At 70.9% G+C, this 57,234-nt stretch carries 49 protein-coding genes and 1 riboswitch (1 of these 50 only partly in view); of the genes, 22 read left to right on the forward strand and 27 right to left on the reverse strand.

Going from position 1 to position 57,234, the window contains the following annotated elements; genetic code table 11:
* The 5 genes from ACFQUZ_RS23195 to ACFQUZ_RS23215 all read right to left on the reverse strand — a co-directional run.
* A partial coding sequence (locus tag ACFQUZ_RS23195) for a non-reducing end alpha-L-arabinofuranosidase family hydrolase (protein WP_377445823.1) occupies positions 1–946 on the reverse strand: 946 nt, incomplete at its 3' end.
* 320 nt (positions 947–1,266) lie between these two features.
* Complete coding sequence (locus tag ACFQUZ_RS23200) at positions 1,267–2,403, reverse strand: ABC transporter ATP-binding protein (protein WP_377445825.1); 1,137 nt, start codon at positions 2,401–2,403, stop codon at positions 1,267–1,269.
* Positions 2,400–3,209: an ABC transporter permease gene (locus tag ACFQUZ_RS23205; protein ID WP_377445957.1), complete on the reverse strand. Its 810-nt coding sequence runs from the start codon at positions 3,207–3,209 to the stop codon at positions 2,400–2,402. Before ACFQUZ_RS23205 ends, ACFQUZ_RS23200 begins: the two co-directional genes overlap by 4 nt.
* Before the next feature lie 46 nt (positions 3,210–3,255).
* Positions 3,256–4,002, reverse strand: coding sequence for a molybdate ABC transporter substrate-binding protein (gene modA, locus ACFQUZ_RS23210; RefSeq protein ID WP_377445958.1), 747 nt, complete (start codon positions 4,000–4,002; stop codon positions 3,256–3,258).
* A 97-nt stretch (positions 4,003–4,099) separates the two neighbouring features.
* A complete protein-coding gene (locus ACFQUZ_RS23215) occupies positions 4,100–4,525 on the reverse strand; it encodes a molybdopterin-binding protein (protein ID WP_377445827.1) in 426 nt (141 codons plus the stop codon).
* Between the two features lie 149 nt (positions 4,526–4,674).
* On the opposite strand from ACFQUZ_RS23215, the gene ACFQUZ_RS23220 reads away from it, so the two are divergent.
* Positions 4,675–4,869, forward strand: a complete 195-nt coding sequence (locus ACFQUZ_RS23220; protein WP_377445828.1) for a hypothetical protein — start codon at positions 4,675–4,677, stop codon at positions 4,867–4,869.
* A 44-nt stretch (positions 4,870–4,913) separates the two neighbouring features.
* Positions 4,914–5,054: a hypothetical protein gene (locus ACFQUZ_RS23225; protein WP_377445829.1), complete on the forward strand. Its 141-nt coding sequence runs from the start codon at positions 4,914–4,916 to the stop codon at positions 5,052–5,054.
* 20 nt (positions 5,055–5,074) lie between these two features.
* Here the strand turns inward: ACFQUZ_RS23225 and ACFQUZ_RS23230 are convergent, their stop codons facing one another.
* The 6 genes from ACFQUZ_RS23230 to ACFQUZ_RS23255 all read right to left on the reverse strand — a co-directional run bounded on the left by ACFQUZ_RS23230 (position 5,075) and on the right by ACFQUZ_RS23255 (position 10,649).
* Complete coding sequence (locus tag ACFQUZ_RS23230; protein ID WP_377445830.1) at positions 5,075–5,959, reverse strand: sulfite exporter TauE/SafE family protein; 885 nt, start codon at positions 5,957–5,959, stop codon at positions 5,075–5,077.
* Positions 5,956–6,552, reverse strand: a complete 597-nt coding sequence (locus tag ACFQUZ_RS23235) for a rhodanese-like domain-containing protein (protein WP_377445832.1) — start codon at positions 6,550–6,552, stop codon at positions 5,956–5,958. Before ACFQUZ_RS23235 ends, ACFQUZ_RS23230 begins: the two co-directional genes overlap by 4 nt.
* A gap of 39 nt (positions 6,553–6,591) precedes the next feature.
* A complete protein-coding gene (locus ACFQUZ_RS23240; RefSeq protein ID WP_377445833.1) occupies positions 6,592–7,992 on the reverse strand; it encodes a rhodanese-like domain-containing protein in 1,401 nt (466 codons plus the stop codon).
* Positions 7,993–8,149: 157 nt separating this feature from the next.
* On the reverse strand, positions 8,150–8,419 hold the full coding sequence (locus tag ACFQUZ_RS23245; RefSeq protein WP_377445960.1) for a metal-sensitive transcriptional regulator: 270 nt from the start codon (positions 8,417–8,419) through the stop codon (positions 8,150–8,152).
* Between the two features lie 281 nt (positions 8,420–8,700).
* Positions 8,701–9,399 (reverse strand): response regulator, encoded by a 699-nt coding sequence (locus ACFQUZ_RS23250; protein ID WP_377445835.1) that lies wholly within the window; start codon positions 9,397–9,399, stop codon positions 8,701–8,703.
* On the reverse strand, positions 9,396–10,649 hold the full coding sequence (locus ACFQUZ_RS23255; RefSeq protein WP_377445837.1) for a histidine kinase: 1,254 nt from the start codon (positions 10,647–10,649) through the stop codon (positions 9,396–9,398). The genes ACFQUZ_RS23250 and ACFQUZ_RS23255 overlap by 4 nt, the downstream gene beginning before the upstream one ends.
* Positions 10,650–10,849: 200 nt before the next feature.
* Here ACFQUZ_RS23255 and ACFQUZ_RS23260 point away from each other — a divergent pair, with 200 nt between their 5' ends.
* The 11 genes from ACFQUZ_RS23260 to ACFQUZ_RS23310 all read left to right on the forward strand — a co-directional run bounded on the left by ACFQUZ_RS23260 (position 10,850) and on the right by ACFQUZ_RS23310 (position 22,546).
* Positions 10,850–11,272: a DUF6220 domain-containing protein gene (locus ACFQUZ_RS23260; protein WP_377445839.1), complete on the forward strand. Its 423-nt coding sequence runs from the start codon at positions 10,850–10,852 to the stop codon at positions 11,270–11,272.
* The gene (locus tag ACFQUZ_RS23265) at positions 11,269–13,260 is read left to right on the forward strand and encodes a multicopper oxidase domain-containing protein (RefSeq protein WP_377445840.1); all 1,992 of its coding nucleotides are present in this window, start codon (positions 11,269–11,271) and stop codon (positions 13,258–13,260) included. Before ACFQUZ_RS23260 ends, ACFQUZ_RS23265 begins: the two co-directional genes overlap by 4 nt.
* Complete coding sequence (locus tag ACFQUZ_RS23270; RefSeq protein WP_377445841.1) at positions 13,250–15,487, forward strand: MMPL family transporter; 2,238 nt, start codon at positions 13,250–13,252, stop codon at positions 15,485–15,487. Before ACFQUZ_RS23265 ends, ACFQUZ_RS23270 begins: the two co-directional genes overlap by 11 nt.
* Before the next feature lie 130 nt (positions 15,488–15,617).
* Positions 15,618–16,250, forward strand: a complete 633-nt coding sequence (locus ACFQUZ_RS23275; protein WP_377445842.1) for a sigma-70 family RNA polymerase sigma factor — start codon at positions 15,618–15,620, stop codon at positions 16,248–16,250.
* Positions 16,234–17,352: a hypothetical protein gene (locus ACFQUZ_RS23280; protein WP_377445843.1), complete on the forward strand. Its 1,119-nt coding sequence runs from the start codon at positions 16,234–16,236 to the stop codon at positions 17,350–17,352. The genes ACFQUZ_RS23275 and ACFQUZ_RS23280 overlap by 17 nt, the downstream gene beginning before the upstream one ends.
* Positions 17,349–18,443 (forward strand): ABC transporter ATP-binding protein, encoded by a 1,095-nt coding sequence (locus tag ACFQUZ_RS23285; protein ID WP_377445844.1) that lies wholly within the window; start codon positions 17,349–17,351, stop codon positions 18,441–18,443. The genes ACFQUZ_RS23280 and ACFQUZ_RS23285 overlap by 4 nt, the downstream gene beginning before the upstream one ends.
* Positions 18,440–19,288 (forward strand): ABC transporter permease, encoded by an 849-nt coding sequence (locus ACFQUZ_RS23290; RefSeq protein WP_377445846.1) that lies wholly within the window; start codon positions 18,440–18,442, stop codon positions 19,286–19,288. The genes ACFQUZ_RS23285 and ACFQUZ_RS23290 overlap by 4 nt, the downstream gene beginning before the upstream one ends.
* 156 nt (positions 19,289–19,444) lie before the next feature.
* Positions 19,445–20,020, forward strand: coding sequence for a hypothetical protein (locus tag ACFQUZ_RS23295; RefSeq protein WP_377445847.1), 576 nt, complete (start codon positions 19,445–19,447; stop codon positions 20,018–20,020).
* A 186-nt stretch (positions 20,021–20,206) separates the two neighbouring features.
* On the forward strand, positions 20,207–20,557 hold the full coding sequence (locus ACFQUZ_RS23300; protein ID WP_377445848.1) for a DoxX family protein: 351 nt from the start codon (positions 20,207–20,209) through the stop codon (positions 20,555–20,557).
* A gap of 61 nt (positions 20,558–20,618) precedes the next feature.
* A complete protein-coding gene (locus ACFQUZ_RS23305) occupies positions 20,619–21,521 on the forward strand; it encodes an RNA polymerase sigma-70 factor (RefSeq protein ID WP_377445849.1) in 903 nt (300 codons plus the stop codon).
* Positions 21,522–21,559: 38 nt separating this feature from the next.
* On the forward strand, positions 21,560–22,546 hold the full coding sequence (locus ACFQUZ_RS23310; protein WP_377445850.1) for an LLM class flavin-dependent oxidoreductase: 987 nt from the start codon (positions 21,560–21,562) through the stop codon (positions 22,544–22,546).
* A gap of 52 nt (positions 22,547–22,598) precedes the next feature.
* Here ACFQUZ_RS23310 and ACFQUZ_RS23315 read toward each other — a convergent pair whose 3' ends face one another.
* From ACFQUZ_RS23315 to ACFQUZ_RS23335, 5 genes are all read right to left on the reverse strand, one after another.
* Positions 22,599–23,078, reverse strand: a complete 480-nt coding sequence (locus ACFQUZ_RS23315; RefSeq protein WP_377445851.1) for a deaminase — start codon at positions 23,076–23,078, stop codon at positions 22,599–22,601.
* Between the two features lie 146 nt (positions 23,079–23,224).
* Positions 23,225–23,719 (reverse strand): nitroreductase family deazaflavin-dependent oxidoreductase, encoded by a 495-nt coding sequence (locus ACFQUZ_RS23320; RefSeq protein WP_377445852.1) that lies wholly within the window; start codon positions 23,717–23,719, stop codon positions 23,225–23,227.
* 232 nt (positions 23,720–23,951) lie between these two features.
* A complete protein-coding gene (locus tag ACFQUZ_RS23325) occupies positions 23,952–24,608 on the reverse strand; it encodes an ABC transporter ATP-binding protein (RefSeq protein ID WP_377445853.1) in 657 nt (218 codons plus the stop codon).
* Positions 24,605–25,489: an ABC transporter ATP-binding protein gene (locus ACFQUZ_RS23330; RefSeq protein WP_377445855.1), complete on the reverse strand. Its 885-nt coding sequence runs from the start codon at positions 25,487–25,489 to the stop codon at positions 24,605–24,607. The genes ACFQUZ_RS23325 and ACFQUZ_RS23330 overlap by 4 nt, the downstream gene beginning before the upstream one ends.
* Positions 25,486–28,578, reverse strand: coding sequence for an FtsX-like permease family protein (locus tag ACFQUZ_RS23335; RefSeq protein ID WP_377445856.1), 3,093 nt, complete (start codon positions 28,576–28,578; stop codon positions 25,486–25,488). The genes ACFQUZ_RS23330 and ACFQUZ_RS23335 overlap by 4 nt, the downstream gene beginning before the upstream one ends.
* 151 nt (positions 28,579–28,729) lie before the next feature.
* Here ACFQUZ_RS23335 and ACFQUZ_RS23340 point away from each other — a divergent pair, with 151 nt between their 5' ends.
* The gene (locus ACFQUZ_RS23340) at positions 28,730–29,923 is read left to right on the forward strand and encodes a sensor histidine kinase (protein ID WP_377445858.1); all 1,194 of its coding nucleotides are present in this window, start codon (positions 28,730–28,732) and stop codon (positions 29,921–29,923) included.
* Positions 29,920–30,546, forward strand: coding sequence for a response regulator (locus ACFQUZ_RS23345; RefSeq protein ID WP_377445860.1), 627 nt, complete (start codon positions 29,920–29,922; stop codon positions 30,544–30,546). Before ACFQUZ_RS23340 ends, ACFQUZ_RS23345 begins: the two co-directional genes overlap by 4 nt.
* Positions 30,547–30,577: 31 nt before the next feature.
* Here ACFQUZ_RS23345 and ACFQUZ_RS23350 read toward each other — a convergent pair whose 3' ends face one another.
* Both ACFQUZ_RS23350 and ACFQUZ_RS23355 read right to left on the reverse strand, forming a co-directional pair.
* Complete coding sequence (locus ACFQUZ_RS23350; RefSeq protein WP_377445861.1) at positions 30,578–30,988, reverse strand: hypothetical protein; 411 nt, start codon at positions 30,986–30,988, stop codon at positions 30,578–30,580.
* Between the two features lie 149 nt (positions 30,989–31,137).
* A complete protein-coding gene (locus tag ACFQUZ_RS23355) occupies positions 31,138–31,959 on the reverse strand; it encodes a VOC family protein (protein WP_377445862.1) in 822 nt (273 codons plus the stop codon).
* Positions 31,960–32,115: 156 nt separating this feature from the next.
* Here ACFQUZ_RS23355 and ACFQUZ_RS23360 point away from each other — a divergent pair, with 156 nt between their 5' ends.
* The 3 genes from ACFQUZ_RS23360 to ACFQUZ_RS23370 all read left to right on the forward strand — a co-directional run bounded on the left by ACFQUZ_RS23360 (position 32,116) and on the right by ACFQUZ_RS23370 (position 35,472).
* Positions 32,116–32,457: a YciI family protein gene (locus tag ACFQUZ_RS23360; protein WP_377445863.1), complete on the forward strand. Its 342-nt coding sequence runs from the start codon at positions 32,116–32,118 to the stop codon at positions 32,455–32,457.
* A gap of 116 nt (positions 32,458–32,573) precedes the next feature.
* The gene (locus ACFQUZ_RS23365) at positions 32,574–33,773 is read left to right on the forward strand and encodes an RNA polymerase sigma factor (protein WP_377445962.1); all 1,200 of its coding nucleotides are present in this window, start codon (positions 32,574–32,576) and stop codon (positions 33,771–33,773) included.
* A 211-nt stretch (positions 33,774–33,984) separates the two neighbouring features.
* The gene (locus ACFQUZ_RS23370) at positions 33,985–35,472 is read left to right on the forward strand and encodes an MFS transporter (RefSeq protein ID WP_377445864.1); all 1,488 of its coding nucleotides are present in this window, start codon (positions 33,985–33,987) and stop codon (positions 35,470–35,472) included.
* A gap of 218 nt (positions 35,473–35,690) precedes the next feature.
* Here the strand turns inward: ACFQUZ_RS23370 and ACFQUZ_RS23375 are convergent, their stop codons facing one another.
* The 4 genes from ACFQUZ_RS23375 to ACFQUZ_RS23390 form a co-directional block, all read right to left on the reverse strand.
* Complete coding sequence (locus ACFQUZ_RS23375; protein ID WP_377445865.1) at positions 35,691–36,305, reverse strand: hypothetical protein; 615 nt, start codon at positions 36,303–36,305, stop codon at positions 35,691–35,693.
* Between the two features lie 149 nt (positions 36,306–36,454).
* Positions 36,455–38,188, reverse strand: a complete 1,734-nt coding sequence (locus ACFQUZ_RS23380) for a bifunctional metallophosphatase/5'-nucleotidase (protein WP_377445964.1) — start codon at positions 38,186–38,188, stop codon at positions 36,455–36,457.
* 416 nt (positions 38,189–38,604) lie between these two features.
* Entirely contained in the window at positions 38,605–40,095 is a 1,491-nt protein-coding gene (locus ACFQUZ_RS23385) for a right-handed parallel beta-helix repeat-containing protein (RefSeq protein WP_377445866.1), read from the reverse strand.
* 142 nt (positions 40,096–40,237) lie between these two features.
* Entirely contained in the window at positions 40,238–41,257 is a 1,020-nt protein-coding gene (locus tag ACFQUZ_RS23390) for a coiled-coil domain-containing protein (protein ID WP_377445868.1), read from the reverse strand.
* 10 nt (positions 41,258–41,267) lie between these two features.
* Positions 41,268–41,399: riboswitch (cyclic di-AMP (ydaO/yuaA leader) on the reverse strand.
* Between the two features lie 241 nt (positions 41,400–41,640).
* On the opposite strand from ACFQUZ_RS23390, the gene ACFQUZ_RS23395 reads away from it, so the two are divergent.
* Positions 41,641–42,480 (forward strand): alpha/beta fold hydrolase, encoded by an 840-nt coding sequence (locus tag ACFQUZ_RS23395; RefSeq protein ID WP_377445869.1) that lies wholly within the window; start codon positions 41,641–41,643, stop codon positions 42,478–42,480.
* A 61-nt stretch (positions 42,481–42,541) separates the two neighbouring features.
* On the opposite strand, the gene ACFQUZ_RS23400 is transcribed toward ACFQUZ_RS23395, so the two are convergent.
* From ACFQUZ_RS23400 to ACFQUZ_RS23410, 3 genes are all read right to left on the reverse strand, one after another.
* A complete protein-coding gene (locus tag ACFQUZ_RS23400; RefSeq protein ID WP_377445870.1) occupies positions 42,542–43,489 on the reverse strand; it encodes a carbohydrate ABC transporter permease in 948 nt (315 codons plus the stop codon).
* Positions 43,486–44,454, reverse strand: a complete 969-nt coding sequence (locus tag ACFQUZ_RS23405) for a carbohydrate ABC transporter permease (protein WP_377445872.1) — start codon at positions 44,452–44,454, stop codon at positions 43,486–43,488. The genes ACFQUZ_RS23400 and ACFQUZ_RS23405 overlap by 4 nt, the downstream gene beginning before the upstream one ends.
* A gap of 123 nt (positions 44,455–44,577) precedes the next feature.
* Entirely contained in the window at positions 44,578–45,951 is a 1,374-nt protein-coding gene (locus ACFQUZ_RS23410) for an ABC transporter substrate-binding protein (protein WP_377445873.1), read from the reverse strand.
* 232 nt (positions 45,952–46,183) lie between these two features.
* On the opposite strand from ACFQUZ_RS23410, the gene ACFQUZ_RS23415 reads away from it, so the two are divergent.
* Positions 46,184–48,733 (forward strand): hypothetical protein, encoded by a 2,550-nt coding sequence (locus ACFQUZ_RS23415; protein WP_377445874.1) that lies wholly within the window; start codon positions 46,184–46,186, stop codon positions 48,731–48,733.
* 186 nt (positions 48,734–48,919) lie between these two features.
* Here the strand turns inward: ACFQUZ_RS23415 and ACFQUZ_RS23420 are convergent, their stop codons facing one another.
* Positions 48,920–51,949, reverse strand: coding sequence for an alpha-mannosidase (locus tag ACFQUZ_RS23420; RefSeq protein WP_377445875.1), 3,030 nt, complete (start codon positions 51,947–51,949; stop codon positions 48,920–48,922).
* A gap of 190 nt (positions 51,950–52,139) precedes the next feature.
* On the opposite strand from ACFQUZ_RS23420, the gene ACFQUZ_RS23425 reads away from it, so the two are divergent.
* A complete protein-coding gene (locus ACFQUZ_RS23425) occupies positions 52,140–54,068 on the forward strand; it encodes a hypothetical protein (protein WP_377445877.1) in 1,929 nt (642 codons plus the stop codon).
* A gap of 36 nt (positions 54,069–54,104) precedes the next feature.
* Positions 54,105–54,659 (forward strand): Uma2 family endonuclease, encoded by a 555-nt coding sequence (locus ACFQUZ_RS23430; protein WP_377445878.1) that lies wholly within the window; start codon positions 54,105–54,107, stop codon positions 54,657–54,659.
* Positions 54,660–54,764: 105 nt separating this feature from the next.
* Here ACFQUZ_RS23430 and ACFQUZ_RS23435 read toward each other — a convergent pair whose 3' ends face one another.
* Positions 54,765–57,234 carry the 3' portion of an alpha-mannosidase gene (locus ACFQUZ_RS23435; RefSeq protein ID WP_377445879.1) on the reverse strand. Its footprint extends 434 nt past the window's final position, so 2,470 of the gene's 2,904 nt are visible here — the last part of the coding sequence; its start codon lies off the right edge, out of view; it ends in the stop codon at positions 54,765–54,767.

The raw sequence follows: 57,234 nt of genomic DNA on the forward strand, positions 1-57,234 counted from the left end.
TCGGGTCGGTTGAGGTCCGGTAGGAGAAGGCCGGTCCGCCCCACTGGTAGGCGAGCACCCAGATGTTGCGCGGGGCGAAGTAGAACAGCGACGGTGCGACGGCGGAGAACGGCATCCGGTTCTGGCTGGCCGAGGCCATGTCGGACCAGTTCGTGAAGAGGCCGAAGTTCATCGAGCCCCACGACGTCCCCGTGTCGTGCGTCGTGGCGTAGACGAGTTGCCTGCCGTTGTAGGGGGCGTGCGTGAAGTCCTTGAGCGAGACCCACCCAGGGGCCGGGTTCGCCAGCACGCCGGTCGACGACCAGCGGTACGACGACGGAAGGTTGCAGGTGCCGGGCGGCGGGGGGTCGGTGGGGCCGCCGCCGCCATCGACGCGGACCAGTTGCCATTGCTGGTTGGCGCCGTTCCAGTCGTCGTACTGCACGATGTTGCCGCCATCGGCTGTCGATGCGCCCTGTACCTCCATCACCTTGTTGCTGTTGCGGTTGATCAGGCGGACGTGGCCGCCGTCGGAGTCGGCCAACCGGAACTGCTGGTTCGCCCCGTTGTGGTCGCTCCATTGCACGATGGCGGCGCCGTTGGCGGTCGACCAGTTGTAGACGTCGAGGACCTTGCCGGACAGTCGAGACTTGAGCCGGTAGTAGCCACCGCCGGAGTCGACGAACTGCCACTGCTGCTGGTTGCCGTTGTTGCGGGTCCACTGGGTGATCCGGGCGCCGTCGTTGGTTGCCAGGTTGTAGACGTCCAGCGCCTTGCCGCTGTTGCGGTTGAGTAGCACGTACCAGGCGGTGGGATCGACCGTCGCCGCCGCCGCGGGCGTCGACAGCACCGCCGTGGCGACGCCACCCGCCAGCACCGCCGTCACGCCGGCGGCGACGACCCGCGGCAACCACCTGCGCTGCCGTGACGGGGGTGCGGTCGATGGGGACCTACCAAAGGCAGACATGATCCTCCTCCAGTGACCAAGAGCCGAACGGTCTGCCCGATGATGGGCGCACCGCGACGCATAGCTGGGGGTGCATGCGTCAACAAAAGTTAGCGCTAACAAGGCGTCCGCATGCCCAGGCGAACGTCCAATCCAAGATCCGACGAGGCCGGACTGCCCGGAGAGCCATGGCCGTCGCCGTCCTTGCCCATCGACTGTGAGCGATAACATGCCGTTCGTCAAGTCGTAATCTTCGATCAACCAAGCGCGGAAGGCTGGAGCCCGGTGGCGGCCGCAGCTCCCACACGTCCAGCCGCCACCCGGGACGTTCCGCCTGCGCCTCACCCGCCACAGGTGCGCGCGTCGCATGTCGGATCGACGCTCCGGTCGGCCGAGGCGGGATAGGCACGGGTCTCGGCGGCCTTGACCGCGACCCACACCGGTTGACCGGGCGACAGTTGGAGGTGTGCGGCGGCGGCCGGAGTGATGTCGGCGGCGACGGCGATCGGGCCGTCCAGTTGGACTCGAAGGTTGTCACCGTGGCGTTGCAGGCCCGTGATGACGGCCGACCACGTGTTGCGGGGGCTGCCGTCGGGTCGATCCGGGTGCAGCGCGACGGCCGCGGGAGGGAAGGCGACGAACGCGTCGCCGTGCAGGGCGTCCGCGACGGTGAGGGTGAACCCGTCGCCGAGGCGGACCACATGCCCGTCGGCGCCGCCGCGGTACAGGTTGAGCCCCACGAGCCGGGCGACATAGTCGGTACGGGGTTGGGCGGTGATCGTTGCCGCGTCGCCCTCCTGGACGACGCGACCGTCCTCGACGATGACGAGCCGGTCGGCCAGCACCAGGGCATCGAGTGGATCGTGGGTGACCAGCAGGGTGGCGCCGGAATGAGCGGCGAGGTGGCGGTGTAGTTCGGCGCGGGTGTCCAACCGGGTGCGGGCATCCAGCGCGGCGAGCGGCTCGTCGAGCAGCAGCAGCGCCGGCCGCACGGCCAGGGCCCGGGCGAGGGCGACTCGTTGGGCCTGCCCGCCGGACAACTGCCGGGGTTTACGGTGGGCGTGCTCGGCGAGGCCGACCCTGGTCAGCCAGTCGGCGGCCTGCCTGCGGGCGGTGCGCCGGTCGGTCCCGTGCCGGCGAAGGCCGAAAGCGACGTTGTCCAGGGCGGTCAGGTGCGGGAACAGTAGGTAGTCCTGGAAGACCACGCCGAGGGGACGGCGTTCCGCGGGTGTCCACACGCGATGCTCGGGCCGGTCGACGTGCTGACCGGCGAGGGTGATGTGGCCTGCGGTCAGTGGTTGCAGGCCGGCGAGGGCACGCAGGGCGGTGGTCTTGCCGGCACCGTTGGGACCGAGCAGCGCGACCACCTCGCCGGCGTTCAGGCGAAGCGGCAGGTCCAGGCGGAAGGCGCCGCGGTCCACGGTCAGGTGGGCGTCGACGACCGGATCGGGCACGGGTTCGGGCCGAACGGCGATCATGCGCTGGTGATCCACTTGTCGCGCAGCCCGGCCAGGATGGCCACCGACACGGTGAGCAGGACCAGGCTGAGCACGACGGCGCCGTCCAGGTCTCCTCCTTCGATGGTCTGGTAGACCGCCAGCGGCATGGTCTGGGTGATGCCGGGATAGTTGCCGGCGAAGGTGATGGTGGCACCGAACTCGCCCAACGCCCGTGCCCAGCACAGCACCGCTCCCGCGGCGATGCCGGGCGCGACCAGCGGCAGCGTGACGTGGGTGAACGTGGTCCAGCGTCCCGCCCCCAGGGTGGCGGCGGCCTCCTCGTACCGGGTGTCGGCGCCGCGCAACGCGCCCTCGACGGCGATGACCAGGAAGGGCATCGCGACGAACGCCTCGGCGACGACCACGCCGGCGATTGTGAACGGCAGGGTGAAGCCGAACGTGGTGTCCAGCCACTCGCCGAGCAGACCCCGGCGTCCGAACACCAGCAGCAGCGCCACGCCGCCGACCACCGGGGGCAGCACGAGCGGGACGGTGACCAGCGCGCGGATCAGCCGCCGGCCGGGGAACTCCACCCGCGCCAGCAGCCACGCCAACGGCACGCCCAGCAGCAGGCACACGCCGGTGGCGGCGGTGGCGGTCTGCAGCGACAGCCGCAGCGCGGTCAGCGCACCCGGTTCGGTGAGCCGTTGCGGCATGGTGGTCCACGGGACGCGGATCACCAGACCGGCCAGCGGCAGCACCAGGAACAGCAGGCCCAGCAGGGCGGGCACGAGCAGGACCGCCGGGACGCCCTGGGTACGCCGGCGGCGCGCCGGCCCGGTCATCCCGGGCCGTCCCGCCTGATCCAGCTCGCCGATGCGCGTCACGACGTTATGGGGCCTGGAATCCGGCGCCGGTCAGTACCGCCATGCCCTGGTCGGACCGAACGTGGGCGACGAACGCCCGCGCGCCGGGCCGGTTCGGGGCGTTCTTCAGCACAATGATCGGATATTCGTTGACGGCGCTCGACGATTCGGCGAACTCCACTCCGATAACGTCGTCGGGTGCCGCCTGAGCGTCGGTGCGGTACACCAGGGCGGCGTCGACCTCACCAAGCTTCACCTTCGACAGCGCGGCCTTCACGTCCTGCTCCAGCGTGACCGGGGTGATCGGCACCTGCGCGGTGGCCAACGCCGTGACCGCCGCCGCACCGCAGGGCACCTGCTCGACGCAGAGAGCGACCTTCGTCCCAGGCCTGGCCAGGTCCGGGAGGGCCGCGATGCCCTTCGGATTGCTCTTTGGTACGGCGATGACCAACTGGTTCTTCACGAACGTCGCGGGACTGCCGTCGCCCTCACCGGCGTCGACGACCGTCCGCATGTTCTTCGGCGCAGCCGAGGCGAACAGGTCCGCCGGAGCACCCTGGGTGATCTGGGTGGCCAGCGCGGAGCTGCCGGCGAAGTTGAACCTCACGGTCACGCCCGGGTTTGCCGCCTCGAAGTCTTTGCCGATGCGCGTGAACGACTCGGTAAGTGAGGCCGCGGCGAAGACCGTGACGGTCCCGGTCGCGGCCGAGGTCGCGCCCCGCGGAGGGCCCGCGGTGTCCCGCCCGTCGCCGCAGCCGGCCAGCCCAGCCATGGCCAGGGCCGTCAACCCGGCCACCGTGGTGCGAACGAACGCTGCGCCCACCTGTCCTCCCTCAGGTCGCGCGCCGACCTCGCGCGCCGGCCCACTGTCACGCACCGGCCCGGGTCCTGTGGGCCGCGCCGGGGGCGGAGCGCTCCACCACCACGGTGGTCGATTTGATCACTGCGACCGCGACGGACCCGACCCGCAGATCCAATTCGTCGACCGCCTCCCGGCTCATCAGCGAGACCACCCGGAACGGCCCGGCCTGGATGTCCACCTGGGCCATCACCGTGTCCTTCGCCACCGCTGTCACGATTCCCCGCAGGCGGTTACGGGCCGATGATTCCTCCGACCGGCCGTCCGGTTCGTCCGCGTGCGCGCGGACGAACCTGGCCAACTCGACCCCGTCGATCACTCGATGGCCCGGCTCGTCCCGGGTGGCGGACAGCCGACCCGCGTCCACCCAGCGACGCACCGTGTCCGTGCTCACCCCGAGCAGCTCCGCGGCCTCGCCGATCCGAAACACCGTCACATCCGGCACCCTACCGGTACGCAATTGCGTCAGGGCATCTGCCCGGACCCTTGCGTCTGCTGGAGCTGAGGTCAGTTCCACATCGCAGATGCGCAGCTGGCGAGCGCCCCTGACGGGCGGGTGTGCGGCCTCGCCCTGGTGTGGGATCGATGGCGCCTGGGCAGCGCCGCTGGTTGCTCGGTCGGCTGCTGGTGCTCGGCCGGTTCCAGGCGCACAGCACCTCCCTGATCTCCGGGCTGTTGTTCATCGCGCTCGGGGCGTTCTTCCTGGCCTTCGACGGTACGACGGGGCTGTCCGGGGTCTGGGTCTCACCGACGTCGAGGGCACCGCACAGGAATGGGTGACCGGGACGCTCGGTTCCGTTCCGGATGAGGTGATCCTCCTTCCCGTGATGGCCGTTGCACTCGGCGTCCTGCTCGTCCGTCGGCGGCGAGCCGCCCGGGCCGTGCCGGTCGCCACGGATCCGGCTACGCCGAAGGCCGCCGACCGGGCTCCCGCAGAGGCGACCCGGCCGGGGGCGGACCGGTGACGACGCCTGCCGTCCCCGGATCAGCGGCGGGTGCCGGCGCCGACCTCCCGGTCGGCGTGTCGCCGGCGGCTCTGCCTGACGGTCAGCGCGATAGCCGCCGCCACGGCCAACCCGAGGACGGCCCATGACAACGGGTGGGTGCGCACCCCGTCGGGCAGTTGCCGCGCGAGCACGAAGCTGCCCATCACGACGACGAACCAGCCGAACGCCGTACGCAGCACATTCTCGGGAATCCGGCCGGCCAGCCGGCCGCCGACCAGGCTGCCGGCCACGGCGGCGGTCGTCACAGCGGTGGCGAGACCCCAGTCGATGCTGACGCTGGACAGGTAGCCGGCCAGGCCGGCGAAGGACTTCATCGCGATGACGACAAGCGAGGTGCCCACGGCGACCGGCATCGGCAGGCCGCCGAGCAGGGCCAGCGCCGGCACCACGAGAAAGCCGCCACCGGCACCGACCAGACCGGTGACCAGGCCGACGACGACACCGTCGAGGATCACGCGGAGGACCGGCAGCTCGTGCGGCGCGGCCCGTCCCGGGGTGTCGCGCCGGCCACGGATCATCGCGCCGGCGGTGGCCAGCATCATCAGTGCGAACCCGGTGAGCAGCACGCCGGCCGGGATGAACTCGGCCAGCCGGCCACCGGCGTACGCGCCGGCCATGCCCGCCGAGCCGAAGACCAGGCCCGTACGCCACCGGATCCGCCCGGCCCGCGCGTGCGGCAGTACGCCGACCGCGCTGGTGACGCCGACGACGAGCAGCGAGGTGGCGATGGCCTCCTTGGCCGGCAGGTCGGCGACGTAGACCAGCAGCGGTACGGCGAGAATGGAGCCGCCGCCGCCGAGCAGGCCGAGGCTGATCCCGATCAGCACGGCCAGCCCGACGGTCAGCGCGAGGCTGCCTGTCACGCCCTACCGCCCGTCGACGGCCCGGCACGGAGCTGACCGACGATGGTGTCCAGGTCGCAGCGGGCGCCCCGGTTGTAGGGAAGTTTGCCGAGCAGCATGCCCATGGCACACGTGTTGGTGAGTGCGGCGAAGGTGAGGCCGGCGCCGATGAACCCGGCAACCCACTTCATGCCGGGCACGAGGACCGAGGCCAGGATGCTGGCCAGCACGATGGAGCCGGCCACCAGACGGACCTGGCGTTCCAGGTCCCAGCGGGGCTTGCCCTGGCTGATCGGCGCGTTGGCCGCCTGCCAGGCCATGATTCCGCCGCCCAGCACCTTCACGTTGGGCAGGCCGACGCCGGTGAGCGCCTGCTCGGCCTGCGCGGCGCGGGCGCCGGAGCGGCAGATCAGCACGACGTCCTGGTCGAGCTGCCGGCGCAGCTCCTCGCGGTGTTCCTTGAGCAGGTCGAGCGGCACGTTGTACGAGCCGGGAATGTGGAAGGTCTCGAACTCCCCGGGGGTGCGGACGTCGAGCAGCCGGGGTGCCCGCCCGGCGGCGACCAGGTCGCGCAGGGTCGCCGCGTCGAGGGTCGAGGGGGTCGTCGTGGTCATGGGTCTCCTTCGTGTCTGTGGCTCGTGGAGGGACGAAGCTCAGACGGCGGCGGACATCCGTACGCCGGCCGGCTCGGCCTGGCCGAACATGTCGTCGATCAGGACGACCTGGCGACCGGCGTTGGCCAGGAGCGACGCGGCGGCGGTGGCGCGGTAGCCGGAGCCGCAGTGCACCCAGACCGCCCCGGCCGGCACCTCGGCAAGGCGCTTGGGCAGATCGGGGAGCGGGATGTGCACCGCGCCGTCGATGTGCCCCGCGGTCCACTCGTTTGTCATCCGTACGTCGAGCACGACCTGCGGCTCGGGGAGGCCGCCGGGAACGTGCCCGGCCTGCGCCGCGGCGAGGGCGGGGAAGTCGGCGACGGCCATCTCCCGCAGCTCGTCCGGGCGGGTCGCCCACTGGTCGGGGGCGCCGGTGGACTGGGCTGCCGGTCGGTCGATGCCGATGCGCACCAGTTCCCGCTGGGCGTCGGCGACCTGTTCCGGGGTTTCCGCCAGGAGGGTGATCGGGACACCCCAGTCGATCAACCAGCCGAGCCAGGTGGACATCGGCCCGTCGAGACCGAGTCCGACGGTGCCGGCCAGGTGCGAGGCGGCGTACGCCGTGCGGTGGCGCAGGTCGACCACCCACTCGCCGGCATCGATCCGGCGGCGCAGGTCCTCGGCGTTGGCGCGGCGGACCGGGCTGAGGTCCACCGGGGCGGGGCCGGCCGTGTTGGCGACGCCCATGTGCGCGTAGTAGGCGGGGTAGGCGTCGAGACCGGCGAGGGTCTCGGTGACGAACTGGTCGGCGGCGAGCCGGAAGACCGGGTTGGCCTGCTTCTCCCGACCGATTGTGGACTCCGGGGCATCGGCCTGGCTGGCCGAGCAGAAGCTGCCGAAGCCGTGGGTGGGCCAGACCTCCGCGCCGTCGGGCAGCAGGTCGGCCAGCTTCCGCGCCGATTGGTGCTGGTGGTGCGCCAGGGTGTGCGCGTGCTGCTGACCGAGGAGGTCGGTGCGGCCGGTCGTGCCGAACAGCAGCGATCCGCCGGTGAAGACACCCACCGGGGACCAGCCGCCGTCGGTGGCCTCGTCCAGGGCGTACGACAGGTGGTGGAAGGTGTGGCCGGGGGTGCCGATCACCCGCAGCCGGAGCGAGTCGGACACCGCGACCACATCGCCGTCGGTGACGGGCAACCGGTCGAAGCCCACCTCGTCGTCGGCGGCGACCAGGTACACCGCACCGGTCAGCCGAGCCAGTTCCAGGCCACCCGAGACGTAGTCGTTGTGGACGTGCGTTTCCACCACATGGGTGATCCGCACACCCTTCTCGCCCGCCAGGTACACGACCCGGTCGACGTCCCGCTGCGGATCGACAACGACAGCCACCTGGCCGTCCGTCGCCAGGTAGCTCCGGTCACCCAGTGATGAGGTGGTGATGACCGATATCTGCGTCTTCATCCTTGTACTCCCTTCTATATACCCGGGGGGGTATAAGGCCGGCAGTCGTCACCCTTTGTCGAACTCGGGCATGGCTTACCCGCCCCGGCGGCGACGACGCCGACGGAGCGCTATGTCAGGGCTGGCGCCTCACGCGTGGCGCCTCACGCGTGGCGCCTCACGCCAGAGCGAGGAACAACTTCTCCAGATCCGCCTCGGTCATCTCCGGCTGCTCGCCACGATCGCGAGCGGCCGAGCAGTGCCGCATGCCGGAAGCAATGATTTTGTAGCCTGCCCGGTCGATCGCCTTGGACACCGCGGCGAGCTGGGTCAAGGCATCCCGGCAGTCCTCGCCGTTCTCCATCATCTCGATGACCGCGTTGAGCTGTCCCCGGGCACGCTTCAGGCGGGTCAGGGCCTCGCCGGTCATCTCGGGGCGCAACTTCATCTTGACCACCTCCTCGGCCACCGTAGCACGTACCCCCGGGGGTATACCCAGGTGCCGGTCACCGCCGTGCCGCCCGGCGATGTCGCACGATGACAACCCCGCCGACGATCATCGCGACGAGCAGGATCCCACCGCCGACCAGGGGCGCGGCACCATTGGCGGATCTCCTCGCTTCGGTGTCGTCCCGTTTGTCGCGATGGGAGCGGCGGGTAGTTCCCGCGCCGGATGATCCGCGGACATCAGCCGCACGCCGGTCCAGGTAGTCGCCTGAACCGGACTGGTCAGGAATCGGGGCCGACAAGACCCGTCTGGTACGCGATGACGACAAGCCGCGCGCGGTCCCGCGCACCCAGCTTCGCCATCGCGTGACTGACATGGGTGCGCGCGGTGGCCGGACTGAGGAACAGCTCGGCGCCGATCTCGTCGTTGCTCAGCCCCCGTCCCACCAGGGTGAGCACCTCCCGCTCACGGTCGGTGAGCACTGCCAGCCGGTCCTCGGCGACCTTGGCGGCCGTGCGCCGCGCGGTGAACTGGCCGATCAGGCGTCGGGTGATCCGCGGCGCGAGCAGGGCCTCTCCCGCCGCGATCACCCGGATGGCGTGCAGCAACTCGGCCGGACCGGCGTCCTTGAGCAGGAAGCCGCTGGCACCCGCCTGCAGTGCTTCAAAAACGTGGGCGTCCGTGTCGTACGTCGTGAGGATCAGAATCCGGACGTGCTGGAGCCCCGGCATCCCGGTGATCTGGGCGGTGGCCTGAATGCCGTCCAGCTTCGGCATGCGGATGTCCATGAGGACGACGTCCGGTCGGGTCGCACGGGCGCACTCGACGGCCTCGGCACCGTTTGTGGCCTCGGCTACGACGGAGACGTCGTCCTCGACGTCGAGCAGCAGCCTGAACCCCGAGCGCACCAGCCCTTCGTCATCGGCGAGCAGCACCCGGATCGGTCCGGTGGTCGACGGGGGGTCGGATGAGATGGTCACAGTCGCGCGCCGTTCGGTGCGAGCGGCAGCCGCGCCGTGACCTCGAAACCGCCGGCCGGAGTCGGCTTGGCGTCGAGGTCACCGCCGAGCAGGTGGCAGCGCTCGCGCATCCCCACGATGCCCCGACCGGCCCCGGACGGATGCGCCGTGCCGTTGCCGGACGGCCGATCGAGGACGGTGCCGTTGCCGGACGGCCGATTCGGGGAGTTCGTGGTTCCGGCGCGGCCGTCGTCGGTCACCCGGATCTCCAACACGTCGACCCCCGGGGTCAGCAGCACCGTCACGCGGGTCGGGCCGACGTGACGGATCACGTTGGTGATCGACTCTTGCAGGATCCGGTAGGCGGCACTGCCCACCGCGCTCGGCAACGGTGTCTCGGGTGAGGTCGCGTCGAGCGTGACGTCCAGTCCGGCGGCGCGTGCCTTCGCGGTGAGTTCGTCGATCTGCTCCAGGCCAGGATGTGGCGTCCGACCGTCGTCGTCGTCCCGGAGCACACCGAGAATGGCGCGCATTTCCCGCAGGGCCCGAGCACTTGTCTGCTCGATGGTCCGCAACGCCTCGCGGGCCCGTTCCGGCCTCTTGTCGAGCACGTGCGCCGTCACCCCGGACTGCACGTTGATGATCGCGATGGCGTGCGCGACGGTGTCGTGGACCTCGCGGGCGATCCGGAGCCGTTCGGCGTCGACCCGCGCGCGCGCCTCCTCCTCACGGGTTCGTTCGGCCCGTTCGGCACGCTCCTGCGCCTCGGCCGCGATGACCCGCCGGGACCGGACCGACTCGCCGAGGGCCGCGCTCATCACCGACGCGCCGATCCGGAAGAACACCCACCCGACGGCGGCGCGAGGCTGGTCGACCACCCAGATCAGCCAGTCGACGGCCAGCACCGTGATCCCCACTCCGGCCATCATCAACGACCGGCGCCCGTCGCCGTACGCGGCGAGGGTGTAGAGGGCGACGAAGAGCCCGAGCCAACCGGGTCCGTCGGGTAGGTCGAGACCGTAGTACGTCAGGCTGGCGAGCGCGGTGATGGCGAACACCGCCACCGGCCACCGACGCCGGACCGCCACGACCAGGCCGCTCACCGCCAGCAGCGCGAGACCGATGGCGCCGATCTCATCGAGCGGACGCGGCACCCCCTCGGCGGTGGTGCGGGCGATCGTGCCCTGCACCTGCATCGCGGCGACGAAGAACGCGAGCACCACGTCCAGCATCACCGCGCGTGGGGGAAGCGGCACAGCGCGGCGTTTCATGACGTGATCCTACTGCTCCCGGGCAGGGAAAACGCTCTCCCGGAAGCGCGGTCGGCTACGTCGACGCGCGTAGCGAGAGGCGGGTCGGCTACGCGGATCCACGTAGCCGTTGCCGACCGTCGGCAGAGGACAGAGCCCGTCCACCGGAGCGACGATCGCCGCCATGAGCGATCACCCGTACCCGCATCGAGGAGCGCGACATGCGTAGATCCGTCTTCGGCGTGGCGGCCCTGCTGATGCTGGCCGTCCTCGCACAGTTCTTCCTGGCCGCCAGCGGCGCCTTCGACACCGCGCCCAACGACGAGTCCTTCCGTCCGCATCGGATGCTGGGCGCCGGAATCGTCCTGCTCGCGCTCCTGGTGACAATCGTCGCGGCGGTCGCCCGGATGCCCGGGCGGCTCGTCGGGACCAGCGGCCTGGTCGCCGGCCTCGCGGTGCTCCAGTTCCTGATCAGCGCCATCGCCTCGGGCCTGGACGGCGCCGGCGGCAGCACGACCGCCGGGGAGATCGTCTTCGGCCTGCACGCGATCAACGGGCTCGCCATCCTGGCGTTGGTCGGGTTGATCGTCCGTCACGCCCGGCAGTTGGCCGGCCCGGTTGCCCGAGTGCCACAGACGCCGTGACCACTCAGCTGTGGATCGTCCTGGACCACGGTGTCGCGTTGCTCGGCGTTGCCGCCTGGTTCGCGGCCGGCGTCACCCTGTCGCTGCGGCGTAGCCGGCTGGCGCTCGCCGCTGTCGTCACGGCAGTGCTGGTGACGCTCGCCCGGGTGGTCACCGTGGCGGTCCTGGCCGGCCGCGGCTGGTGGTTCGTCCAGGAGAAGGTCCTGCTGGGGCTGCCGATGGTGGGGGCCGCCGGCACCGCGGCCGTGCTGCTCGCCGGCCGACACCTGATCGCGGCGGCGCGGGGGCGCGGCGACGGATGGTCGGCGAGCGGCGTCGTCTCCGTCTTCACGGCGGCCTACGCGGCCGTGACGGGACTGGTGGTGACCTTCGTGGCCGGCTATCCGCTCACCGTGGGCACCACGCTGGCCGCCATCGCGCTCGTCGGCGCCGGTGCCCTACTGACCGCCCGAGCCCTCGTACCACCCGCCGGAACCGCGGCCGGGGTGGGCGCCGATCGACCGTCCGAGGGCCGGCGCGTGATCTCCCGGCGCCGGCTCCTCTGGCGGACCGGTGGGGCGGTCGTGGTGACGGCGGCCGGCACCGGCACCGGCCTGTCGTTCCTGCCCGCCGAGCCGGTGACCACGGGAGGCGGGCACGGACGATCCCGGACGGTCGTCTCGGTCGCCGATCTCCGCGGCGCCGGCCCGCCGGCACCGGGCGGCACCGTGCGCCAGCACACCCTCACCGCGAGCAAGGCGACGGTACGGCTGCCGTCCGGCCAGGAGGTGGAGGCCTGGACCTACAACGGCGAGGTCCCAGGTCCGGCGATCACCGCGACCGCGGGCGACCTGATCGAGGTACGGCTGCGCAACGCCGACATCGACGACGGCGTGACCCTGCACTGGCACGGCTACGACGTGCCGTGCGGCGAGGACGGCGCACCGGGCGTGACGCAGCCGGTCGTGGAACCCGGTGCGGACTTCGTCTACCGGTTCCCCGCCGACCAGGTCGGCACCTACTGGTACCACACCCATCACGCGTCCCACGTCGGCGTACGGATGGGCCTCCACGGCACGCTCGTCGTCACGCCGCGCGAGGCGCGGGAAGCCGACGCCCGCCCGGCGAGACCCGTAGACCTCACCCTGCCCGTGTACACCCTCGCCGGCACCGTGGTGCTCGCGGGCGTCGACGGCCGGACCGAACACTCCGTGCCACCCGGCACCCCCGTGCGGCTGCGACTGATCAACACCGACTCGGACCCGCACCGGATCGTCCTCGCCGGCACCCCGTTCCGGGTGGTGGCCGTTGACGGCCGGGATCTCAATGAGCCCGGTGAGCTCCGCGACGTGGGATTACGTCTGCCCGCGGGTGGCCGGTACGACGTGACGTTCCCAATGCCGGACGGATCCGTGGCACTCGTCGTCGACGCCGATCGCGAGGCAGGACTGTGGTTGCGCCCACCCGGCGGTGCCAATCCGGAAACGCGCGTCGGGGACACGGCCACACTGCCGGAGCTGGACCTGTTGCGGTACGGCGTTCCGGCCGCGGTGCCCTTCCGTCAGGGCGACGCGAACCGGCATTTCACAATGGTCCTCGATCGTGGGGTGGCCATGGTCGACGGTCGACCGGCGTACGCGCAGACCGTCAACGGTCGTGGTCACCCAGGCATCCCCGACCAACTCGTCGCCGAGGGGGACGTCGTCCGCTTCACGGTCGTCAACCGGAGCCTGGAGACACATCCCTGGCACCTGCACGGTCATCCCGTGCTGGTCCTGTCGAGGGACGGGGTGCCGTCGACAGGCAGCCCGCTGTGGATGGACACCTTCGACGTCCGGCCCGGCGAGGTGTGGGAGGTCGCATTCCGCGCCACGAACCCCGGGATCTGGATGAACCACTGCCACAACCTGCCGCACGCACACCAGGGAATGATGCTCCGGCTTCGGTACGACGGCGTCACCACGCCCTTCGACAGATCAACTGGCGAAGGCGCGCGTCATGGCCACTGATTCTCCGGCCGGTTCCTCGGCCGGAAACAGCAACGACACCGAGGAGAAGATGATGAGGACCGAGACTGCCCGTACGGGTGGGACGCTGGCACGGCTGGCCCGGTTCTGTTACCGACGTCGCCGCCTGGTCCTCATGGCCTGGATCATCGGTGTGATCGCCCTGGCGTTCGTCGGGTCCAGCTATGGCGCGGCCCCCGACAACGAGTACGTCGGCGGTGACACCGGTTCCGCGAGGGCGCAGGCGCTGATCGAGCGGCACTTTCCGGAGCAGCAGGGGGACTCGCTGGTCCTGGCGATCAAGGCGGATCGGGGGATCGACGACCCAGCTGCCCGGCAGAAGATCGAGAAGGTCGTCGCCGAGTTGGACGCCGCACCCCTGACCGGGCCCGTGATCTCGCCCTATCAGGATCCGTCCCTGGTGACGGAGGATCGCCGGATCGCCCGGACGACCATTCCGCTGACCGTGCGCAGGGCGGACGTGTCCGAGGTCAAGCCGCTGGTTGACGTGGTCAAGGAGGCATCCGGCGACGGTGTGCGGCTGGGGCTCGGCGGGGAGCGCGCGGAGAAGGCGGAGACGCCTCCGCAGGGTCCGGCCGAGGGAGTCGGCATCGGGGCGGCAGCGATCATCCTGTTCCTCGCGTTCGGGTCGCTGGCGGCGATGGGCCTGCCGATCGTGACCGCTCTGATGGCGGTCCTCGGCGGTACGGCTCTGATGAAGCTGATAGGACACTTGTTGCCCGCACCGGATTTCACGATCCTCGTCGCTGTGATGATCGGGCTCGGTGTCGGCATCGACTACGCGTTGTTCATCGTGACCCGGTTCCGGGACAGCCTCCGGGAGGGTGACGAGCCCGAGACCGCCACGGTGCGGGCCATCACCACCGCCGGTCGTGCCGTGCTGTTCGCCGGGACGACAGTGGTCATCGCGCTGCTCGGCCTGATCGCGATGGGACAGGAGATGATGAACGGCGTCGCCATCGGCGCGGCGGCGACCGTCCTGGTGACGATGATCGCAGCGGTCACCCTGCTGCCCGCGTTCCTGGGGTTCACCGGCCGCAAGATCGACTCGTTGGGTCTGCCCCGCCGGACGTCCCGTCGGCGGGCCGCCTCTGGCACGCCGGCGCGGGAACGCCGCACGCTCGCTGAGCGCTGGGCCGGCGTGGTCCAGCGCCGGCCGCTGGTTGCCGCGATCCTGGCCGGCGCGATCCTGCTGGCGCTGACCGCCCCCGCGTTGTCGATGCGGCTCAGCCTGCCCGACGCCAGCGTCCAACCACAGGACAGGAGCAGTTTCGCGTCGTACGAGATCCTCTCCGAGGGTTTCGGCCCCGGTTACGGCGCACCCCTGATCTTCGCCACCGAGGTCGGCGCCACGGACGCCGACGTGGCCGCCATCGCCGGCGCGGTCCGGAACACCGAGGGCATCGCCTCGACGACTCCGCCCCGGGTGAGCGACGACGGGCGGGCCGCCATCTTCATGGCCTTCCCGACGACGGGAGCCCAGGCGGAGGCCACCGCGGACCTGGTGCACGAACTCCGCGACAATGTGCTGCCCGGGACCGGCGGCGAGCGGGTCTACCTCGGCGGCCCGAACGCGGCGGCGATCGACCTTGCCGAGGAGACCGGTTCCCGCCTGCCTCTGATGATCACGGTGGTCATCGTGCTGTCGCTGTTGCTGCTTGTCCTGCTGGTCCGGTCGGTCACGATCGCGCTGCAGGCCGCGGTGATGAACCTGCTGTCCATCGGCGCCGCCTACGGCGTGCTGGTGGCGATCGTGCAGTGGGGATGGCTCGGATCGGCCCTCGGGTTCCCCGCCGAGATGCCGGTCACGACCTGGGTGCCGATGATGATGTTCCCGCTCCTGTTCGGGCTGTCCATGGACTACCAGGTCTTCCTGGTCTCGCGGATCCGTGAGGAGTACGAGCGCACCGGCGACACCCGCGGCGCCGTCGCTCGGGGTCTCGCGCGGACCGCCAAGGTCATCACGGCGGCGGCCGCCATCATGATCGCCATCTTCACGACCGCGCTACTCGGTTCGGACGTCTCGGTCAAGCAGATCGGCCTGGGCATGGCTGTCGCCGTGCTCGTCGACGCCACCATCATCCGGATGATCCTCGTCCCCGCGGTGATGGAGATGTTCGGCAAGGCCAACTGGTGGATGCCCGGCCGGCGGTCGCCGGAGACGAAGCCGGCCGCGCAGGTCAGGGCCGGGACGGAGGTCCGGGTCTGACGACCCGGCGTTCCGCCCGGTGCTGGCCATCGGGGGGTCCCGGGCCGGTCACCCGGCCCGGGACGGCCCCTGTTCCGACTCGCCCGCCGGCGTGCTGTCACATCCGGAACGCCGGCGGTGCTCTGTAGATGTGGAGGAAGATGGGGAACTCGTAGGGCCCGCGGCCGCCGCCGCGGTGCCGGCCCTGTCCCGGCGAGGCTCCGGCCGGGCGGCCCGGCGAGCCGAGCGGAAGGACGCCGTGGCCGTGTCGACTCCCCGGGACTCCGGGGCCGTTCGCCCCGATCTCGAGCAGATCTTCCGTACCGCCTATCCGCGGGTCGTCGCGGTGGCCGCCAGGATGCTCGGCTCCCGGGACCAGGCCGAAGACGTGGCGCAGGAGGTGTTCCTGGCGTTCGGTCGCTCCTCGGTGCCAGCGAGAGAGGCGATGGGATGGTTGTCCGTCGCCGCGGCGCACACCGCACTGAACCATCTCCGCTCCGGCCGTCGGCGGGCCACCCGCGAGGAGACGGCCGGCGGCGTGGCACCCGCCGCGCCGGATGTGGCCGACGCGGTCGTGACCCTCGACGAGCGGCGCCGGGTGCGGGAAGCGCTGGCCCGGCTGCCCCGCAGACAGGCCGTTGCCCTGGTGCTGCGGCACAGCGGCCTCAGCTACGCCGAGGTCGCCGCCGTTCTCGAGCTATCTCCCGGCAGCGTGGGCACCACCGTGCGACGCGCCGAGTCCGCCCTACGCGAGGAGTTGAACCGTCATGCGTCATCCGACTGACGGCACGCTGCGCCGGCTTCTGGACGAGCCGGCCGGCGTTCCCCACGCCGACCGGGAGCACATCGCCGGATGCCCGGCGTGCCTGTCCGACCTGGCGGCCGCCGAGCAGGACGCCGCGGTAGCCGGTGCGGCGCTGAACGTCGAGGTCCGCGCGGATGTAGACGCGGGATGGCATCGCCTGTCCCGGGAGGTCGCGGCCCAGGGCAACCGGCCCGCGGCCGGAGCCCCCGCTGCCCGCCGGTCGGCGGCGGCCACCATCTCCGCCCGCCGGTGGCGGGCCGCGCTCCGCAGCCCGGTGATCGCCGCCGTCGGGGTCGCCGCGCTGCTGGCCGGGGCCAGCACGGCTGCCGCCGCGGACTGGTTGCAGATCTTCCGCGCCGAGCGGATCGTCCCGGTCACCGCCCCGGAGGCCGACCTGGTCAAGTTGCCCGAGTTATCGGCCTTCGGTGAGGTTACGGTGACCGAGGCTCCCCGGGTACGGGCGGTCGCCGATGCGACCGCCGCCGAACGAGCCGTCGGGCTGTCCGTCCCCCGGGTGGGAGAACTGCCCCGAGGCGTCACAGGAGAACCCACGTACCACGTCGGCAACCGGGTGACCGGGGTCTTCACCTTCTCCGCCGACACGGCCGCGCGGACCGTCGCCGCGACGGGCGGGACACTGCCGCCGCCGCCACCGGGGCTCGACGGCAGCCAGTTCCGGTTGTCCGCCGGCCCCGGGATAGCCGCTGTCTGGTCCGCGGGGCGTCCCGTGCCGGCCCTGGTGGTGGGACGCGCGGTGGCGCCGACCGCCTACTCTTCCGGCGTCCCCTTCGAGACGGCCCGCGACTACATCCTGTCGCTGCCCGGACTGCCGGAGAACGTGGCGTCCCAACTACGCGGTTTCACCGCCGACGGCACGACACTGCCGTTGTTCATGCCGACCGAGGAGATGACGAACTCCCCCGCGGAGGTCGGCGGGGTGCCCGCCACGGTGGTAACCGCCCGCGACGGGTCGATGGCGGGCGTCGTCTGGGTGAACGACGGCGCGGTGACCCTGGTGGCCGGTTCGCTCACCGCCAGCGAGGTGCTGTCGGTGGCGCGAGGGTTGCGGTGGGGGCGGTGACCAGCCCCAAGGCCAGCCACGACGGTGCCGCGTCGCCCGGCGGTGCCGCGTCGCCCGGCGGTGCCGCGTCGCCCGGGGGTGCCGCGTCGATCGGGGCCCCCGCTCGCGGGGCCGCCCCGCCCGACGCGGCCCCGATCGAGGCCGCGGAGCGGCTGATCGCCGACCTGCCGCCCACACCGGCTGTGTGGTGCTCGGGCCTGCGGAAACGGTACCGGCGACGGGTGGCGGTCGACGACGTCTCCCTCACCGTGGGCCGCGGCGAGGTGTTGGGACTGCTCGGTCCCAACGGCGCCGGAAAGACCACCGTGATCAAGATGCTGCTCGGTCTGGTCCGGCCCGATGCCGGCGAGGTGCTGCTGCTGGGACGGCCGGCACGGGACCCGCGAGCCCGGTCCCGGGTCGGCTACCTGCCGGAACTCTTCCGGTACCAACCGTGGCTCACCGCCGCCGAGGTACTGACCCTGCATGTGCGGCTCGCGGGCGCAGCGGTGCCCGCACCGGAACGGCGGGAGTGCCTGGCCATGGTGGGCCTCGCCGACCGTGCCGGTGACCGGGTCGGCGGATTTTCCAAGGGCATGCAGCAGCGACTCGGGCTGGCCGTCGCACTGGTGGCCCGGCCGGAACTGGTGATCCTGGACGAGCCGACGAGCGCCCTCGACCCGATCGGCCGGGCCGACGTCCGAGATCTGCTGCTCTCGCTCCGCGCCCGTGGCGTCGCCGTCCTGCTCAACTCGCACCTCATCGGGGAGGTCGAGCGGGTCTGTGACCGGGTCGTCATCCTCGACAAGGGCCGGGTGGCGGCCGCCGGCACCCTCGCGGAACTCCTGGGCCAGCGCGAGCTGCGGCTCCGCCTCGACGGTGTGACCGCGGCGGCGGAGGCCCGGCTGGCCACCGCCGGCCGGTTGACCCGTACCGGGGATGCCTTCACCGTCATGCTCAGCGCCGACCAGGACACCGACGTCGTTCCGGACCTCGTGGCCGACCTGGTCCGCCTCGGAGTCCGGGTGCATGCCGTGGAACCGGCGAGGATCAGCCTTGAGGAACGGTTGCTGGACATCCTCCGTACCGATCCAAGTGGGGAGCATCGATGACCGCTCGGACCGTACTCATCGTCACCGCCCTCACCCTCCAGGAGGCCACCCGTCGGCGGGTGCTGCGTTCGCTCGCCGTCCTGACGGTCGTGTTGCTCTCGCTCAGCGCCTGGGGGTTCTCCCGGATAGACGCCACGTTCGGCGGGCTGACCAGCGGGGAGTCCCGGCTGGTGGCCGCCATGGTGCTCAACCTGGTGATGTTCGGTCTGAGCCTGATCGCCGCGCTCGGCACGGCGTTCCTCGCCGGCCCGACCCTCGCCGGTGAGACCGAATCCGGAACGGCGCTGGCGATCCTCGCCCGGCCGGTCCACCGCTTCGCGGTGCTGCTGGGCAAATGGCTCGGGCTCGTGATCTTCGCTAGCGGGTTCGTGGTAGTCGCAGGCGTCGCCCAGTTCGTCATCGTCCAGGTGACCACGGGTTACTGGCCGCCCCGGCCGGTGGTCGGGCTTGCCCTGCTCGCCGCACAGGCCGTGGTGCTGCTCACCCTCGGCCTGCTGCTGTCCACCGTCATCTCCCCGATGGCGTCCGGCATCGTCGCGGTCGGCCTGTTCGGCTCCACCTGGATCGCCGGCGTGGTCGGTGCCTTCGGTGCGGCCCTTGACAACGACGGCGTGGCCCGGATCGGAACCGTCTCCCGGATGCTGCTGCCCACAGACGGCCTGTGGCGCGGTGCCATGAACTCCTTCCAGGACCCGACCCTGCTGGTCCAGTTCAACGAGGCGTTCCAGGGGCACCCGTTCCTGAGCACGGCGGCGCCCACCACCACCTACCTCGCCTGGGCCGGACTCTGGGTCGTCCTCGTCCTCGGTCTCGCGGGGGCCGCCTTCCACCGCCGGGACCTCTGAGCGGCAACCGCACCCGAAGCACCGACCTCGGCATCGCAGGCTGGCGGCGGACAGAGACCAGCCCGCCGGGGCACCGGCATTCGGGCCACGCCGCACCACGAGCCGGGGGGACGGAGACCAGCCCGGGTGGCGCGCGCCTGCCGTAGGCTGCCTGCCGTGGTCAAGGCGGACCTGGCCGGCGCCCGACGGCTGACGAGATGGTTGAGCCCGGCCGGCCTCTTTCTGGCCGGGCTGCTGCTCCTGCTGCCATTCGTGGCGGTCTCCTGCGACGCGCCCGGTGGCTACGGCCGGGGCTCGGCCGGCAGCACGACCACCTACACCGGAGCGGACCTGGTAACGGGGGACGAGCCCGCGGTCAGCCCACCGGACCAGGTGCTTCCGCCCGAGCGGCGGCGCGACGACACGCTCGGGGTACGACCGCTCGCCGTGACGGTGCTCGTGCTGATCCTCGCCGCACTGATCACCGCGACCGGAATCGCCACCCCGTGGCGTCGCCGCCTCGTCACCGCGATCCTCGCCGCGACCGCCGCGCTGACGCTCGTCGCCGAGCAGGTCGCCGTCCGCTCCGTGCTCGCGGCGCGACTGCGGGACCAGCTCACCACACCCCTGCCGGCCGACAAACGGGTCGAGGACTACGTCCAGACCCAGCCCGGGTTCTGGCTCTGCCTGCTCACCCTGATCGCGGTCGCCGCCGCCAACAGCGCAGCCCTGCTCCGCGGACGCAGACCATAGCCCCTTTTCCCGTCGATCTAGGGCAGATGGTCGTGAGTTGATCTCCAATCACGACCATCTGCCCTAGATCGACGGGGTGGGGGGTGGGGGTGGGGGGTGATGTGGTGCGCGTCACGCCACGTCACGGGGGTGTCGCTGCCAACCGTCCCGTGAGGGTCAACGAAGCCTCAGACGAGGAGCAGGGCCATGTCCACCACGTACACCGTCGTCATCGTCGCGACCGCCCTCTGGGTCGGCTTCTCCGCCTTCGCCGTCTTCATCCGCGCCCCCTGGGTCGTCCAACCACTCGCCGACTACGGCGTCCCCCGCTCATGGTGGCCGTGGCTCGGCGCCGCCAAGGCCGCCGGCGCGGTCGGCCTGCTCGTGGGTCTGGTCGTTCCGGTGATCGGCATCCTGGCCGGCGTCGGTCTCGTGCTCTACTTCATCGGTGCCGTCATCACCATCATCCGGGCTCGGGCGTACTCGCACATACCGTTCCCGCTGCTGTACCTGGCTCCGGTCGTCGGCTCGCTGACGCTCGGCCTGATGGCGGCCTGATGTCCCGAGGCGTCGAGGTGACCTGGATGCCCGCCGCGCGCCGTACCGACCGGGAGGACAGATGACGGATGGACGGCTGGTCCCGGCGTTCGAGGACCACCGGGACCTCCTGTTCTCGATGGCGTACCGCATTCTCGGCAGCGTGGCCGACGCCGAGGACGCCGTACAGGACACCTGGCTGAAGTGGTCGACCGTCGACCGTTCCCGGGTGACCGAGGTCAAGGCGTACCTCGTGCGGATCGTGTCGAACGTGGCGGTGGACCGGCTGCGGTCGGTTCAGGCCAGGAGGGAGACGTACGTCGGCCCCTGGCTTCCCGAGCCGATCCGTACCGACAGTGATGCCGCCGACGGCGTGGCGGCGGCGGAGTCGGTGTCGATGGCGCTGCTGGTGGTGCTGGAGACGCTGGGCCCGCTGGAACGCGCCGTGTTCGTGCTCAGGGAGGTGTTCGGGTTCAGCCACGGTGAGATCGCCGATGCCGTCGGCCGCTCCGAGGAGAGCGTGCGCCAGACGGCGCGCCGCGCCCGCGCGCACGTCCAGGCCCGGCGGCCGCGGTTCCATGCCGACCGGGTCCGGCAACGGTCCGTCACCGAGCGGTTCCTGACCGCGGCCACCGGCGGCGACCTCAACGCCCTCATGCAGCTGCTCGCGCCGGACGTGACGCTGTGGACCGACGGTGGCGGCAAGGTGCGCCAGGCGATGCGCCCGGTCACCGGCGCGGAGCGGGTGGCCGGCTGGTTCGCCGGAATCAGCGACCATTCCTACCGGGGTGTCGCGTTCGCCGACATGACGATCGAGATCGTCGAGTTGAACGGCGGACCAGGCATCGTGTTCAACGGTCCCGGCGGGGTCATCGGCATCGTCGCGCTCGATCTGGACGAGCAGGGGCGGGTCGCCGCCATACACAACGTCGCCAACCCGGACAAACTCCGGGACGTCGGCGCCGGAACGATCCACCGCCTCTGACAGACCGGGCGGCCGGCACCGAGGGTCGGACCCACCGGATGGAAGGTGACCAGCCCGACACATCGCCGGGCGTGAACCGGGCCGCGAACCGGGTCATGTCGGGACTCGGTGGCGGGGTGCCGGTGTCGGTGGTGTCCGCGATGATCGACCCCATGACGAACCTCGGCGTGGTTTTCCTGCCCCAACTCCCGCCTGAACGGCTGCGCGGTGTCGCGCGCGCCGCCGACGAGGCGGGTCTGGACGAGCTGTGGCTGTGGGAGGACTGTTTCTACCAGAGTGGTCTGGCCAGCGCGGCCGCCGCGCTGGCGTGGACCGACCGACTCCGGGTGGGGGTCGGACTGCTGCCGGTGCCGCTGCGCAACGTCGCCCTCACCGCGATGGAGGTGGCCACCCTGCACCGGATGTTCCCGGGCCGGGTGCTGGCCGGCGTCGGCCATGGCGTCCAGGACTGGATGGCCCAGGTCGGCGCCCGGGTCGAGTCGCCGATGACGTTGCTGCGCGAATACCTCGACGCACTCCGGGCGCTGCTGCGGGGGGAGCGGGTGACCGTGACGGGCCGGTACGTGCGGCTCGACGACGTTGCGCTGGACTGGCCGCCCGCGACCGTGCCGGCGGTGCTCGCCGGTGCGACCGGGCCGCGCACCCTGCGGCTGTCCGGCGAGCGCGCCGACGGGACGATCCTCACCGGCGGAACGCCGGTGGACCGGGTGCGCGAGGCCCGCCGGCTCGTCGACGAGGGCAGGTCGGCGGGGAACCGGACCGACGACCATCCCATGGTCGTCTACCTGCACGCGGCCACCGGACCGGACGCCGCCGACCGCATCGAGGCCGAACGACGCAGCTGGGGCTACGAAGCCACCACGGACGTGACAGTGGCCGGTGACGCGGCCACGGTGGCGGCAGCCGCGCAGCGGTGGGCGGACGCCGGCGCGGACACCGTCGTCTTTCAACCGACTCCGGACGATCCCGATCCGGAGGGCTTCGTTCGCTTCATCGCGCGTGAGGTGCGACCGCTGGTCCGGTGAACGGGCCAGGGAGCGAGTGGCTGATCCGGGTCGGTGCACGCGCTCCCCATCGTCAGGGCAGGGATCGGGGGTCCGGGTCCAGCGGCACATGCGCGTTGATCAGCCGGACCTCGTCGGCGAACTCCGGCATCTCGACCACCTCGACTCCGGCCGCCTCCAGCAACTCGACGCCCTGACAGTCGACGAACCCGAGCGGTTCCCGCATGGCCAGCACCACGCGACGAATGCCGGCCACCAGAATCAACTGCGTGCAGGTCGGTGACGCGTGAGCGCGTACACTGCACGGCTCCAGCGAGCTGTAGATCGTCGCGCCGGACAGGTCGACCCCGGTGCCCGCGAGCTTGCCCAGCGCCGACTGTTCGGCGTGCACGTGCTCGTCGGTCTCCCGCGAGTATCCCCGGGCCAACTCCGCGCCGTCCCGGGCCACGACGATCGCCCCCACCGCGTACGCCGTCGGTTTCGAGGGACAACGCCGGGAAAGGTCGACCGCCGCCCGCAGCCAGCGATGATCGATCGAGTCCCGCCCGGTCATCTGCCATCGAACCGATCCGGCGACCCGCACCGCAGCAACACCACGCCTCCCCCGACCTACCCCGGTGTCTCCGTCAACCTGGCCCGGGGCTCCTGGATTCCAGTTGGCGACATCATCCATCCAACGAGGCGTCCGTGGAGGTACGGTCACGTCGGCGCGGCGCCGTCCCGGTCCTCGACGCGGAAGGCGGGATAACGGTCGGCGATCGCTGCGAACGCGGCCAGCGGCGCGTGCGGGTCGACCGGGATGTGCGGCCGGGCACCCGGCACCTTCGCGACGTACCGCCTGAGGATGGGGGCCCGCTCGGCGACCGGTACCTCCACCAGCCGGCACTGGCGGGCGCGTCCGTGCCGGATGACGGCGAAACCGCCGGCCGCGCGGACGTTGCGGACCCAGTTACAGTCCTCGCCCAACATCGATACCACATACCAGGCACCCCGCCAGTCCGCCATGCCCAGCGGGAATCGGGTTGGCCGGCCGGTGCGGCGCCCGACGACCTCGAGTGTCACCCAGCGTCGCGGGAACACGCCACTGCCGTGGACGGCAGCCCAGAACCGTGCGAAGCGACGGGCGGTCACGTCGGCCCGGCCGCCCGCGTACATCGCACGAAGCTCTTCATTGGAGAAGGGCCAGCCGCCCATCCGCGCCTCCTTCGTTCCCCGCTTGTCGAGTCCGCCGATGCTCGCTGGCCCGGCTCCGGGCGCTGCTCACTCTCGACCAGTTCAGCGACAGCGGGCTGACTCCAGGATCGACGCCGGTGAGCCAGCGACACAGGGCCGGAGGTCCCGGTCGCGAGCCGGCGAGACCTGGGCCGGTGCTTGACCACCCTCTCGTAGTCGGCCCGTACGCCAGCGCGGAGCGGCCGGGCGGAGGCTAGCCGCGCACCAGTTCGGCACGCCCGTCAACGAGGTGCACCTCGGCATCGCAGGCGGCGGCCACCTCCGGGTCATGGGTGGCGAACACCACGGCCGCGCCCCGACGGGCCTCGCCGTGCAGCAACTCCAGCACCCGTTGCCGGTTCGCGGAGTCCAACTCGCTGGTGATCTCGTCGGCCAGGAGCACGTCGCCGTGCAGGGCCAGCCCTCGCGCGATCGCGGTGCGCTGCTGCTGACCACCGGACATTTCCTCGATCAACTGGTCCGCCTGCCCCGACAGGCCCAACCGGTCCAGGTTGTCGTCGGTGAGTTGACGGGCCTCGGCCGGAGCTGACCCGCATGCGATCAGGGCGACCTGAAGGTTCTCGCTGGCCGTGAGGGTCGGTGCCAGGCCATTGTCCTGCGGAATGATCACCAGCCGGCGGGCGACAGCGTGGTCCCTGTCGCGCAGCGGCTCCCCGTCCACGGTGACGACGCCGGAGGTCGGGCGCAGCAGGCCGGCCATGGCGGAGAGCAGGGTGGTCTTGCCTGCCCCGGAGGGACCGGTGACGGCGAGCACCCGACCGGGCCAGACGGTCAGCGAGACGTCCCGCAGCGCCAGACGGTCGGGGACGTATGCGACATCCAGCTGGTCCACCACGATGGTTTTGCTCACCGGTCCTCCCTCGGGCGGTCGACGGGGACGAGCAACACGGTGCCGTCCGGCTGGGGCTCCACCCTCAGCAGGGCACCCGGTCCGAACGTGTCCGCGATCTCGGGCGGCAGGTGCAGGGAACCGTCCCGACCGAGGACGCTGTAGTCCTCGCCGCTGCGCCCCTCGGCGCCGACCCGGCCGTCCCTGATCGTGATGACGCGGTCCATCTCGCGGGCCACGTCGGGATCGTGGGTCACCAGCACGACGGTGGTGCCCGCGCGGTGTGCGCCGCCGAGCGCGTCGAGCACCTCGACCTGTGCCGCGGCGTCAAGTTGGCTCGTGGGCTCGTCGGCCAGCAGCAGGCCGGGCCGGTTGGCCATGCCGACGGCGAGCGCGAGACGCTGCCGGTCACCGGGACTCAGGTCGGCCGGACGGTGCCGGGCCGCGTCCACGAGCCCGACCAGGTCGAGCACCTCACGCGGGGCCGGCCTGGCGCGGCCAGCGGGAGCACCCTGCTGGGCGAAGCGGATGTTCTGCTCGGCGTTCAGGTACGGCACCAGGTTGCGTTCACTGCCCTGCAAGACGACGCCCACGTCCCCGGCGCGCATCCGCTGCAACTCGACCGGACCGGCCTTCGCCAGGTCGTGGTCGCCCACCCGCAGCCGCCCGGCGGCCGGCGGGAGCAGCCCGGCCAGCAACGACAGCAGGGTGGATTTGCCCGAGCCGGACGGGCCCACGAGCGCCACCGACTGGCCGGGCGCGATGTCGAGGTCCACGCCGGACAGCGCGACAACGTCGTACCCCTCCAGGCGGTAGATGTAGACGAGGCCGCGACAGGTCACGCCGAGCGGTTCGGCGCCGGGTCCGGTTCGCTGCCGGGACAGGGTGGTGGCGAGGCTCATCGGGTTCCCTCCGCGGACGACCTGGACCAGGTCGGGCGGGGGGCGCCGAGCCCGGGTTCGGCCCGCCGCACCAGGCCCGGCGCGACGACCGCGATCCCGGCAAGGCAGCACAGCAGGAGTGCAACGGCGCCGGGCAACCACAGTCCGGCCAGTCGGTACACCGGCTCCAGCGCGTCCGGCCCGATGCTGACCAGTGGTATCGCGGGCAGCAGCAGCGCCGTCCCGGCCAACCCGGCGGGTGTACCGATCAGCACCGCCGCCCCGAACAGGTGCACGTACTCACCGCGGACGGATCGGCGCAGGACCGTCCTACCTACCCCGACGGCGCGCAGGGCGGCGAGTTCCCGGACCCGGGCCCGCGCCCCGACCGACGCGGTCATCGCCAGCGTGCCGATCGCGAGCAGCAGGGCGACGGTTCCGGCGGCCAGGTACAGGCGCAGTGCCAGGGCCGGGGCGAGGCGGCCCAACGCGGTTCGCTCGTCCGCGAGGGTGCGCATCGAGGTGATCTGCACACCGCCCTCCGCGAGCCGGGTGGCCAGGCCCGGATCCTCCGGTCCTGCCGCCCACACCTGGTATTCGTAACCGCGTTCGGACAGGCCGGCCCGCACGGCCTCACGCAACTCCGTCTCCAGGTCGAAGAGCATGGCCCGGTCGCCCGCCCCGGGCAGTGCCGCGAACCGCTCGGTCACCTGCCATGGATCCGGTTCGGAGCCGAGCGCGGCGAACTCGAACGCGTCGGCTTCCGGGTCCTCTGACGGTGCCGGTCCCGCGAGCACCGTGGGCAGCTCCGCCGGCGTGTCCGCGTACTCGACGACGGCGTCCATCGGCGGTGAGCTGGTCACCGAGATCTGGAGGCCGGTACCGGCGGCAATGGCCAGCCGCTGGCCCGGCCGTGGGGCGGGCGTCGTCCGCCAGGCGGTCGGGTCGGTCAGCCGGGCGTCGACCTGACCAACCCCGTCGCGGATCCCGTTCACGGTCACCTCCGCGCGAATGGGCGAGGAATAGATCGCGAGGTGCCGCACGGCCACGGCCATCAGCCGGCAGCCGTCGGGGCAATCGGGTAGCTCGCCGGTGTAGGCGCGGGTACCCGGAGCCAGCAGGCCCAGGTCGAGCGGGCGGGGACCGTCACCAGCGTCCAGGATCACCGCGATCGACACCGGGTGGGCTCGATCGAGCGCGCTGACCGTGGCCTCCACGCTCACCTGCGGACCACGCAGCCGGACCACCGGAGCCGCGGCCGTACGGAGCTGCCCGGCCACCGCCCGGGCGGTGTCGGCGTCCCCGCCGGGCCACGCGGCGATGGCGGCCAACCGCGTTGTGTCCACGCCAACCATTACCGTCTCGCCCTCGTTGTAAGGCTGGAACCGGCGGATCACCGCCATTGCCCGCGTGCCGCCCGGGTCGGCCTCGCGCACCGCGGTCAGCAGCGTCCGGGGATCCGCGGCGGTCACCTGATAGACCCGCGGCGCCGGCACCGAAGCACGAGCGGCCGTCTCCCGGTTGCCCGCCGCCACGTCCCAGCCGACCGCCGCGAAGGTGAGCAGCGCAACCGCGACCGTGAGTAGCGCGACCACCCGGGCGGTGGCCGGCCGGCGGGCGAGTTGCGCGGTGGACAGCAGCGTCGTGAGTCGCCCCCGGGCCGCCGCCCGCCGCCCCCGGACCCGGGCCCACCAGCCGACCAGTCGCCCGGCGAGCAGGCCGGCCACCAGCGCGACAAGTGCCGGAGCGGCGTACGCGATGGGCGTGCTGCGGTCGTCCGCGGCGAGCACCTGGTAAAGGGCGGCAAGGGCCAGGGCGCCTATCGCCGCCTCGACCGCGGCGACGCGCCGGCGCGAACGGGACGGCACCCGGCGGAGCAGGGCGAGTACGCCGGCGCGTAGCGTGCGCCGGGCGGCGAGGGCGATAGACCCGGCCGCGCCCAGTAACGCGAGCGCGGCGGCCACCAGCACCGTTCCGGTGAGCTCGGCGTGTACGCCCGGGGCGAGCACCGTCCGGGCGGCCAGTTCGGTGCTTGCCAGCCCGAGTGCCAGCCCGACGGGAGTGGCGAGCAGGACCAGGAGCAGCGGTTCGCCGACCCCGAACCCGCTGAGCTGGGTGGGGCGCAGCCCGCGTAGCCGGCCGAGGGCGATCTCCGGGCCGCGTTCCTCGGTGACCGCGGCGGCCACCACGAAGAGGACGAACAGGCACAGCACGAGCAGCGGCAGGGCCACCAGCGGCACGGACCGGGCGATCGCCTGGTGCTGGCGGTCCACCTCGTCGAGGGCCAGCCCCAGGCCCGACTCGATGTTCATGTCGGCGTCGATCGCTCGGGCGGTGGTGGCCGTCAGGTCCGCGCGCAGCGGCGGTACGTCGGTGAGCCGCACGTCGGCGGCGCGTAACGGGTGCTCCACCGACACGGTCGGCGGCCAGGCCCGGCCGAACAGCCCGTCGGTCACCGCGACGAACGCGGTGTCCATGACGTAGGTTTCCTCCTTCTTGAGGAAACCCATGCCGAAGTAGTAGCTGCGTCCCCAGTACGGGTCCAGGCTCGTGGTGGCCGGGTCATAGAGGCCCACCACGGTGATCGGCGTGGCCGGCTGCGCGGCCTTGATGTGTGGCGGGATCGTTTCGCGCAACGGCAGCCGCTGACCGACGGACAGCCCCAGGTGCTTCGCGGTCCGGTCCGCCAGCGCCATCTCGCCGGGTCCGGTCGGGCAGTTTCCGGCCACCAGCCGAACGTGCGGGCAGACGTCACCGCGCCAGACCATCGGCATGACGGTCTTGAACTGCTGGTCGGGGATGGTGGTCTCCAGCCGGACCGCGGTGTGCGGCTCGCCGAGACGATCGGCGAGCACCGAGCCGGCCAGTGCCTCCCGGGTGGTGGCCAGTGCCTCCTCTGGCGTACCCGCCTTGCTGGTGCTCGTCGTGACACCCGCGACGAAGGGTTGTTCGCCGGTGAGCACGTCGGTCAGCACCGACTGCTGCGCGGCGCGGGTGTAGGCCGGGATCGCCACCGCGGCCGCCACCGTCACCGCCACCAGCAGCGCCACCACGAACGAGCGGCGCGACCGGTACCCGATCCCCCGAACGACCACCCACAGTGCTGGCACGAATCACACCCCCGGCTCGTCGACGTGGGGTGAACCTCGGAGCGGCGACCGGAGGTTGTCGCCGTGACCATGTCGTTATCGCGCGACGGCCACGCAGGAGGCCGCGAGACCCGCGTGGCACATCGGCTTGACAGCCGACGATGATGAGGTCATGGCAGAGTCCGGCGTCCATGACCGCCCGGTGCTGCAGGGGGCCGGCGAGCGCATCGGCCGGCTCTGGGACGGGTACTTCGCCGGCGTCCTGCTGCTCACCCTCGCGGTCGTCGTGCTGTCCGGCACCACGGCCACCCGCACCGGGCAGGCCGTGGCGGCCATCGTCGGAATCGCCCTGCTGCACCTGACCGCCGGGCGCCGGATCATCCGCGCCGGCACGACCGGTTGGCGTCCGGTCGCGTACCTGGCGGCACTGCTCGTCGTGTTCGGCGTGGCGCTCGGCGGCGTGACGTCCAGCGGCTTCCTCCTGTTCCTGCTCTGCCCCCTGACCTTCCTGCTGCTGCCGCGCTATCCGGCCATCGCGCTGTGCGTCGTGGCGAACGCCATGCCAGCCGTCGTCGTCATCTGGCACGACGGCGTCTCGGCACACGTGCGGACGCACTACCTGCCGATGGCGGTCGGCGGCACGCTGCTTTCTGCCGGGCTTGGCCTGTGGATCCACGCGGTGGTGCGGCAGAGTCGGGAACGCGCCGAGCTGATCGAGCAGCTGGAAGCGAGCCGCGCCGAGGTGGCCCGGCTGTCCCGCGAGGCCGGGGTCGGCGCGGAACGTACCCGGCTCGCGGGCGAGATCCACGACACTCTTGCCCAGGGCTTCACCAGCATCATCACCCTGCTCCAGGCCGCCCGTGGCGATGTCGATGGCAATCCGCACGAGGTGCGACGCCGGCTCGATCTCGCGGTCCGTACGGCGCGGGACAATCTGGCCGAGTCGCGGGCGATGATCGGCACGCTCGCTCCGGCCGCGCTCGGGGTCGGCACGCTCGACCGGGCGATAGGCGGAATCGTCAGTCGACTGCGGGAGGAGACCGGGATCGAGGCTCGACACGCGGTCGAGGGCGCCGCGCGGCAGCTACCGACCACCGTCGAGGTCGTCCTCGTGCGGGCGGCCCAGGAACTGCTCAGCAATGTCCGCCGGCATGCCGGAGCCACCCAGGTGGCGGTCGTGCTGTCGTACGTCGACCGGGCAGTCCGTTTCGTCGTCACCGACGACGGTCGCGGCTTCGATCCCGGCGCGGTGCCGCGCGGGTTCGGTCTCGCCGGGGTGCAGCGGCGGGCCGATCAGGTAAACGGCACGCTTGCCATCCATAGTGGATCAGGTGGCACGCGGATCGAACTGGAGGTGCCGACGTGATCCGGATTTTGCTCGTCGACGATCATCCGGTGGTCCGGGACGGTCTGCGCGGCATGATTGACGCCGAGTGCGACCTCACCGTGGTGGGCGAGGCGGCATCGGGCGCGGAAGCCGTCGCGCTCGCCGCCGAGGTGAGACCCGACATCGTGCTGATGGACCTGCGGATGCCCGGACTCGACGGGGTCGGAGCGACCGAACGCATCCTCGCCGGATCTGCGGGCACCAGGGTGGTCGTGCTGACCACGTACGAATCGGACGCGGACATCGTCCGCGCCGTCTCCGCGGGCGCGTCCGGTTATCTGCTCAAGGACGCGCCCAAGGCGGATCTGGCGGCGGCGATCCGCGCCGCGGCCCGGGGGGAGACGGTCCTCGCACCGGTGGTGGCGTCCAAACTCGTCCAGCAGGTTCGCACGCCCGTCGGTCCGCGCCTGTCGGCCCGCGAGATCGAGGTGTTGCGCCTGGTCAGTCAGGGCATGACGAACGCGGAGATCGGTCGGGCGCTGTTCATCTCCGAGGCGACCGTGAAGACCCACATGTACCGGGTGTTCAGCAAGCTCGACGTGGCGGACCGGACGGCGGCGGTCACGACCGCGATGGCGCGGGGTCTGCTGGCCGGCCCGTGACGCTGGCCGCCGATTCGCGTGACGGACGGCATCACCCTGTTCCGGCGCCCGCCCGCCGGCCGGGCAACGGATGCGGGTGTGTGTACTCCGAGCGGCGACGCAGCATCACCAGCAGCATCGCCGGCACCATCAGCAGGTGGCCGAGCATCATCAGCCCACCGGAATCCAGCACCCCGACCGCGTACGGGATCAGCAGCACCAGGAACGGCGCGTACATGGCGGCGCACATCTCGGCTATCGGCCACCAGCCGTGCCGCCGTACCCGCATCCACGCCGCCATCCCCAGCGACATGTCGGTGGCCATCACCAGCGTGTGGACGGCGGGGAACCGGTCCAGAGCGGGCCACACACCGGTCCACACAGGACCGAGCAGCAGCATCCCGGCCAGCATCGCGATGACCATCTCCCCGAGGTGCCAGAGGAATCTCAGCGTCGGTCTCATCACGCCTCCGTATCCGCGGTGTTGAGACGATCGTCGCGAAACGGGGACGCCGCCCGGCACGGTCGGCGGACTGACGACGCTGTCGGTCGAACGATGGACACCGGCGGCTGGCGGTTCCGGGGCAGCCCGGGTCGTACGCCGGCTCGCCGTTAGCCGACGGGCTCGCCGAGCCCGATCAGGTTGCCCTCCGAGTCGTGGAACCAGATGGCGCGTTCCCCCGAGGCCCCGGTCGACGGATAGTTGCCCTCGACCCGCACCACGCCGTTCGGGTCGGCCTCGCCGAAAGCTCCATCCGGCTCGTCGAACTCGAGCCCTCGGGCGCGCAGCTCGGACACCACGGTGTCGAGATCGGTCACGGAGATCGCCATCTGGGTGTGCTCGCCGGACGGGCTGCCTCCGGACTCGAAGAGGACGAATGAGGTGCCGCCACACTCGTACCTCAGGCCGCCCGGCCGGGACTCGACCGGCTCCAGCCCGAGCCGATCGCGATAGAACGCACGGGCCCGCCCCAGGTCCGCCGCGGGCAGCCGGACGGCCACCGCCGCACGCTCCAGTGGCCCGGGGGCGCCCGACCCCGTCGGTGCCGCCCCGGCACGTTGCCGTTTGTTGACCCAGTACTGCGGGGTCAGCTGGATGAACTGCACCAGGTTGCCGTCCGGATCCTCCACCGTGCCGAACCAGGCACCCGCGTCGGCGCGGTACTCGACCTCGGCGACCCACGGCGCGGCCAGGGAGCGAAGGCGGTCGGCGACGACGCGGATGTCACGGACGTGATACGTCAGGAGGATGCGCCCCGCGTCGGTCGCCCGCGACGACAACCCGTCACGGCCCTCGACGAGCAGGTCGGTCCCGCCGAGGCTGAAGAAACCGTCGACGTCCGGCCGGGCGTCCAGCACCACCACGTACCACCGGCGCAGGCGGTCGGGATCGGCGCTGCCCAGAATGATCGTATCCAGGGTCACACTGGTCATGGCGCTTCAATCTATCCGATACCGCTCGGTGTGGCAGTCGACGCACCCGTGCCGGCCGATCGTCTACGGTTGATCGGAGAGCTGCGCGGAGCGGGTTCAGCCCGTTGGCCTCGTACGACGCTGTGGGCGGAGCGCACCGAGTTCAAGGAGAAACCAATGCCGCAGTACGGAGTGTTCGTCTACCTCCCCGCCCCGGCCGACCCGATGGACCTGACGCCCGACTACGTGGCCCTGCTCGAGCGGTACCAGGACCAGGTGACGGGGCTGGGCGGCCAGATCGTCACCGGGGTCGCACTACAGCCCAGCACCACCGCCTCGGCGGTCCGCGGTGACGTCGTCACGGACGGACCGTTCGTCGAGGCCAAGGAGGTGGTGGCCGGCTTCTACGTGCTGGAGGCGCCCGACCGGGAGACGGCCGTGGCGATCGCGAAGCTCAACCCGGCGACCCGGGAGGGTGGCGTGGAGGTCCGGCCGCTGTTCGTCCCGCCCCCGGAATGACGGCCGACGAGACGACCGTCGAGGAGCCGGACGCTGCCGGTGACGGGGACGCCACCGACGGCACGGCCGCTGTGGAGCGGGCGGTGGCGGAGGCGCACCGGCGCGAGTGGGCGTTCGTGCTCGCCGCGACGACGCGCGTCACCGGTGACCTGGACGTCGCCGAGGAGTGCGTCCAGGACGCGTACATCGCCGCGCTTACCGCCTGGGCTCGCGACGGCATACCCCGCAAACCGGGCGCCTGGTTGACCGCGACCGCGAAACGCAAGGCACTGGACATCCTCCGCCGGGAACGGGTGTTCCGGTCGAAAATGCCCCTGCTCGTGGAGCCCGCCGAGGACGTGACGGATCACTTCGGATCGGACGCCGTACCCGATGACCGGCTGCGTCTGATCTTCACCTGCTGCCATCCCACGCTGACCCGGGAGGCGCAGGTCGCCCTGACACTGCGGCTGGTGTGTGGGGTGGCCACACCCGACATCGCGAGGTCGTTCCTGGTCTCCGAGACGACGATGGCTGCCCGGGTGACCAGGGCGAAGAAGAAGATCTCCGCGGCGCGGATTCCGTACCGGGTGCCGGACGTCGCCGAGTTGCCGCAGCGGCTGGACGCGGTGCTGACCGTCATCCACCTGCTCTACACGACCGGACACACCGCACCGTCGGGCGCCGACCTGGTCCGCGCCGACCTGGTCGACCGATCCCTGCACCTGGCCCGCATGCTGCTGGCACTGATGCCGGACGAGCCGGAGGTCCGCGGGCTGCTCGCGTTGCTCCTGCTCACCGATGCTCGGCGGGCCACCCGGACCGACGCCGAGGGTCGGCTGCTGGTGCTGGAGGACCAGGACCGGTCCGCCTGGGACCGAGCCGCCATCGGCGAGGGTCGCCGGCTGTCGATCGACGCGTTCCGTACCGGTCGGGTGGGCCGGTACGCGTTACAGGCGGCCATCGCGTCGCTGCACGCCAACGCCGAGACCTACGCCGCGACCGATTGGCGGCAGGTGGTACGGCTCTACGACGAGTTGTCGAGGGTGTGGCCCTCGCCTGTGGTGGCGCTCAACCGGGCCGTGGCCGTGTCGATGGTGGACGGTCCGCGCGCCGCCCTGGACGAGGTCGAGGCTCTGGAGCGGGACGATCGGCTCGCCGGGTACCACTACCTGGCGGCCGTGCGAGCCGATCTGCTGCGCCGCCTCGGCCGGCACCGGGAGGCGGTGACCGCGTACCGCACCGCCCGCGACCTCGCCGACAACGAGCCCGAACGGGCCTTTCTGGCCGCCCGGCTCACCGAGTCGAGCGCCGCCGCGGAGGCCGCCGGCGACTGACGGCCACCCATGGTCACCCTTCCGGCGCACGGGCTGGGTGTTGTGCACCGTTGGCGCGTGCCCGCTGCCGGTGTCGACGCCGCGTGTCGTCGACGCCGCTTCACTGTGGCTGACGTCACCCTCGGCAGGCCCGCGCGGGACCGCGGGTTGTCGATTCCGCATCCGGTTGTTCGTCGGGTGGTTGGACGACGAACCTGGAGGAGAAGCCGCGATGACCACGACGCGAGTGACCAGAGCGACCCGGCCCTGGATCGGATTGGCCGTGCTCGCCCTGCCCACCCTGCTGCTGTCCCTGGACGTGAGCGTCCTCTACCTGGCCCTACCGCAGCTCAGCGCCGACCTCGGGGCGGACGCCACCGAACAGTTGTGGATCCTCGACATCTACTCCTTCATGCTGGCCGGGTTCCTGGTGACGATGGGCGCGCTCGGCGATCGGATCGGCCGCCGCCGACTGTTGCTGATCGGCGCGGCGGCCTTCGGCGCGGCCTCGATCGTCGCCGCGTACGCCAGCAGTCCGGTCCTGCTGATCGCGGCTCGTGCCCTGCTCGGCGTGGCCGGTGCCACGCTCATGCCCTCGACGATGGCGCTGATCCGCAACATGTTCACCGATCCGAAACAGATGGGCCTCGCGATCGGGGTCTGGTTCAGCTGCTTCATGGGAGGAATGACGCTCGGCCCGCTCGTCGGCGGGCTGTTGCTGGAGCACTTCTGGTGGGGCTCGGCGTTCCTGCTCGGCGTACCGTTCATGGTGTTGCTGCTGATCACCGGGCCGGTTCTGCTGCCCGAATACCGTCCGGAGCGGGCCGAGCGCATCGATCTGATCAGCGTGGCGATGTCGCTGGCCGCGATCCTGCCGGTCATCTACGGCCTTAAGTCCCTCGCCCGGGACGGTTGGGCGCCGTTGCCGATCGCGGCGGTCCTGGCCGGCATCGCGATCGGGGCCGCCTTCGTCCGTCGCCAGCGGACGATCGCCGACCCGCTGCTCGACCTCGGCCTGTTCGCCAACCGGACGTTCAGCACCGCATTGGGGATCATGCTCCTCGGCGGGGTGGTGATGGCCGGGCTGACCTTGCTGTCCACGGTCTATCTGCAGAACGTCGCCGGGCTGTCCCCGATCGAGGCCGGTGTGCGACTCATCCCGCAGAACGTGGCGATGGTGCTCGGATCGATGCTCGCCCCGGTCCTCGCCCGGAAGCTGGCCGCCGGCACGGTGACCGCGCTCGGGTTGACGCTGTCCGGGGGCGGTCTGCTGGTCGTCACCCAGGTCGACACCGCGAGGAGCGGACTGCTCGTGGTCGGGCTGGTCCTCGCCTCGGCGGGCATATCCTTCCCGATGGCGCTGACCATGAACCTCATGCTGGCCTCGGCGCCCCCGGAGAAGGCGGGCTCGGCGGCGTCCGTGTCCGAGACCAGCGGTGAGTTCGGCGTCGCGGTCGGGATCGCGTCCCTGGGCAGCCTCAGCACCCTGGTCTACCGGTCGGTCATCGAGCTGCCCGCCGGTACGCCCGCTCAGGCGGCCGAGGCCGCCCGGAGCAGCCTGACGGCGGCCATCGTGCACGCCGGTCACCTGCCGGGTGTACTGCCGGCCGCGCGGGAGGCGTTCACCAGCGGGCTCAACGTGGTGGGCGTGGTCGGCGCGGTCGTGTTCCTCGGCCTGGCCCTGGTCGCCGTCATCACGCTGCGCAACCGCCCCGCGTGAGCGGAGGGGCCCCTTGTTATCGCTTTCTCGATCACAAGGGGCCCCTGGTAACCGGACGACAGGGCGGTCAGCGTGACGATCCGTAGTGCCGGCGGGTGACTATCGTCGAGGCTGGACGGCGACGACGGTGTACGGCGTTGTCGCGGTAGGCGGCGTGGTGAACCTCGCGTTGGGCAGGGCGCCGGGCGCCGCGTTTGCGACGGCCGGCGGCTGGCCCGTTACGCCTTGCCGAGCTGGGGAGCCCGCTCCAACACCAACGCGTTGAGGGCGACGGCCCCGTCGAGCCGCTCCTGCGCCGAGATCTCGCTCAGCAGCGAGTCGAGACTCGTCCTCACGATGAGCCGACCCCGCCGGGAAACCACGTATGCCTGCTCCTCACCATCGAGGTAGGCGATGCTCTGGTCGGCGCCGGTGACCACGTTCTCCTTTCCCGACTTGGCCGACGAGGACGAGGTCGAGTCCGCATAGAGCAGCCGAGCCTCGTCGTCCGTCTTGCCGAGCGCCAAACCCATCCGGTCGTCGAGCGAGTAGTTGCACCCGATCCCGTTCACCTCGGCGTTCACCTGGAAGGGCAGGGTCTCGACCTTGCCCGTGATGACCTTGTACTTCGCGAAGTCGTCACCAGTGAGAAGCCCGCACATCTTCTCGTCGATGACGCCGTCCGTGGCCTGCGGCCAGCCCGTGGGGCCGGCCGCGGTGGCCGGACTTTCCCCGGCCCCGCGCTGCGCCACGGTCGGGTCGTCCGACGAGTCGGAGTTCCCGCAGGCGGTCAGCCCGACGGCACCGGCGCACAGCAGCGCCACCATGTTGATACGACTTGTGGATCGACGCACGTCGACTCTCCCCGTTACCTTGATGATGGTCGGCCCTACCCGCAGCGGTGCTCAGCGTAGTGCCTTGGTCACCAGAAGGGACGGTCGACCTGCCGCCGGGAAGAGCCCCGTCGCCGCGCGAGCGAAAGGGACCCTTCCCGGCGAATGGATCAGGCGGCCGGGAGCTCCGCCGTGGTGCGGATGCGGTCCAGCGCCGGCGCCGACACCGGGGACTGCGCCTTCAGGTACGCCACCAAGGCGTCCAGGTCGATCATTCCGGTCACCGGGTTGGTGCCGACGGTCAGCGTGCTGAACCCGTCACCACCACCGGCGAGGAAGTTGTTCACCGTGATGCGGTACGTCGCGGCCGGGTCGACGACCGTGCCGCCGATGGTGAGGCTGCCCCGGACCACCCGGGTGCCGGCACACGGGTCACCGGCCGGCGCCGTGCTGCCGGCCTGGTCGAAGACGTAGTTGACAGTCGACGACTGGTACAGCGTCTTGCCCACCGTGAACTGCTGCTCCAGGACGCAGTAGAGCTGGGCGCCGGTCAGGTCGAGGGTGGTGAGGTTGTTGGCGAACGGCTGCACCGTGAACGCCTCCTCGTAGGTCACCGGACCCGCGTCCAGGTCGGCCCGCACCCCACCCGGGTTCATCAAGGCGGCGACCGCCCCGGTCTCGTCGTCGGTCGCGGCGAGCTGCGCGTCGGCGATCAGGTTGCCCAACGCGGACTCGCCGCAGATGCCGGTGCCGGCCGGCGGGCATTCACCGAGCAGGGACTCCTGGGTCCGGGTGATCGGTTCGGTGGTGGTGCCGACGACCTCGCCGGCGATCGGGCCGAGCGCCTCCCGGTAGCGGGCGATGAGCTTGGTCTGCTTTGGGTCCGCCGCCTGGTCGCGGGTGACGATGGTGTTGTCGGCAGAGGCGGTCAGCACGTCACCGGTCCGCCGGTCGATCGACAGGTCGATGTCCGTGACCAGCCGACCGCTGGAGGCGGCGCTGGTGACCAACTTGTTGTTGATGACGCAGTTGTACGCCTGGTGGGTGTGCCCGCTGACCACCACGTCGATCGTGTCCGACATCCGGTTGGTGATGTCGACGACCGGACCACCGAACCCGCTACAGCCGTTGACGTTCCACGCGTCGGCGCCGCTCTGCGCACCGCCCTCGTGCAGCAGGACGACGATGGCTTCGACACCCTTGCGGCGCAGTTCCGCGGCGTACCGGTTGGCGGTTTCTGCCTCGTCGGCGAAGTCGAGCCCGGCCACCCCCTCCTGGCTGACGATGTCCTTGGTGCCTTCGAGCGTCATGCCGATGAAGCCGATCTTGACGCCCTGCACCTTGTGGATGGCGTACGGCGGGAGCAGCGGCCGGCCGGTCTCGGTGACGAAGGCGTTCGCCGAGAGGTACTGGAAGCCGGCGCCCCGGTACGGGGTGCCGTCCGCGCAGCCGTCCACCGGGTGGCAGCCGCCGTTCTGGATGCGCAGCAACTCGGCGGCGCCCTCATCGAACTCGTGGTTGCCGACGCTGGCGTAGTCCAACCCGGCGAGCGACAGTGCCTCGATCGTCGGCTCGTCGTGGAACGCGGCGGACAGCAGCGGGGAGGCGCCGATCAGGTCACCGGCGGCCACGGTGATCGTGTTGTGCTTCTTCTGCTCCGCGGCCAGCTCCTTGAGCTGGGTGGCGAGGTATTCGACGCCACCGGCGTTCACCTTCGTGCCCGCGGCGTCGGTCTGGATCTGACCTCCGCTGCCGCCCGGCGGCTCCAGCGCGCCGTGGAAGTCGTTGATGGCCAGCAACTGGACGTTTACCGGCTTCGGTCGGGCGTCCGGCTGTTCCGGGGCGGCCGCCGTGCCGAACGCGACTGTGGCGAGGGCGGCGAGGCCGATACCGGCTCTGCGCATAGCGAGTCTGGACATGGAACTCCTCGTGGGATCGGTGTCGGGTCGTGACATCGACGGGGGGATGGGCGGCGGCGCCACAGGCGGGTGGCGGAGGCCGCGTTCGTCGCCGGCCGGGAGCAACAGGCTGGATGAATGGACGGCCGCGTCTTGACCTGCGGGAGATGATAGCCGCGAGCGGCCGCTCCTTCGATGGGTGAGGCGGCCGTGCGGGTCCGGCACCGCCAGGTCCCGCCGCCGGCCGCATGGACGATCGGGACATCGCTCTCGGCGGACCCGGCCAACCCAGGTCGCGGGTCAGCTACCTCGATGCCATCCAGGTAGGACCATGGGAGCCGCAGCTATCGGCAGCACTGCCATTGACCAGAGTCGTCGCTCACGGCTCCGCGCCCTACGACACACGGCCTCGGCCCGTGTGGTCAGAGCGGAACATTGTCTGCGAGGACCGCATTGGTGCCCCCGTTGCGCACGCCGCCGGTGCCGAGGGCGCGCCACCGCGTTCCGGTCACCGTCATCCCGGCGCCACCGGTGATGTCGACCGCGTACTTCGCGGTTCCGTACGCGGTGTTGTCGCGCGCCACGACCCGGTTCGAGTTGGTGATCTGTAGCGCGTTGTACGCGTTGGGAGAACCAGTTCCGGCGTCTTGGAGAAGATTGCCGGACACCTCGATGACGTCCACCCCTCGCAGCAGTATCGCCTCCCGCTTAGGTCGGTAGATCCGGTTGCCGATGATCCTCGACGCTTCGACGTTCTCGATCAGCATGCCGAGTGGAGCCGTACCGTTGATCTGTAAATCATTGTTGGCCACGGTGATGCCGGTGGTCTGGGCGGAGCCCGCGTCGCTGACCTGGATGCCGTACTCACCCGGGCTGACGATCGTGTTGCCGGTGACCACCACCCCGATGATCAGGGCGGTACCGGTGCTGCTGTCGATCCGCACGCCACCGACTCGCGGTGCGTGGAAGGTGTTTCCACTGATGGTGATGCTGCCGGTCGGCGCGTCGCCGACGAAGACGCCGTTCCTGCCGCCGGAGGTGTTGTTGTTCGCGATCGTCAGCCGGTGACAGCCCCAGCCGTCGACGCAGTTGTCTCCGAACCCGACGATGGTGTTGCCCTGGATGGTCGAGTCGCGGGCGTACCGGTTGGAAATGCCCTGCGACTCGACAGGCGGTGGGCTGGACCCGGTGATGGTGTTGCCCCGGCACGTGTAGTACCGAATCCCGGGGCTTTCCTGGTCACCACGGAAGTAGACGCCCCAGTCACACTCCAACATCTGGTTGTCGAGCACCGCGCAGAAATCGGCGTCCGCGACGAAGACCGTACAGTTGAACGGGCTGGCCACGGCCGAGCCGTGCCCGCACCGACGCATTACTGAGCCCACGACTCGGGTGTGGTGCGCACCGGGCTGAATACTCACCGCACAGCCGGCGATGTCGGTGAACGAGCACCGGTCGACCGTACTGCCGGCCGCGCTGCCCTCGACGATCACGGCCAGGCCGCTCGCCTGACCGTTACCGTCGAAGACCAGGCCGCGTACGGTGTGGCCCGCACCCCGCAACCGCATGAGGTTGACGGCGGCGCCGGCCTTGACGGTGGCGCCGCTCGCACTGATCACCTGAGGTGCCGCCTGGGCGACGAGCAGCGTGCCGGTGACCAGGTAGGTGCTTTCTGGGCCGCCGAAGTCGACGCCTCGGTTGGCCGCCAGGCAGGCGTTTACCGCAGCGGTGTCGTCCGCGACGCCGTCGCCGACGGCGCCGTAGTCTCGCGGCGAGGCGGCCGGCGTCGCGGCGAGGGCTGACGTCGTCGTGGGGGCCGCGGCGGCCGGGGCACCCGACCCGGCGATGACGCTGCCGAACGCCACCGGTGTGCCGTACAGCAATGTCCGCCTGGTTACCTGCTGACTTTCCATGACCCCTCCCCCGAATGTCGGAATCGGGGCGGATCATAACCGATCAATGGCTTGGGTTCGGGGCGGCCCGCCAGGCCCCGGCGCGCGAAACGGCCCTCGGCGGGATTCGCCGAGGGCCGTTCGGTCGTGCGGATCGGTGCCGCTAGAGCATCGACATGTGTACGTGATCGGTATGGTCCGACGGGCCGCTGTAGGAACTCCAACCGGTGGTCGGGAACCAGATCTGCTTGTACCAGATGATGTAGTAGATGCCGAGCCGGTCGGCGTTGCGGACCAGGAACGCGGCCAGGTTGTTCCCGTACCGCCGCTGGTCGGTGTTCTGTGCCGAGACGAACCCGGACTTGACGAGCGACCAGTCGCAGGCGCGGCCCTTCGGGTGTTCGAACGGGCCGCCGGAGCGGTGACAGCCGACAAAGCGGGTGAAGCCGGCCTTGCGCGTCTCGTGGTACGCGTTCAGGGTGCGGCCGGTGACGCAGCCGGAGGTGGTCGGGTCGTTCTTGTTGCAGGACTCGCTGGGCCAGCCGCCGTCGGAGTCCCGGGGCGCGGCCTTGGCCACCGGCGAGGTGGAGGCGACGCCGACATCGCGGATCGACCGGTTGCCGCCGAGCAGCTTGAACGCCTTGTCGGCCTCCTGCTTCTGCTTGGCCATCACGTTGGTCTGTCGCTGCTGCTCCGCGATCTGGACATCGATCAAAATCTTGGCCTGGGTGGCGCGGTTACGGGCGTCGTTCAGCGCGCCGATCTTGCTGTCGTTGACCAGGTTGACCTCGTGTAGCCGGGCGGCGCGGTCGACGAAGGTGTCCGACGACGCGCTGTTGAGCAGCATCGCCGCACCGCCCAGTCGACCGGTCCGGTAGGACGAGGCGGCGATCGTTCCCACCTCGGGCATCAGCCGGTCGATCTCACCCTGGGCCCGGGTCATCTCGGTGGTCAGCTGCTGCTGACGCTGCTTCGACTTGTCCAGCTTCCCCTTCGCCTGGACGAACGCTCGGTTCGTGGACTCCAGCCAGTCGCTGAGCAGGGGTGGTGGCTTCTGCGTCTCTCCGTGACCATCCGGTGCCGGAGCGTCCGGGTCTGCTGCGGCTGGGGCGGGGGTGGCCAGGACGGCGATCGCCGCCACTGCTCCGACGATCGGGGCCAACCAGCGGTGTCGGCGCGGCATCGTTGCTGTCTGTTCCTTCCGTCAACCGCCGACCGGGTTAGCTGACGGGCGCGGGGCGGAAGTGGCCCCTACCGCTGTCGCGGATTAGCCCCAGGTGCTCGGGTCCCCGGCTCGCCTCGCGGCGATTGGGCGGCGGCACCGCAGGCGCCAGGCGCGCCAGAGGCGGTGACCGATTCGCGAATTTACCTCATCGGAGCAGCCGCGATCCAGCGCATGTGCCCAGTTCGATCGTCCTTTCCGGAGGGTTTCACGGTATGCGGTCGTCACCTGTCGCTGGGTGGCCGGACCGGCTCCGGAAGGCCGGCGGAAGTATCCCGACGTAACCGTCCGAATACCGAACAGCTGACCGGTCGTTGGTCAGCTGGACCGGCTAACCTCGGACAGTGATCGAGACCGACATCACGGTGGAGGACGGGCACCGGCTCCACGTCTACGACACAGGCGCCGGACCGGACCGCCGGCTGGCCGTCTTCTGGCACCATGGCACCCCGAACATCGGGGCACCCCCGGAGCCGCTCTTCGCCACCGCCGCGGACCTGGGCATCCGTTGGGTGTCCTACGACCGGCCCGGCTACGGTGGATCGACCCGCCGGCCCGGCCGCGACGTGGCGTCCGCCGCCGGTCACGTCCGGGCCGTCGCCGACGCGCTGGGCATCGACCGGTTCGCGGTGATGGGCCACTCAGGGGGTGGCCCACACGCGTTGGCCTGCGCCGCGTTGCTTCCCGATCGTGTGCTCGGCGCGGTCAGCATGGCGGGGCTGGCCCCGTACGACGCCGAAGGGCTGGACTGGTTCGCGGGCATGGTGCCCTCCGGGGTGGCATCCCTGCGGGCCGCCGCCGAAGGTCGGGCGGCCAAGGAGGCCTACGAACTCTCGGGCGTCGAGTACGACCCGGAGTTCACCGCCGCGGATCACGCTGCCCTCGCCGACGAGTGGTCCTGGCTGATCAGCGTCGTGAACCCGGCGCTGGCGAACGGTCCTGGCGGACTGGTCGACGACGACATCGCCTACGTAACCTCGTGGGGCTTCGACCCGGCCCGGACGACCGGCCCGCTCCTGCTCCTGTACGGCGACCGGGACCGGGTGGTGCCGCGGGCGCACGGCGACTGGTTGGCGCGCCGGTGTGCCGCCGCCGAGTTTCGGACGACGCCAGACGACGGACACGTCTCGATCCTGGCCTCCGACGCGGCGAGGGCGCTGCACTGGCTCCGGGAACGCGCTTGAGCGCGAGGCAGGCCCTCAGCCAGGCGCTAACTGCTCTGCCTGAGGGGCCCAACCTTCGCACTCAGCCCTTGCGGCCCTGGGTGGCCACTCCCTCGATGAAGTAGCGCTGGCCGAAGCTGAACAGCAGGAGCATTGGCAGCGTCACGAGCAACGAGGCGACCATGACGTACTGGTAGTCGCCCTGGCCGCCGGCCGTCGGGCTGTACTTCGTCATGGCGTACGCGATGCCCAGCGGCGCGGTGAAGTCCTCGACCGATCCGGCGTTGAGGTAGATCAGCGCGCCCTGGAAGTTGTTCCACGCCGCCTGGAACTCGAACAGGAACACGATGATGAACGACGGGATGGACAGCGGCATGGCGATCCGCCAGAACAACTGCCAGTAGCTAGACCCGTCCATCCGGGCCGCCTCGAACAACTCCCGGGGCAGGCCGAGGTAGAACTGGCGTTGCAGGAAGATGTAGAAGGCGGAGCCGAACAGGTTGGCCCCGAACAGCGGCACCCAGGTGCCGAGGAAGCCGGTCTCCTTCCAGATCAGGTACATCGGGATCATCGTCACCGAGGCCGGCAGCATCATGGTGCCGAGGACCAGCCCGAACAGGATGTTGCGGCCGGGGAACCGGAAGTACGCGAACCCGAAGGCCACCACCGAGCTGGAGATCGAGACCGCCGCGGCGGCGAGTAGCGCGATCGCGACGCTGTTGAACATCCAGTTCAGCAGCGGCAGTTGATTCCAGATCTCGACGTAGTTGTCGAAGCGCCACGTTCGCGGAATGAGGGAGTTGTCGAACACCTGGCTCGCCGGCTTGAGGCTCGCCGCGATCAACCAGACCAGCGGATACAGGAACAACGCCGCGAAGCCGACGAGCAGCGCCGTCAGCAGGATTCGGCCGACGGTCCACTTCGTCGGCGGCGGCTGTGGCTCGACCGCCTTCTCGGTGGGTGCGGCGTCGACCGCCTCGGCCAGCGCGGGAGCCGGTGGGGGTGCGGTGCTGGGGCCGATTGTCGTCATGACCGGTCTCCCTCGTAGTACACGAAGCGGTTGCCGACCTTGACCTGGATGAAGGTCAGGATCATCAGGATGACGAAGAGCAGCCACGCCATCGCCGCCGCGAAGCCGAAGTTGAACTGCCGGAACGCCTCCTGGAACAGGTAGACCGCGTAGAACAGCGACGCCTCCGGCGCCGCGTTGTTCTGGTCCCGCCAGAACAGCAGGTATGCCTGGTCGAACACCTGGAAAGCCGCGATGGTCAGGATGATGACGTTGAAGAACATCGCGCCGGAGATCATCGGAAGGGTGATCGTGAAGAACTTCCGGACCGGCCCCGCCCCGTCCAGCGAGGCGACCTCGTAGAGGTCCTTGGGGACGGTCTTGAGGGCGGCCAGGAAGATGACCATCGTGCCGCTGACTCCCCAGAGCGTCATCAGCACGATCGACGGCTTCACCCAGGTCGGATCCACGAGCCACTGCGGCCCGTCGATCCCGAAGAACCGGAGGCCCTGGTTGATGGCGCCGGTGTTGCCGTTGAGCAGCAGGAAGAAGATTGCCGCGGTGGCCACCATCGGAGTCATCTTCGGCAGGTAGTAGACGGTGCGGAAGAACCCGGCGCCACGTCCGACCCGGTTGAGCAGCATCGCCAGGAAGAGCGCGAAGCAGATCTCCAGCGGCACCGCCAGCACCGCGTAGAAGAGCGTGTTACCCAGCGACGCGGCGACCTTGGGGTTGTCCAGCAAAGCCTGGTAATTGTTGGTCCCGGCCGGCTTGATGACGTTCGTCGCCAGGTTGTACCGGCTGAATGAGATGATCAAGCTGTAGATCATCGTCCCGGCGGTGAAGATCAGGAATCCGATGATCCACGGCGAGATGAAGAGGTAGCCGGCCAACGCTTCCCGGCGGTTGTACTTTCTCTTCCTGACCGGTCGAGTCGCCTTGCTGGCGGGGGAGCCGGTGTCAGGCGATGCGACGGTACTTGTCATCCAACGCCTCCATCATGTGCTGGTGCCGGAGGACCCGCGGTAGGGGGTGTCCGGAACTGGCTGTGGCGGGCCTTCGCGCTATGCGAGGACCCGCCACGCCCGGGGGTGAAACGCTGGATCGGATCAGCCGCCAGCCACAGTGTTGTACGCGTTCATCGCGGCGGTCTGCGCGTCCGCCAGAGCCTGCTGCGCGGGCTTGTTGCCGAGCAGCGTGGCGCTTACCGCGTTCAGCATCTCCTGGGTGATCTGCTGACCGGCCGGTGACGAGCCGACGGGCTTGCCCTTGTCGACAACCTCGTAGTACGTGGCGATCACCTTGTCGAAGTCCGCGTTGCCGCTGGGCTTGACGTACTTCTCCCGGATGGCCTTGTCGGCGGCCGGCGAGCCGGTGAACAGTCCGGTGTTAATTGACTTCTTCTGCTCGACCGTCTGGGCCCGCGCCTCCGCGGCGGCGTCCCAGGAGCCCTGCTCGGTAAGCGCCAGCGCCCACTTGCAGCCGGCCGCCGGGTTCTTGGCCTTCGTGGGGATGACGAACGCGGTGCCGCCGCCGGCCACCGTGATCGGATTGCCGCTCTTGTCCTTGAACGGCACGGCGCTCAGCTTGACCTGGTCCTTGAACGGCGAGAGGACGTTCGGGTACCACTGGGCGTCCACCTCGGCCCCGACCTGGTTGGCGACGAACTGGTTCTTCTCGCCGAACTTGTCGAACGAGTCGACGAAGCTCTTCACCTTGGCGAACCCGCCCTGCGCATCGGTGATCTTCTTGAGCAGTTCCAGCGCGGCGACGTTGTTCGGGTCATCGAGAGTGGGCTTGCCGCTCTCGTCGGCGATCCGGCCGCCCTGGCCCGCGATCCACAGGTTGATCTGCCCGGTGGCCTCCGGGTTGAGGCCGAGCGTGGCCGGGACGTCGCCGTTCGCCTTGTACATCTTGCCGATGGCGGTGAGCAGTTTCTCCGGGTTGGAGGTGTCGATGTCGGCTTCCTGTACCCCGGCGGCCTCCATGACGGCCCGGTTCAGGATGAGGGCCGGCGGCTGGTAGAACTGCGGCACTCCCCAGATCTTGTCCTGGTACGTCACGTCGGGGAGCACCGAGTCGGTGTACCACCGCTCCTTGGGGTCGACCTTGTTGCCCTCGAAGCACTTGTCAAGCGGCATGATGAGGTCCTGCGCCGCGTAGGTGAGCACCTGGTTGCGGTCCATCTGCACCACGTCGGGGACGCTTCCGCTGGCGAGGCGGGTGGTGAACTTCTGCGCGTCGAAGTTCGTCTGGTCCGCTTCCAGCGTGACGCCATCGAGCTGCTTAGCGGCGTAGTCGAGCCGGGCCTTGCCCACGTCGTCGGCGTTGTTGAAACCCCAGTAGCTCATCGTGCCGGACGGCTTGGCCGCGTAATCCGCGTCATCGCCGCCACCGGACTCGTCTGACGAACCGCAGGCGGTTGTCGCAACAAGCGCGGCGGCGACGCCCGCGGCTACGAAGGCCGCTCGCCTCTTTCTCATCGGTGTCCCTTCGACGGCATCAGGGCCGGCGAAGCCGACCCCCTAAGAGATAAGACCAGGTAGCACATGGAATCCGTACCAGGCCGGACCGTATCGGAAGGTGAGACCGGACACAAGAGCTGAATGTTTCAGTTAGATGTCGTAGCAGGTCAGGAGGGGGGTGGGGGTTGCCAGGGCGGCCAATGTGGAGTTGGATCAGGCATGGAAACGATGCCACATCTCAGGGGGATGCGTGCCATCCATTGGCGAGATCCTGCTCATCGGACATACCCACCACGACGTCGGTTACACGAACAGCCCGCGCATCATCGATGACCAGCACAAACGCGTGGTCGGAGAGGTGTTGCGACTGTGCGCCGGCCACCCCGGACCCGGGCCCGCCCGGTTCCGGTGGACCTTCGAGGTGGCCCGGCCGGTCCTGCGATTCCTCGCCGAGGCCGGCGATGCGGAGGTGGACGAGCTGCGGCGGCTGGCCACCGATGGAGTCGTGTCGGTCACCGGCGGTTACCTCAACATGACGCAGCTCCCGTCAGATGCCGAGTTCGGCGCCGCGTACGACGCGATCGGCACCCTGCGGGAAGCCGGCCTACCGGTGCGCACCCAACAGCACGGCGACGTGAACGGGATCGCCTGGGGCACCGTGGACGCGATGCGCCGCGCCGGCATGTCCCGCCTCGTCATGGCGCTGAATCCGGACCACGGCCGGGCGCCGTTCGAGCAGCCCACCGGCTTCTGGTGGGAGGGCCCCAGCGGCGACCGGATCTTCGTCTGGCTCTCCACGCACTACGGCTTCGGCGAGGAGTGGGGAATCGTCGACGGCGACGTCGTCACCGCCGAGCGAAACATCGCGGAGTTCGTCAAGCGGCTGGAGGCGCGCGAGGACTACCCGTACGACGTGGCGGTGGTCCACGCCGGCAACGACAACCGCTGGCCAACCGCGCGATTCCTCGACGTGGTGCGGCACTGGAACGCCGTACCCGGAAATCCGCCGATGCGGACCGCGACCATCGACGAGGCGCTCGACCTGCTGGTACCGCAGGCCGAGCGGGCCGGCGTCCCGGTCGTACGCGGTGAATGGTCCGACTGGTGGTCGCACGGCCACGGGTCGACGGCGCGCGAGGTGGCCGTCTACCGGGAGGCCCGGTCCTTCGCCCGGGCCGCCCAGACGAGCCTCGGCTTGGCATTGCTGCGCGGCGACGGTGACCTGGCCCTCGCCCACGTCCTCGGCTACCGGCGCGGACCGGCGCTGCTCCGCGACGAGCGGGAGGCGGTCGCCGACCTGGCGCGGGTCGACGAGGATCTGCTGCTCTTCGCCGAACACACCTGGGGATCGTGGGAGACCTACTCGAAGCCGCACTCGACGTTCAGCCACTCGCACTGGAACGCCAAGGCGGCGTTCGCCTACCAGGCCTACGACCGAGCCCGGGACCTGGCCATCGAGGGAATGTTCCGGCTTGCCGCGAGTGGGTCCGAGGCCGCGAGTGGGCGCGGGGTCGCGAGTGGGTCCGAGGCCGTGAGTGGGTCCGAGGTCGCGAGTGGGTCCGAGGCCGCGGTGCCGGCCAGCGGCGTCCTGGTGGTCAACCCGACCGAGCGGGAGCGGATCGAACCCGTCGAGGTCGAACTCGACGGCGCCCGGCGCGGCCGGCTGGTGGCCCGGGTACCCGCCTTCGGCGTCGCGCTGCTGGCCACCCCCGAACCGCCGCGCCGGCGCCCAGGCCGCGAGGTCACCATGGGCACGTACCGGGCCGTGGTCGACCCTGCCCGCGGCGGGGTGGTTTCCCTGGTGGACCTGCGTGGCGGCCGGGAGCTGGTCGACCGGGCAATGTCGTACGGGCTCGGCGCGGTCATCATGGAGACGGTTCCCGCCTACTCCGATCACCCGATGGTGGTGCGCTCGCCCAAGGACTTCCACCCGGACTATCCCGGGCCCGACTTCGACCGGCTGACGGCCACCGGAGACGACGAACCCGAAATCACCGAAACGGTCGATCTCGCGACGATCACCTGGCGGGTCGCCGCGCCGGGACTTCCCGCGGCGACCGCGACGCTCACCCTGCACCGCGATGTCGACGCCGTCGACCTTGACGTCCACGTGGTCAAGCCCTCGGTGCTGGCCCCGGAGAGCATCTTCGTCGCGTTCCCGTTCGATGTGCCCGATCCGACGTTCCTGCTGGAGACGGCCGGTGCGGTCTACGCGGCCGAGACGGAACAACTCCCGGACACCAGCAAGGACTGGTACTCCATCCAGCACGCGATCGGCGTCACGAACGACCGGCACGGCATCCTCTGGGGCAGCTTCGACGCCCCGCTGGTGCAGGTCGGAGGCTTGCACACCGGGAAGTGGGCGCGCCGTCTCGCGGTGGCCGGTGGCCAGGTCAACAGCTGGCTGATGAACAACCTGCACTTCACCAACTTCCAGGCCAGCCAGGACGGCACCCGGCGCTACCGGTACCGGTTCGCCGCCGCCGGCTCCGCGGTCACCCGCGAGCAGGTCCGGGTGTACGGCCGGAACCTGCTCGAACCGCTCCAGGCCCGGCAGTACGCCGGCCCGGTCACTGTCGACGGTGGCGGCACCGGGCTGCGGGTGGAGCCCGCCGACCGGTTGCTCGCCGAGGTCCGCCCGGTGGGCGGTGGGGTTGTCCGGGTGCGGCTGCGCAACGTCGGTGCGGAACCGGTGGCGGCGACGGTGAGCTGGGACGGCCCCGGGGTGACCGGCGGCGACCAGGTCACCGTCGACGGTCACGGTGTCGCTGACGTGCTGCTGCGCCGCGTGGTGCGCTGATCCCGCGCCCGTCCGGCGTCAACGGCACCGCTGGAGACGGCCCACCCCGGCCCCCTGTCCCCGTTGATCTTGCACTTCGGGCCTCGGCTAATCGGGAGTAAGGCCGCAAAAGAGGGGCCGAAACTGCAAGATCGCGGCGAGGAGGGGCCGAGGGCGGGGGCGCGCGAGGGGAGGGGGAGGAAGAGGTCAGGCCGGTCGCAGTCGCAGGGTGACCACCTGGAACGGCGCCAGCGAGAGGTCCACCGAGGCCCCGTCGACGGAGATCGGGGCCAGCGCCGCCACCTCGTCGTCCGGGCGCTCCAGCAGGTCCCGGACGCTGACCTCGGCGACCTCGAACGACGCGGTGAGCCGGGTGCGGGCCCGACCGCCGAGCGACTCGTACAGCCGGACCACCACGTCCCCGGACCGGTCGTCGGCCAGCTTCACCGCCTCCACCACCACGGCCGGGTTGCTCACCTCGATAAGCGGTTCCACCGGCGCCGCCCCGGTCAGCCGGCGGACGGGCAGGTTGGCCCGGTAACCCTCGCGTACCGCGTCGGCGATCTCCGCGCCGCAGACCAGCGCGTACGCGAAGCGGTGCCGGCCCCGGTCGGTGTCCGGGTCGGGGTAACGCGGTCCGCGCAGCAGCGACAGCCGTACGGTGGTCGGCTGCGCCCCGAGCGCGTCACCGGGCGGCCGGCGGGTCACGTCGTGCCCGTACGTGCCGTCGTTGACCAGTGCCACGCCGTAGCCCGGCTCGCCGACGTGTAGCCAGCGGTGCGCGCAGATCTCGAACCGCGCCGCGTCCCACGACGTGTTCGTGTGCGTCGGCCGCTGGACGTGGCCGAACTGGATCTCCGAGCTGGAGTGCGCGGCCTGCACGTCGACCGGGAAAGCGACCTTGAGCAGGGTCTCCCGCTCGTTCCAGTCCACCTCCGCGCCGAACCGCACCACCCGCTCGCCGGCGGCCAGCGAGATGGTCTGGGTGTACGTCGAGTCGCGGTCCTCGCGGGTCACCCGAACCCGGGCCACCCGGGGATCGTCCGCCTCGACCACAAGCTTGACCACCCCGGTCAGGTCCCGGCGCCGGCGCCGGTAGAACTCCTCGATGTCCCACGCGTCGAATTCGTTCGGGGTGTCCGGGTGGAGCTGGAGCAGGTTTGCCGCGCTACCGGGCGGGAGCACCTCCCGGTCGGCGACCAGGTCGCGGATGGCGGTGACCGTTCCGTCCACCCCGACGCGGACCCGGAGCAGCCCGTTGTCCAGTGTGGTGCCGTCGTCGTCGGTCCGCACCGCGACGTCAGGCGCTTCGGCCGCCGCGTCCGGAGACACCCCGAGCGCCGGTACGCCGTCCCGCGCGTGCGGCGCGGCGTTGGCGGTCAACGGGATCGAACCCGGGCCGGACAGGGCGACAAGCGCCGCCTCGATCACGGTATCCAGGCGGTTTGCCAGCTTCGCGTACGCCTGCCGGGCCTCGCGGTGCACCCAGGCGATCGAGCTGCCGGGCAGGATGTCGTGGAACTGCATGAGCAGCGTTTCCTGCCAGATCGCGGCCAGTTCGTCGTACGGGTACGGGTGACCGGATTGCACCGCGGCGGCGGTGCACCACAGCTCGGCCTCGCGGAGCAGGTGCTCGGTGCGGCGGTTGCCGCGCTTCATCGCGGACTGGCTGGTGTAGGTGCCCCGGTGGTATTCGAGGTACATCTCACCGCTCCACACCGGGGCGTCTGGGTACTCCCGTTCCGCCTCGGTGAAGAAGTCGGCCGGGGTCCGGATCGCGACCTTGGGCGAACCCTCCAGGTCGGCCACCCGCTTCGCCGTCTCCAGCATCTCCCGGGTCGGGCCGCCGCCACCGTCGCCGTAGCCGAACGGGAGCAGCGACACCGAGGACCGGCCGTGCTCGGCGAAGTTGCTCACCCCGTACGCCAGCTCCTTGCCGGACAGTTCGGAGCTGTAGGTGTCGGCGGGCGGGAAGTGGGTGAAGATCCGGCTGCCGTCGATGCCCTCCCACCAGAACGTGTGGTGCGGGAACTGGTTGGTCTGGTTCCAGGACATCTTCTGGGTGAGGAACCAGCGGAATCCGGCCAGCCGGGCGAGCTGGGGCAGGGCGGCCGTGTAGCCGAACGAGTCGGGGAGCCAGACCTCGCGCGGCTCGACCCCGAACTCCTCGGCGAAGAAGCGCTTGCCCTCGGTGAACTGACGGACCATCGCCTCGCCGCCCGGCATGTTGGTGTCCGACTCCACCCACATGCCGCCGACCGGGAGGAACTGGCCCGAGGCCACCTTCTCCGCGACCCGCTGGTACACCTTCGGGTGGTGTTCGCGCAGCCACGCGTACTGCTGCGCAGAGGAGCAGGCGAAGATCAGCTCGGGGTACTCGTCGGCCAGGGCCACGACGTTGGAGAAGGTCCGGGAGCACTTGCGGATGGTTTCGCGTACCGGCCAGAGCCACGCGGAGTCGATGTGCGCGTGGCCCACGGCGGTGATCCGGTGGGCGCTGGGGACGGCCGGGGAGGCGAGCGCGTCGGCGAGCCGGGCCCGCGCGGCGGCCGCGCCGCCGGATATGTCGGCGACGTCCAGTTCGTCGAACATCAGCTCGATCGCCCGGCGGATCTCGTGGTGCCGCGGGTCGGTCTCGGCCAGCGTCAGGGCGAGTTGGTGCAGCACCTGTACGTCCAGGACGAGCGCGTGCACCTCCTCGTCGAGCACCGCGAGTTCGGCCCGGTCCAGCCGGTAGAGCGGCCGGTCGGGGAGGGTGTCCGGATCGCCGAGCGGGGTGACCGTGCCGTCGAACCGGGGGTTGGCGGCGGCCTCGACGTACACGTCGACCCGCTCGCCGCCGCTGGCCGGCCGAGCGACCGGCACGTACGCCGTGCGGGGTTCGATGCCCTTGATTGGCGTCCCGTCGGGGGTGTAGGCGAGGCCCTCGGACCGGAACCCCGGACCGGCCCGCTCGAAGCCCAGGTCGACGAGGAGTTCCACCCGCCCGCCGCGCATCCGCTCCGGCACCTCACCGGTGAACCGGAACCAGGTGGTGCTCCAGGCTCGTCCCCATGGCTGGCCCACCTGGAAGGGGGCGTATGCCAGGGACAGTCCCTCGCTCGCCGGCACGGGCTCGCCGGGGAGGTGCGCGGCCTCGACGTGGACGGGTTCCACGTCCCGATAGAGCGCCGGCAGGAGACGTTGATTGACGGTCCGTTCGATCCGCAGGGTCAGGTTGGCCAGTGACCGGTGCATCCGGCAGCTCCGCGAGGGTGGGGGGATGAGAGGTTTGTGTGGGATCGTGGCCATCTACGCAATCACAGCTTCATGACCGTGTCAACGCTTCGAATGGTGCCACCTCTCGCTCGTAGCAGGCCACTTCCGGTACGTTGAGCAAACACATTCTGGCATCGATCCCATAAGGTTCGGAAGGCGACGTTCACAGGTGTACCCCCCCACCGGAACCATTGAGATCATCCATGCCGACGGGCGCGTCGAGCCGCCCGGAACCGGGCCGTTCACGGTCGACGTCGACTGGGCGCCGCCGTCCGGTACCGGTCGCCGGAACGTCCGGCTGAGCGTGCGCTACCGGGGCGAGCGGGAGGTCACCGCGGCCATCCGCTTCCGGATCGGCCTCGCCGCCGGGCCGGACCAGCCCTGGTGGCTGATCCCGGGCGTCTTCTACGGCGAGAACCGGCCGGTCGACTGCCTGCGGATCTTTCCCCGGTTCGCGGTCGGCGCCAGCGGATCGGCCGACCACGCCGCCATGATCAGCGACCACTGGGAGTTCCGGGCCGACCGGGCGGCCACCCCGGCGGTGTTCGGCTGGGCCGGGCCCGGCGGCGTGGCCCTGCTCGTCGACGAGACCACCGACCTCGGCATGACCGGCCTCGGCTTCGGTCACGACGCCGCGACCGGCCAGGGCAGCGTGTGGGTGACCTTCCCGTTCCGGGAGGGGCCGGTCAGCTACGGCGGCTCCGCGACCCCACGGCCGGCGGAGACCACCGCCCACCCCTGGCGCCCCGGCGAACTCGTCCACCTCGACGTCGCCGTCCACGACCTGACCGACGACCGGCACGGCTACGCCGCCGTACTCCGGGAGGAGCACGCGCGGCACGCGGCCCGCGCGCCGCTGCGGCCCTGGGTCGACGTCGCCGAGGCCGCCGCGTTGGCGGCCGACGGGCTGCGTCGATGGCACTACGCCGAGCCCGGCGTGCTGCTGGAGACCGTCGGCTTCGACCGGGAACTCAGCGGCCAGGACCACCGCCCGGTCGACCGCCAGGCCATGCACGTCGGCTGGCTCAGCGGCATCCCCTGGGCGTATGCCCTGCTCGCCCACGGCCGGCGGGTCGACGCGCCGGACCACGTGGCCGCCGCCTGCGACGTCATCGACTTCGTCTGCGCCGACCTGGCCCCCTCGGGCACCTTCTGGGGCACCTGGTACCGCGACCGGGGCTGGTCGCAGAGCTGGTCACCGATCCCGCACACGCTGCACTCCCGGACCCTCGCCGAGGCGACGCAGTTCCTCGTCCGCGCCCTGGAACTGGGTGACGACCTGCGCGCCACGCGACCCGACTGGGTGCGGGCCGTCCGGTCGAACCTGGACGCCGTGGTCGCCCGGCAGCGACCGGACGGCAACCTCGGCGCCGCCCACCACGCGCTCACCGGCGAGGTGCTGTCCTGGACCGGAAGCGCCGGCCTGGCCTGGGTGGGCGCGCTCGCCGAGGCGGACCGGTGGGACGGGCCGGACGGTGCCGACGGTGGCTACCTGGCCGCCGCCGTGCGGGCCGGCGAGTTCTACGCCGCCGACGTGCTGAGCGAGTTCCTGTACGGCGCGCCCGAGGACGTCGACCTGGCGCCCACCTCCGAGGACGGGTACGTCGCGGTGATGGCGTACCTGGCGCTCTACCGCCGGACGGGCGAGCCGCGGTGGCTGGACCTGGCCCGGCGGGCCGCCGACTGGACACTCACCTTCCGGTACAGCTACAACACCACGTTCCCACCGGGGACCCTGCTGGACACGTACCGGTTCGCCACCCGGGGTGCCGACAACGCCTCCCCGTCCAACCAGCACCTGCACGCGTACGGGCTGATCTGCACGGCCGAGCTGGCCGAACTCTCCGCCGCCTGCGGCGACCCGCACTACGTCGAGCGGGCTCGGGAAACGCTCGCCTGCTTCCGCCAGTTCATCGCACGCTTCGACGGCGACTTCAACGCGTACCGGGGCATGGTGAGCGAGCGGTACTACCAGACCGCCTGCTTCCAGCCGAAGGGCATGCTGCTGACGCTGTCGCACGCGTGGAGCGTCGGGGTGCTGCTGCTGGCCTGCGAGCAGGCCCTCGCCGATCCCACCCTGCTGGACACCAGTTCCTAGCCGGCAGGTCGGACTGGCGTTGCTAGGCTCGGTTCCATGACCCGGCCCGCGCTCGCCTACCACTGGAGCCAGAGCGAATTCGTGCGCGCATGGGAGGCCGGAGCCTTCGACCGCCGGGTGGAACTCGTCGAAGGAGAGATCTGGCCAGTGGTGATCGGTTCGTGGCACGGTGACACGGTCGGCCAGCTACTGGCGATGCTGCCGCGATCCGGCGTGCGGGTGACGACATCCACCCTGCCGACCGGGGAGTCGCTGCCCGACCCCGACTGCTGGGTACGCCGGGCAGACGCGGATCCGGTCGGGTCGGTCGGCTCCCGGCTGTCGATCTGGGCCGCCGCTGACGTGCTGCTGGTCATCGAGGTCTCCGATGACACCACCATCCAGGACCTCAACGTCAAGGCCAAGCTCTATGGTCGGGCCGGCTACCCGGCCTACTGGGTCGTCACCCAGGAAGCGATCTACGAACACACCGGGCCGATCTCGACCGGCTACCGGACCCGTGTCGAGTATCGCCGCGGCGAGCGCATTCCCATCCCGTACGTCGACGTCGACCTCGCCGTCGACGACATGGTCGCTCACCACGACGCCTGAGTAGGTGCCTCGGCACCGATCGGCCCGGCGATCCGGTCGGATGGTACGGAGCGGGTGATCGGCCGCGACGGGGCCTGCCCCGCCGCGACCCGAATCTTCCGTGCGTCAGTCGTCGCTGGCGCGGCGGCGCTGGCCGGGGGCCATCCGCTCGGCCGGCATCGTGGCGTCCGACGCGTTGCGGCCCGACTCGGAAACCCGGTCCGGCTCGGCCGCGGACCCTCCGGCCGGCGCCGCCAGCATCGTCGATGTATCGATGGCGGCGCGTGGACCCTCGTCCAGGTCCCACTCGATCAGGTCGAGTTCCCGGACCTCGCCACCGTCGCGGGGCACCCGGAAGGTGCGGAGCTGGCTCGGCCCGAAGTCGGTCTCGATCACCCGACCCAGCAGGGGCAGCTCGATCCGGGCCCGACCCGGCCGGCCGGTACTCTCCACGGCCCGCACCACCAGATCCGGCGTTTCGCCGCCGTCCTCGTGGCCCTTGACCGCGGTGACCAGCACCTGGCCGCCACCGTCGGACAGGTAGCTCTGCCGCGCCGGCAGCGTGCCCGGGTGGAAGCTCTCCAGCATGGCCCGCACCGGCGCGCCCAGCTCGGCGGCCCGACGCGACAGGCCCGCGGCCCGACGGTCGCCGCCGTGTGGCACGAGCAGGTAACGGAACGACTGGATGCCCTGATCCTGGTACGAGTAGAAGCCGTCCGGATCGAGCTGTCGCGGGTCGTGCCAGGAGTACACGGGACTGCGTACGGCGGTGATGCCGATGCTCGGGGTGTCCCCGCCCGGCTCTCCTGGCGAGACGTCGTACCCGTGCTTGGCGTTGTTGACCACCGCGAGGCCGGCGGGTCGGCCGGCCACCGTCCCGGTGATGTCCACCCAGGACTGGGCCGGGTTCTCGCCGCCGTCGACGGGCTGCTCGATCGACCCGAACGGGATCTCGTACGTCGACACCGGGTCGGCCACGGCCGTCGGGAAGCAGAGCTTGAGCAGGTGCGCCCGCTCCCGCCAGTCGAGGGTCACCCGCACCTCGACCTGGTCGTCGCGGTGCCCCAGGATGAACTCCTCCACCATCGTGGACCGGTGCCACTCGCGTTCGACCCGGAGCCGGGCGCGCAGCGGCCCGGTTTCCCGCAGGACGATCCGGGTGGTCGTCATCGGCGCGCCGGGCCAGCGGTAGGAGACGACCCGGTGTCCCCAGGTGTCGGTCGGGTCCTGGCAGATCTGGGTGTGCTCGCCCCGGGCGCCGGCGACCACGTCCACCCCGGTCCGCTTGTCCAGCAGCGAGACGAGCCAGCCGGTCTCCGGGTCGAGTTCGACCCGGAGCAGGTCGTTCTCCAGCACCGTTTCGGTCGCGTGCAGCGTGCCGGCCGGCCGCTCGCCGGCCGCCCAGGCCGACCCGGCCGGTGCGGTGGTCTCGGCGGCACCGGCGGTCGCCGACCCGGCCGGCGCGGCGGTCTCGGCAGCACCGACCGGCGCGGCGCCTGCGGCAGCACCGGCGGTTTCGGCCGGCGCGGCACCGGACCGCAGCCGGTAGAGCCGGTAGCCCAGGGCCGGTACGTCCGCCTCGAACACGGTCGCGCCGCGGTTCCGGTCGTCCGTGGTGGCCACCGACTGGGTGCGCTGGGAGAGGGCCAACCGGCCGTCGGCGTCCACCACGTGTACGCCGGTGGGCTGGGCACCGTACTGCACCTCGACGTGGGTCGTCACCGGCCACGGGTGCGGATTGAACACCAGCACCGGCTGGGTGCCCTCGACAAGTGGAATGTCGACGTGCCGGGCGATCACGTTGTGCGTCCGCGTGATGATCCGCTTGGCGATGGCCACCGCCTCGCCGAGCTGGTCCCGCGCGTCGTCGTACGCGCTCTCGATCGCGGAACCCGGCAGCACGTCGTGGAACTGGTTGAACAGGATCTGCTTCCAGGCCCGCCCCAGGTCCGCGGTCGGGTAGTCGAGCCCGAAGAGCGTGGACCCGATCACTCCCCACCGCTCGGCGGACAGGATGGCCGCCTGTGCCCGGCGCTGCCAGAGCTTGATGCCGGAGTGCGCCGAGTAGCAGCCGGGCGCGTGCATCTGCAGGTCGTCGCGCCACACCGGCAGCTTGGCCAGCCCGTCGTCGCCCTGGTTCTTGGCGAACTCGTCGAAGTATCGGCCCGGTGACGAGATCACCATGCGTCCGAACGAACCCATCCGGTCGTACCGGTGGATGGACTCGATGTTGGCCCGGGTGGGTCCGCCACCGTGGTTACCCACGCCAAAGTAGATCATCATGTCGCCCAGGTCGTGGTCGAGCACGCCGAGCGACTTGTCGGTCTGCCCGGCGATGTCGCCGGGCGGGCTGCAGTACTCGAACGGGATCCGGTAGGCCAGCACCCGCGATCCGTCCGGTGACTCCCACCAGAACGCGGTCCCGGTGAGGCTGGACTCGTGCGGGCCCGGCCGCAGGAAGCAGTACGCGTGCATGCCCTGGCCGCGCAGGATCTGCGGCAGCATGCCGTTGTGCCCGAACGGGTCGACGTTCATCCCGACGGTGGCGGTGACCCCGAACCTGTCTTTGAGATAGCGCTGGCCGTACAGGCCCTGC

The organism is Plantactinospora sp. GCM10030261, assembly GCF_042666615.1.
GTDB lineage: Bacteria > Actinomycetota > Actinomycetes > Mycobacteriales > Micromonosporaceae > KBS50.

What these genes read in the sequence shown, in the direction of transcription:
- ACFQUZ_RS23200 (WP_377445825.1), bottom strand. Translation starts at nt 2,403, where the DNA reads ATGATCGCCGTTCGGCCCGAACCCGTGCCCGATCCGGTCGTCGACGCC.
- ACFQUZ_RS23205 (WP_377445957.1), bottom strand. Translation starts at nt 3,209, where the DNA reads ATGACCGGGCCGGCGCGCCGCCGGCGTACCCAGGGCGTCCCGGCGGTC.
- modA (WP_377445958.1), bottom strand. Translation starts at nt 4,002, where the DNA reads ATGGCTGGGCTGGCCGGCTGCGGCGACGGGCGGGACACCGCGGGCCCT.
- ACFQUZ_RS23220 (WP_377445828.1), top strand. Translation starts at nt 4,675, where the DNA reads ATGGCGCCTGGGCAGCGCCGCTGGTTGCTCGGTCGGCTGCTGGTGCTC.
- ACFQUZ_RS23235 (WP_377445832.1), bottom strand. Translation starts at nt 6,552, where the DNA reads ATGACCACGACGACCCCCTCGACCCTCGACGCGGCGACCCTGCGCGAC.
- ACFQUZ_RS23240 (WP_377445833.1), bottom strand. Translation starts at nt 7,992, where the DNA reads ATGAAGACGCAGATATCGGTCATCACCACCTCATCACTGGGTGACCGG.
- ACFQUZ_RS23245 (WP_377445960.1), bottom strand. Translation starts at nt 8,419, where the DNA reads ATGAAGTTGCGCCCCGAGATGACCGGCGAGGCCCTGACCCGCCTGAAG.
- ACFQUZ_RS23255 (WP_377445837.1), bottom strand. Translation starts at nt 10,649, where the DNA reads ATGAAACGCCGCGCTGTGCCGCTTCCCCCACGCGCGGTGATGCTGGAC.
- ACFQUZ_RS23260 (WP_377445839.1), top strand. Translation starts at nt 10,850, where the DNA reads ATGCGTAGATCCGTCTTCGGCGTGGCGGCCCTGCTGATGCTGGCCGTC.
- ACFQUZ_RS23270 (WP_377445841.1), top strand. Translation starts at nt 13,250, where the DNA reads ATGGCCACTGATTCTCCGGCCGGTTCCTCGGCCGGAAACAGCAACGAC.
- ACFQUZ_RS23280 (WP_377445843.1), top strand. Translation starts at nt 16,234, where the DNA reads ATGCGTCATCCGACTGACGGCACGCTGCGCCGGCTTCTGGACGAGCCG.
- ACFQUZ_RS23290 (WP_377445846.1), top strand. Translation starts at nt 18,440, where the DNA reads ATGACCGCTCGGACCGTACTCATCGTCACCGCCCTCACCCTCCAGGAG.
- ACFQUZ_RS23300 (WP_377445848.1), top strand. Translation starts at nt 20,207, where the DNA reads ATGTCCACCACGTACACCGTCGTCATCGTCGCGACCGCCCTCTGGGTC.
- ACFQUZ_RS23305 (WP_377445849.1), top strand. Translation starts at nt 20,619, where the DNA reads ATGACGGATGGACGGCTGGTCCCGGCGTTCGAGGACCACCGGGACCTC.
- ACFQUZ_RS23310 (WP_377445850.1), top strand. Translation starts at nt 21,560, where the DNA reads ATGGAAGGTGACCAGCCCGACACATCGCCGGGCGTGAACCGGGCCGCG.
- ACFQUZ_RS23315 (WP_377445851.1), bottom strand. Translation starts at nt 23,078, where the DNA reads ATGACCGGGCGGGACTCGATCGATCATCGCTGGCTGCGGGCGGCGGTC.
- ACFQUZ_RS23320 (WP_377445852.1), bottom strand. Translation starts at nt 23,719, where the DNA reads ATGGGCGGCTGGCCCTTCTCCAATGAAGAGCTTCGTGCGATGTACGCG.
- ACFQUZ_RS23330 (WP_377445855.1), bottom strand. Translation starts at nt 25,489, where the DNA reads ATGAGCCTCGCCACCACCCTGTCCCGGCAGCGAACCGGACCCGGCGCC.
- ACFQUZ_RS23340 (WP_377445858.1), top strand. Translation starts at nt 28,730, where the DNA reads ATGGCAGAGTCCGGCGTCCATGACCGCCCGGTGCTGCAGGGGGCCGGC.
- ACFQUZ_RS23350 (WP_377445861.1), bottom strand. Translation starts at nt 30,988, where the DNA reads ATGAGACCGACGCTGAGATTCCTCTGGCACCTCGGGGAGATGGTCATC.
- ACFQUZ_RS23355 (WP_377445862.1), bottom strand. Translation starts at nt 31,959, where the DNA reads ATGACCAGTGTGACCCTGGATACGATCATTCTGGGCAGCGCCGATCCC.
- ACFQUZ_RS23360 (WP_377445863.1), top strand. Translation starts at nt 32,116, where the DNA reads ATGCCGCAGTACGGAGTGTTCGTCTACCTCCCCGCCCCGGCCGACCCG.
- ACFQUZ_RS23370 (WP_377445864.1), top strand. Translation starts at nt 33,985, where the DNA reads ATGACCACGACGCGAGTGACCAGAGCGACCCGGCCCTGGATCGGATTG.
- ACFQUZ_RS23380 (WP_377445964.1), bottom strand. Translation starts at nt 38,188, where the DNA reads ATGCGCAGAGCCGGTATCGGCCTCGCCGCCCTCGCCACAGTCGCGTTC.
- ACFQUZ_RS23385 (WP_377445866.1), bottom strand. Translation starts at nt 40,095, where the DNA reads ATGGAAAGTCAGCAGGTAACCAGGCGGACATTGCTGTACGGCACACCG.
- ACFQUZ_RS23390 (WP_377445868.1), bottom strand. Translation starts at nt 41,257, where the DNA reads ATGCCGCGCCGACACCGCTGGTTGGCCCCGATCGTCGGAGCAGTGGCG.
- ACFQUZ_RS23400 (WP_377445870.1), bottom strand. Translation starts at nt 43,489, where the DNA reads ATGACGACAATCGGCCCCAGCACCGCACCCCCACCGGCTCCCGCGCTG.
- ACFQUZ_RS23405 (WP_377445872.1), bottom strand. Translation starts at nt 44,454, where the DNA reads ATGACAAGTACCGTCGCATCGCCTGACACCGGCTCCCCCGCCAGCAAG.
- ACFQUZ_RS23410 (WP_377445873.1), bottom strand. Translation starts at nt 45,951, where the DNA reads ATGAGAAAGAGGCGAGCGGCCTTCGTAGCCGCGGGCGTCGCCGCCGCG.
- ACFQUZ_RS23420 (WP_377445875.1), bottom strand. Translation starts at nt 51,949, where the DNA reads ATGCACCGGTCACTGGCCAACCTGACCCTGCGGATCGAACGGACCGTC.
- ACFQUZ_RS23430 (WP_377445878.1), top strand. Translation starts at nt 54,105, where the DNA reads ATGACCCGGCCCGCGCTCGCCTACCACTGGAGCCAGAGCGAATTCGTG.